General features: G+C 50.2%; 44 protein-coding genes, 1 tRNA gene, 2 rRNA genes, 7 pseudogenes and 1 riboswitch (1 of these 55 running past the window's edge). Of the genes and pseudogenes, 27 read left to right on the forward strand and 27 right to left on the reverse strand.

Going from position 1 to position 57,671, the window contains the following annotated elements:
• Positions 1-8 precede the first annotated feature (8 nt).
• From rrf (ATN88_RS21615) to metA, 4 genes are all read left to right on the forward strand, one after another.
• Positions 9-124, forward strand: a 5S ribosomal RNA gene (gene rrf, locus ATN88_RS21615).
• Between the two features lie 56 nt (positions 125-180).
• Positions 181-256: transfer RNA gene (locus ATN88_RS21620), tRNA-Thr, on the forward strand.
• Between the two features lie 15 nt (positions 257-271).
• A 5S ribosomal RNA gene (rrf, locus tag ATN88_RS21625) occupies positions 272-387 on the forward strand.
• Positions 388-644: 257 nt separating this feature from the next.
• Positions 645-1,592: a homoserine O-acetyltransferase MetA gene (metA, locus tag ATN88_RS21630; RefSeq protein WP_067419653.1), complete on the forward strand. Its 948-nt coding sequence runs from the start codon at positions 645-647 to the stop codon at positions 1,590-1,592.
• A 46-nt stretch (positions 1,593-1,638) separates the two neighbouring features.
• Here the strand turns inward: metA and ATN88_RS21635 are convergent, their stop codons facing one another.
• Positions 1,639-2,976 carry a cation:proton antiporter gene (locus ATN88_RS21635; protein WP_067419654.1) on the reverse strand — a complete coding sequence of 446 codons (1,338 nt, stop codon included), beginning with the start codon at positions 2,974-2,976 and terminating at the stop codon, positions 1,639-1,641.
• A 201-nt stretch (positions 2,977-3,177) separates the two neighbouring features.
• Between ATN88_RS21635 and metH the strand changes: the two are divergent.
• Positions 3,178-6,842 (forward strand): annotated as a pseudogene (gene metH / locus ATN88_RS21640) (methionine synthase).
• Between the two features lie 56 nt (positions 6,843-6,898).
• Here the strand turns inward: metH and lysC are convergent.
• A pseudogene (gene lysC / locus ATN88_RS21645) lies at positions 6,899-8,250 on the reverse strand (lysine-sensitive aspartokinase 3).
• A gap of 94 nt (positions 8,251-8,344) precedes the next feature.
• Positions 8,345-8,520, reverse strand: a riboswitch (Lysine riboswitch).
• Positions 8,521-8,733: 213 nt separating this feature from the next.
• Here lysC and ATN88_RS21650 point away from each other — a divergent pair.
• A pseudogene (locus ATN88_RS21650) lies at positions 8,734-9,851 on the forward strand (pyridoxal-phosphate-dependent aminotransferase family protein).
• Positions 9,852-9,900: 49 nt separating this feature from the next.
• Here ATN88_RS21650 and ATN88_RS27855 read toward each other — a convergent pair.
• The 24 genes and pseudogenes from ATN88_RS27855 to ATN88_RS21750 form a co-directional block, all read right to left on the reverse strand.
• Positions 9,901-10,113, reverse strand: a complete 213-nt coding sequence (locus tag ATN88_RS27855) for a hypothetical protein (RefSeq protein ID WP_232313465.1) — start codon at positions 10,111-10,113, stop codon at positions 9,901-9,903.
• Positions 10,110-11,153: a hypothetical protein gene (locus tag ATN88_RS27860; protein ID WP_232313466.1), complete on the reverse strand. Its 1,044-nt coding sequence runs from the start codon at positions 11,151-11,153 to the stop codon at positions 10,110-10,112. The genes ATN88_RS27855 and ATN88_RS27860 overlap by 4 nt, the downstream gene beginning before the upstream one ends.
• On the reverse strand, positions 11,072-11,557 hold the full coding sequence (locus ATN88_RS27865; RefSeq protein ID WP_232313467.1) for a hypothetical protein: 486 nt from the start codon (positions 11,555-11,557) through the stop codon (positions 11,072-11,074). Before ATN88_RS27865 ends, ATN88_RS27860 begins: the two co-directional genes overlap by 82 nt.
• Positions 11,558-11,594: 37 nt before the next feature.
• Complete coding sequence (gene uvrA / locus ATN88_RS21660) at positions 11,595-14,429, reverse strand: excinuclease ABC subunit UvrA (RefSeq protein WP_067419655.1); 2,835 nt, start codon at positions 14,427-14,429, stop codon at positions 11,595-11,597.
• Positions 14,430-14,585: 156 nt separating this feature from the next.
• Complete coding sequence (gene galU / locus ATN88_RS21665; protein ID WP_067419656.1) at positions 14,586-15,452, reverse strand: UTP--glucose-1-phosphate uridylyltransferase GalU; 867 nt, start codon at positions 15,450-15,452, stop codon at positions 14,586-14,588.
• A 168-nt stretch (positions 15,453-15,620) separates the two neighbouring features.
• A complete protein-coding gene (locus ATN88_RS21670; RefSeq protein WP_232313468.1) occupies positions 15,621-16,925 on the reverse strand; it encodes a flippase in 1,305 nt (434 codons plus the stop codon).
• Between the two features lie 11 nt (positions 16,926-16,936).
• Entirely contained in the window at positions 16,937-17,929 is a 993-nt protein-coding gene (locus ATN88_RS27870; RefSeq protein ID WP_232313469.1) for an SLC13 family permease, read from the reverse strand.
• Positions 17,930-17,967: 38 nt separating this feature from the next.
• Positions 17,968-18,657, reverse strand: a complete 690-nt coding sequence (locus ATN88_RS27875) for an SLC13 family permease (protein WP_232313470.1) — start codon at positions 18,655-18,657, stop codon at positions 17,968-17,970.
• A gap of 3 nt (positions 18,658-18,660) precedes the next feature.
• On the reverse strand, positions 18,661-19,488 hold the full coding sequence (locus tag ATN88_RS21680) for a glycosyltransferase family 4 protein (RefSeq protein ID WP_332308952.1): 828 nt from the start codon (positions 19,486-19,488) through the stop codon (positions 18,661-18,663).
• Positions 19,489-19,517: 29 nt separating this feature from the next.
• The gene (locus ATN88_RS28670; protein WP_332308953.1) at positions 19,518-19,709 is read right to left on the reverse strand and encodes a hypothetical protein; all 192 of its coding nucleotides are present in this window, start codon (positions 19,707-19,709) and stop codon (positions 19,518-19,520) included.
• A complete protein-coding gene (locus ATN88_RS21685) occupies positions 19,709-20,521 on the reverse strand; it encodes a putative capsular polysaccharide synthesis family protein (RefSeq protein ID WP_067419657.1) in 813 nt (270 codons plus the stop codon). The genes ATN88_RS28670 and ATN88_RS21685 overlap by 1 nt, the downstream gene beginning before the upstream one ends.
• Positions 20,518-21,747: an O-antigen ligase family protein gene (locus ATN88_RS21690; RefSeq protein WP_067419658.1), complete on the reverse strand. Its 1,230-nt coding sequence runs from the start codon at positions 21,745-21,747 to the stop codon at positions 20,518-20,520. The genes ATN88_RS21685 and ATN88_RS21690 overlap by 4 nt, the downstream gene beginning before the upstream one ends.
• Positions 21,740-22,792, reverse strand: coding sequence for a glycosyltransferase (locus tag ATN88_RS21695; protein ID WP_067419659.1), 1,053 nt, complete (start codon positions 22,790-22,792; stop codon positions 21,740-21,742). The genes ATN88_RS21690 and ATN88_RS21695 overlap by 8 nt, the downstream gene beginning before the upstream one ends.
• A gap of 48 nt (positions 22,793-22,840) precedes the next feature.
• Positions 22,841-24,250, reverse strand: a complete 1,410-nt coding sequence (gene cysN / locus ATN88_RS21700; RefSeq protein ID WP_067419660.1) for a sulfate adenylyltransferase subunit CysN — start codon at positions 24,248-24,250, stop codon at positions 22,841-22,843.
• A 54-nt stretch (positions 24,251-24,304) separates the two neighbouring features.
• Positions 24,305-25,222: a sulfate adenylyltransferase subunit CysD gene (cysD, locus tag ATN88_RS21705; RefSeq protein WP_157490788.1), complete on the reverse strand. Its 918-nt coding sequence runs from the start codon at positions 25,220-25,222 to the stop codon at positions 24,305-24,307.
• An 11-nt stretch (positions 25,223-25,233) separates the two neighbouring features.
• Positions 25,234-26,205, reverse strand: a complete 972-nt coding sequence (locus tag ATN88_RS21710; protein WP_067419661.1) for a DHH family phosphoesterase — start codon at positions 26,203-26,205, stop codon at positions 25,234-25,236.
• A 32-nt stretch (positions 26,206-26,237) separates the two neighbouring features.
• Complete coding sequence (locus tag ATN88_RS21715) at positions 26,238-28,463, reverse strand: GumC family protein (protein WP_067419662.1); 2,226 nt, start codon at positions 28,461-28,463, stop codon at positions 26,238-26,240.
• Positions 28,464-28,496: 33 nt separating this feature from the next.
• Positions 28,497-28,995, reverse strand: a pseudogene (locus tag ATN88_RS21720) (polysaccharide biosynthesis/export family protein).
• Positions 28,996-29,012: 17 nt separating this feature from the next.
• Complete coding sequence (locus ATN88_RS21725) at positions 29,013-30,101, reverse strand: outer membrane beta-barrel protein (RefSeq protein ID WP_157490789.1); 1,089 nt, start codon at positions 30,099-30,101, stop codon at positions 29,013-29,015.
• A 126-nt stretch (positions 30,102-30,227) separates the two neighbouring features.
• Positions 30,228-31,624, reverse strand: a pseudogene (locus ATN88_RS21730) (undecaprenyl-phosphate glucose phosphotransferase).
• Between the two features lie 421 nt (positions 31,625-32,045).
• Positions 32,046-33,338 (reverse strand): HlyD family type I secretion periplasmic adaptor subunit, encoded by a 1,293-nt coding sequence (locus ATN88_RS21735; RefSeq protein WP_067419663.1) that lies wholly within the window; start codon positions 33,336-33,338, stop codon positions 32,046-32,048.
• A pseudogene (locus ATN88_RS21740) lies at positions 33,335-35,043 on the reverse strand (type I secretion system permease/ATPase). The gene ATN88_RS21735 and the pseudogene ATN88_RS21740 overlap by 4 nt, the downstream one beginning before the upstream one ends.
• Positions 35,044-35,164: 121 nt before the next feature.
• A complete protein-coding gene (locus ATN88_RS21745) occupies positions 35,165-35,782 on the reverse strand; it encodes a calcium-binding protein (protein WP_067419664.1) in 618 nt (205 codons plus the stop codon).
• A gap of 332 nt (positions 35,783-36,114) precedes the next feature.
• Positions 36,115-36,792, reverse strand: a complete 678-nt coding sequence (locus ATN88_RS21750) for a LuxR C-terminal-related transcriptional regulator (RefSeq protein ID WP_067419665.1) — start codon at positions 36,790-36,792, stop codon at positions 36,115-36,117.
• A gap of 388 nt (positions 36,793-37,180) precedes the next feature.
• Between ATN88_RS21750 and ATN88_RS21755 the strand changes: the two genes are divergently transcribed.
• On the forward strand, positions 37,181-37,708 hold the full coding sequence (locus tag ATN88_RS21755; RefSeq protein WP_067419783.1) for a single-stranded DNA-binding protein: 528 nt from the start codon (positions 37,181-37,183) through the stop codon (positions 37,706-37,708).
• A 72-nt stretch (positions 37,709-37,780) separates the two neighbouring features.
• On the opposite strand, the gene ATN88_RS21760 is transcribed toward ATN88_RS21755, so the two are convergent.
• A complete protein-coding gene (locus tag ATN88_RS21760; protein ID WP_067419666.1) occupies positions 37,781-38,659 on the reverse strand; it encodes a LysR family transcriptional regulator in 879 nt (292 codons plus the stop codon).
• A 241-nt stretch (positions 38,660-38,900) separates the two neighbouring features.
• Here ATN88_RS21760 and csrD point away from each other — a divergent pair, with 241 nt between their 5' ends.
• The 20 genes and pseudogenes from csrD to mreC form a co-directional block, all read left to right on the forward strand.
• Positions 38,901-40,853, forward strand: a complete 1,953-nt coding sequence (gene csrD, locus ATN88_RS21765; protein ID WP_067419667.1) for an RNase E specificity factor CsrD — start codon at positions 38,901-38,903, stop codon at positions 40,851-40,853.
• Between the two features lie 263 nt (positions 40,854-41,116).
• Complete coding sequence (locus tag ATN88_RS21770; protein ID WP_232313472.1) at positions 41,117-42,442, forward strand: MSHA biogenesis protein MshI; 1,326 nt, start codon at positions 41,117-41,119, stop codon at positions 42,440-42,442.
• Complete coding sequence (locus ATN88_RS27885; RefSeq protein WP_232313473.1) at positions 42,439-42,633, forward strand: type II secretion system protein M; 195 nt, start codon at positions 42,439-42,441, stop codon at positions 42,631-42,633. The genes ATN88_RS21770 and ATN88_RS27885 overlap by 4 nt, the downstream gene beginning before the upstream one ends.
• A complete protein-coding gene (gene pilO, locus ATN88_RS21775) occupies positions 42,579-43,094 on the forward strand; it encodes a type 4a pilus biogenesis protein PilO (protein ID WP_232313474.1) in 516 nt (171 codons plus the stop codon). Before ATN88_RS27885 ends, pilO begins: the two co-directional genes overlap by 55 nt.
• Positions 43,078-43,404: an MSHA biogenesis protein MshK gene (locus tag ATN88_RS21780; RefSeq protein WP_067419668.1), complete on the forward strand. Its 327-nt coding sequence runs from the start codon at positions 43,078-43,080 to the stop codon at positions 43,402-43,404. Before pilO ends, ATN88_RS21780 begins: the two co-directional genes overlap by 17 nt.
• An 8-nt stretch (positions 43,405-43,412) precedes the next feature.
• Positions 43,413-45,018: pseudogene (gene mshL / locus ATN88_RS21785) on the forward strand (pilus (MSHA type) biogenesis protein MshL).
• A gap of 13 nt (positions 45,019-45,031) precedes the next feature.
• On the forward strand, positions 45,032-45,865 hold the full coding sequence (locus ATN88_RS21790) for an ExeA family protein (RefSeq protein ID WP_067419669.1): 834 nt from the start codon (positions 45,032-45,034) through the stop codon (positions 45,863-45,865).
• Positions 45,866-45,873: 8 nt separating this feature from the next.
• Complete coding sequence (locus ATN88_RS21795; RefSeq protein WP_067419670.1) at positions 45,874-47,148, forward strand: tetratricopeptide repeat protein; 1,275 nt, start codon at positions 45,874-45,876, stop codon at positions 47,146-47,148.
• Positions 47,138-48,853: a GspE/PulE family protein gene (locus ATN88_RS21800; protein WP_067419671.1), complete on the forward strand. Its 1,716-nt coding sequence runs from the start codon at positions 47,138-47,140 to the stop codon at positions 48,851-48,853. Before ATN88_RS21795 ends, ATN88_RS21800 begins: the two co-directional genes overlap by 11 nt.
• Positions 48,853-50,076, forward strand: coding sequence for a type II secretion system F family protein (locus ATN88_RS21805; RefSeq protein WP_067419672.1), 1,224 nt, complete (start codon positions 48,853-48,855; stop codon positions 50,074-50,076). The genes ATN88_RS21800 and ATN88_RS21805 overlap by 1 nt, the downstream gene beginning before the upstream one ends.
• Entirely contained in the window at positions 50,054-50,674 is a 621-nt protein-coding gene (locus ATN88_RS21810; protein WP_232313475.1) for a hypothetical protein, read from the forward strand. Before ATN88_RS21805 ends, ATN88_RS21810 begins: the two co-directional genes overlap by 23 nt.
• The gene (locus ATN88_RS28445) at positions 50,671-51,105 is read left to right on the forward strand and encodes a type II secretion system protein (protein ID WP_067419673.1); all 435 of its coding nucleotides are present in this window, start codon (positions 50,671-50,673) and stop codon (positions 51,103-51,105) included. Before ATN88_RS21810 ends, ATN88_RS28445 begins: the two co-directional genes overlap by 4 nt.
• A gap of 27 nt (positions 51,106-51,132) precedes the next feature.
• Entirely contained in the window at positions 51,133-51,591 is a 459-nt protein-coding gene (locus tag ATN88_RS21820; protein WP_067419674.1) for a prepilin-type N-terminal cleavage/methylation domain-containing protein, read from the forward strand.
• The gene (locus ATN88_RS21825; RefSeq protein WP_232313476.1) at positions 51,578-52,129 is read left to right on the forward strand and encodes a type IV pilus modification PilV family protein; all 552 of its coding nucleotides are present in this window, start codon (positions 51,578-51,580) and stop codon (positions 52,127-52,129) included. The genes ATN88_RS21820 and ATN88_RS21825 overlap by 14 nt, the downstream gene beginning before the upstream one ends.
• A gap of 58 nt (positions 52,130-52,187) precedes the next feature.
• Entirely contained in the window at positions 52,188-52,919 is a 732-nt protein-coding gene (locus tag ATN88_RS21830) for a PilW family protein (protein WP_232313477.1), read from the forward strand.
• 3 nt (positions 52,920-52,922) lie between these two features.
• Positions 52,923-53,378 carry an MSHA biogenesis protein MshP gene (locus ATN88_RS21835; RefSeq protein ID WP_067419675.1) on the forward strand — a complete coding sequence of 152 codons (456 nt, stop codon included), beginning with the start codon at positions 52,923-52,925 and terminating at the stop codon, positions 53,376-53,378.
• On the forward strand, positions 53,375-54,988 hold the full coding sequence (locus ATN88_RS21840; protein ID WP_067419676.1) for a hypothetical protein: 1,614 nt from the start codon (positions 53,375-53,377) through the stop codon (positions 54,986-54,988). The genes ATN88_RS21835 and ATN88_RS21840 overlap by 4 nt, the downstream gene beginning before the upstream one ends.
• On the forward strand, positions 54,910-56,379 hold the full coding sequence (locus tag ATN88_RS21845; RefSeq protein ID WP_332308957.1) for a DUF6701 domain-containing protein: 1,470 nt from the start codon (positions 54,910-54,912) through the stop codon (positions 56,377-56,379). The genes ATN88_RS21840 and ATN88_RS21845 overlap by 79 nt, the downstream gene beginning before the upstream one ends.
• Before the next feature lie 116 nt (positions 56,380-56,495).
• The gene (gene mreB, locus ATN88_RS21850) at positions 56,496-57,539 is read left to right on the forward strand and encodes a rod shape-determining protein MreB (protein WP_002537278.1); all 1,044 of its coding nucleotides are present in this window, start codon (positions 56,496-56,498) and stop codon (positions 57,537-57,539) included.
• A 76-nt stretch (positions 57,540-57,615) separates the two neighbouring features.
• Positions 57,616-57,671 carry the start of a rod shape-determining protein MreC gene (gene mreC / locus ATN88_RS21855; protein WP_067419678.1) on the forward strand. 895 nt of this gene lie beyond the right edge of the window, so only the first 56 of its 951 coding nucleotides appear in the window; its start codon is at positions 57,616-57,618; its stop codon lies off the right edge, out of view.

Consider the following 57,671-nt stretch of genomic DNA (forward strand, 5'->3'; position numbering starts at 1 on the left):
AGATTTTGCTTGGCGACCATAGCGTTGTGGACCCACCTGATCCCATGCCGAACTCAGTAGTGAAACGCAACAGCGCCGATGGTAGTGTGGGGTCTCCCCATGTGAGAGTAGGACATCGCCAGGCTTGAATTTCATCCAAATGAAGCAGTAAGCGTAAGACTTCAAGCGGATAACTAATTTGCTGATATAGCTCAGTTGGTAGAGCGCACCCTTGGTAAGGGTGAGGTCCCCAGTTCAAATCTGGGTATCAGCACCAGTTTTAAAGAATTTGCTTGGCGACCATAGCGTTGTGGACCCACCTGATTCCATGCCGAACTCAGTAGTGAAACGCAACAGCGCCAATGGTAGTGTGGGGTCTCCCCATGTGAGAGTAGGACATCGCCAGGCTTTAAATACTGTCAAAAAGGCCATCCGCAAGGATGGCCTTTTTGCATTTCCGAATTCAAAAAATGTGCAGTGTTAACGCCTGTTTCAGCACTCATCTTTTCTCTCTTCTAAAAGGCATCTCTCCCATCTTTTCTATCCAAGTGGATCTATCTCACATTTGGGCTTGAACAGATCTTAGCCTTGGTATAGTGTTATTGGAATTCTAGACGTCTATACTTCTTAATCGGAGTACATCTTAAAAAAGGGAGTCATTTAAGATGCCAATTAAAATTCCTGATCAGTTACCCGCCGCGAGCACTTTGCGTCAGGAAAACATCTTCGTCATGTCGACCTCTCGTGCGGAAAGCCAGAATATTCGTCCGCTGAAAGTGCTTTTACTCAATCTGATGCCGAAGAAAATTGAGACGGAAACGCAGTTCATGCGTCTACTTTCTAATAGCCCGCTTCAAGTGGATGTGGAGCTGCTGCGCATTGATGACAGACCAACTCGTAATACGCCGACGGAACACTTAGACACTTTCTATCGTCAGTTTCAGGCGATCAGAGAGCGTAACTTCGATGGATTGATTGTTACGGGCGCACCATTGGGCTTGGTGCAGTTTGAGGACGTGATCTATTGGGATCACCTAAAAGACATCATGAATTGGGCAAAAGAGCACGTCACCTCGACGCTATATGTTTGTTGGGCGGCGCAGGCGGGTTTGAAACTGCTGTATGATTTGCCGAAAAAGACGCGTAAGGAAAAGCTGTCTGGGGTTTATCATCACCGTACTAACAAAGATCATAACCACAACCCTATTCTTCGCGGCTTTGATGATACGTTTCTTGCGCCGCATTCTCGCTATGCGGACTTCTCACCTGCTTACCTTGCTGAGCATACTGATCTCGATATTCTCGCGACCTCGGATAAAGCAGGCACGTATTTGGCAGCCACCAAGGACATGCGTAATGTGTTTGTCACTGGTCACCCAGAATATGACTCTCACACATTACATAATGAATATCATAGGGATGTGGGTGAAGGCATGGAGCCTGCTGTACCGTCCAACTACTATCCAGACGATGACCCAACTCAAGAACCGTATGTGAGCTGGCGTAGCCATGGCCATTTGTTGTTTGCCAACTGGCTTAACTACTGCGTTTACCAACAAACGCCTTACGATCTCGACCACTTCGCCGAGTCGGCGTTTACCAAAGACGAATAACAAAAAAAGCCAGCGAAAGCTGGCTTTTTTATATCGAAGGATTGGCTTACCCGTTGTTGGCTGATTCTGAGGCTGTTTTCTCCTCACCCTCAATGCGAGGGTTTATCGCCATGTCTCTTTCTGCCACTTTGGCCTTCTCAATCATCTTGGTGATTGTGGAGCCCTGAACCAAGATAGAGAACACCACCACGGCGTAAGTCATCACCAGAATGATCTCTCGAACATCAATGTTCTTCTCTGGCAACACCATATAACCTGCAGGCACTGCCATTGCCATCGCAATCGCAAGACCACCACGAAGGCCACCCCACGTCAGGATTTTCACTGAGTATGGGTTGTAGTGACGGTAACGGTTAAAGCCGAAGTAGCACAGACGAACACTGAGGTAGCGACCTGCCAGTACCAAAGGAACAGCAAACGCCATCATGATCCAGTCTTCTTTGTGGAAGGTGAATGTCAGCATGCTCAAACCGATGAGCAGGAACAGAATGCCGTTTAGGAATTCATCAACCAACTCCCAGAAGTGATCCAAGTGTTCTTCACTTTCAGGGGAGAAGCCAATGTAGCGTGTCCAGTTGCCAATCATGATGCCGGCAACGACCATTGCCAACGGACCTGATACGCCAATCAAGCTTGCAAAGACATAACCTGCCGTTGGAATACCTAGGGTCAACAACAACTCCATAGAGTGGTCGTCGGTGTGACAAATCAGGTAGTGGAACAGAAGGCCCAAGAAGAAGCCGTAAATGATGCCGCCAATGGCTTCATGCAGGAACAGTTCAACCACCCCCATGACGGTCGGTGTTTCCGTGCCAAACGCGACCGTGAACAGGGTAATGAAGATAACCAGGCCGAAGCCGTCGTTGAACAATGACTCCCCCTCAATTTGGGTTGAGATACGTTTTGGGGCATTGAGCTTTTTAACGATAGCGAGAACAGCGATTGGGTCGGTCGGCGAAATCAGTGCGCCAAAGAGCAAGCAGTAAATAAAAGCGAATGGAATGCCAATCAGTTGGAAGAACAGCCAAGCGGCTCCACCGATAAAGAAGGTAGAGACAAGGGTGGCACCCAGAGCGAGAACCGTAATTTCCCACTTTTGGTCTTTTAGGTTGGGTAGCTTTATTCCAAGGCCGCCCGCAAAGAGCAAGAATCCCAATACGCCTTTCAGGAGAAAATCATCAAAATGTATTTCGTTAAGCGTATTGGCGGCGAAGTCTTTCAAATCAAACCAGTCGTTGTGACCTGAAATAACGATACCCAAGGAGAGGATCAAAGCCCCGGCGGTAATCGCTATCGTGGTTTGCATTTGTCCGATTTTGCTGTTGATAAAGGCGATCAGCATGGCTGCTGCGGCGAGAAAACAAAGCGTTGTATAGACGGTCATGGAAGACCCCAGTTTGATCAAAGAACGTACAGAAATGTGTTAAGAAATATAAAGCGATATTGTGAAGAAAACTACTACAAAACACGGAGATTTGTGCAAAATAAATGACCACTGGTCGAGTTGGACGTCTAGATTTCCATTTGGTCTGTGATACTATGGCTTTTGCATGCAATACAAGAAGGATCTGTGGCTGTGAGCAGTATGGAAACACTAAAAAAATTATTAGCTGAGCGTATCCTGATCATCGATGGTGGTATGGGTACCATGATCCAGGGATATAAGCTCGAAGAGCAAGACTACCGTGGTGAGCGTTTTGCCGATTGGCACAGTGATCTCAAGGGCAACAACGACCTTTTGGTGCTCACTCAGCCGCAGCTGATTAAAGACATTCACGCCGAGTATTTGGAAGCTGGCGCGGATATCCTCGAAACCAATACCTTTAATGCCACCACCATTGCCATGGCTGACTATGATATGGAAAGCCTGAGCGAAGAGATTAACTTCGCGGCGGCTAAGTTGGCGCGTGAAGCCGCTGACGAGTGGACGGCAAAAAATCCCGAGAAACCACGCTTTGTTGCTGGCGTGCTTGGCCCTACAAACCGCACCTGTTCTATTTCGCCAGACGTTAATGACCCGGGTTATCGAAACGTCACCTTTGATGAGCTGGTAACTGCTTACTCTGAATCAACGCGCGCTTTAATCAAAGGCGGAGCCGATCTTATTCTGATAGAAACCATCTTCGATACCCTGAATGCCAAAGCGTGTGCGTTTGCTGTCGATTCTGTCTTTGAAGAATTGGGCATTGCGCTGCCGGTGATGATCTCGGGCACTATCACGGATGCATCCGGTCGTACACTATCGGGTCAAACCACCGAAGCCTTCTACAACTCGCTGCGTCACGTGAAGCCGATTTCCTTTGGTCTGAACTGTGCGTTAGGGCCAGATGAGCTGCGCCCTTATGTCGAAGAGCTGTCACGCATTTCTGAAACCTTTGTCTCTGCGCACCCGAATGCGGGCTTACCAAATGCGTTTGGTGAGTACGACCTTTCGCCAGAAGACATGGCAGAACACGTCAAAGAGTGGGCGGAAAGCGGTTTTCTCAACCTGATTGGTGGTTGTTGTGGTACTACGCCAGAGCACATTCGTCATATGTACGACGTGACCAAAACGGTCGCCCCGCGTGCACTGCCAGACATTAATGTTGCGTGTCGTCTTTCTGGCCTTGAGCCGCTGACGATTGAGAAAGAGACCTTGTTTATTAACGTGGGTGAGCGAACCAACGTGACAGGCTCGGCGCGTTTTAAGCGTCTTATCAAAGAAGAGCTTTATGACGAAGCTTGGAAGTGGCGCGTCAACAAGTAGAGAACGGCGCGCAGATCATCGATATCAACATGGACGAAGGCATGTTGGATGCAGAGGCGTGCATGGTGCGCTTCTTAAATCTCTGTGCGTCTGAGCCTGAGATCTCCAAAGTGCCTATCATGGTTGACTCCTCCAAATGGGAAGTCATTGAGGCAGGCCTTAAATGTATTCAAGGCAAAGGGATCGTTAACTCCATCTCGCTCAAAGAAGGGAAAGAAAAATTTGTCGAGCAGGCGAAACTGATTCGTCGCTATGGCGCGGCGGTTATCGTGATGGCATTTGATGAAGTCGGTCAGGCAGATACCCGTGTACGCAAAACGGAAATTTGTACTGAAGCCTACCGAGTTCTGGTTGATGAAGTCGGTTTCCCGCCAGAAGACATCATTTTTGACCCGAATATCTTTGCCGTTGCGACCGGTATTGATGAGCACAACAACTACGCGGTGGACTTTATTGAGGCAGTTGCCGACATCAAGCGCGATTTGCCGCATGCCATGATTTCAGGCGGCGTATCGAACGTCTCGTTCTCTTTCCGCGGCAACAATTACGTGCGCGAAGCTATCCATGCTGTGTTCCTTTACCACTGTTTCAAGAACGGCATGGACATGGGCATCGTGAATGCCGGTCAGCTTGAAATCTATGACAACGTACCGGATAAGCTGCGTGAAGCCGTGGAAGACGTGGTGCTAAATCGTCGTGATGATGCAACGGAACGTTTGCTCGAAATTGCGGAAGAGTATCGTGAAAATGCTGTCGGCAAAGAAGAAGATGCTTCTGCGCAGGAATGGCGTACCTGGGAGGTTGAGAAACGCCTAGAACACGCGCTGGTGAAAGGTATCACCGAGTTTATCGTTGAAGATACCGAAGAAGCCCGCATCAATGCCTCCAAGCCGCTGGAAGTTATCGAAGGCCCACTGATGGACGGCATGAACGTCGTGGGTGATCTCTTCGGTGAAGGTAAGATGTTCCTGCCTCAGGTGGTGAAATCTGCCCGCGTTATGAAGCAGGCCGTGGCGCACTTAGAGCCTTTCATCAATGCTGAAAAACAGGCGGGCACGTCTAACGGCAAGATACTACTGGCGACTGTAAAAGGCGATGTGCACGATATCGGTAAAAACATCGTCGGTGTTGTCCTTCAGTGTAATAACTACGAAATCATCGACCTTGGTGTCATGGTGCCTTGTGAGAAAATCCTCAAGGTCGCCAAGGAAGAGAATGTCGATATCATCGGTTTGTCCGGCCTTATCACGCCATCGCTGGATGAAATGGTGCATGTAGCAAAAGAGATGGAACGCCTTGGATTTGATTTGCCACTCCTTATTGGCGGTGCAACGACGTCTAAAGCGCATACTGCGGTTAAGATTGAGCAGAACTACAATCAGCCAGTAGTGTATGTCAACAATGCCTCTCGAGCTGTCGGTGTGTGTTCTTCTCTATTGTCTGAGAAGCTCAAGCCTGCTTTCGTAGAGAAGCTTCAAGTGGATTATGATGTGGCTCGTGAGCAACATGCGCGTAAACGTCCACGTACCAAACCCGTCACGCTTGAAAAAGCGCGTGCGAACAAAGTGGCGATTGATTGGGATAACTACACGCCGCCAGCACCAGCAAAACCAGGCGTACATGTGTTTGAAGACTTCGATGTAGCGACACTTCGCAATTATATCGACTGGACACCGTTCTTCATGACGTGGTCGCTTGTCGGTAAGTACCCGACTATTTTCGACCATGAAGAAGTCGGAGAAGAAGCGAAGCGACTGTTCAAAGATGCCAATGACTTGCTCGACCGCGTTGAGAAAGAAGGGATGATGAAAGCCGCAGGTATGTGTGCCATGTTCCCTGCCGCATGTGTCGGTGATGACATCGAAGTCTATACCGATGAGTCGCGCACGGAAGTGGCGAAAGTGCTGCATAACTTGCGCCAACAAACCGAGAAGCCAAAGGGGTTCAACTACTGTTTGTCTGACTATATCGCACCGAAAGAAAGCGGTAAGAAAGACTGGATTGGCGCGTTTGCTGTAACTGGCGGCATCGGTGAGCGAGAGCTTGCAGATGCGTATAAAGCGCAAGGTGATGACTACAACGCCATCATGATCCAAGCGGTTGCTGACCGTTTAGCTGAAGCGTTTGCGGAATACCTGCACGAGCGTGTCCGTAAAGAAATTTGGGGCTATGCATCGGATGAGAACTTGTCCAACGACGATCTTATCCGAGAGAAGTATCAAGGTATTCGTCCTGCACCGGGCTATCCTGCGTGCCCTGAACACACAGAGAAAGGCAGCCTCTGGGAGCTTCTTGATGTGGAAGAGACCATTGGTATGTCACTGACGACAAGTTATGCGATGTGGCCGGGCGCGTCGGTATCTGGCTGGTATTTCTCGCACCCTGATTCTCGCTACTTCGCGGTGGCGCAGATCCAAGAAGATCAGCGAGACAGCTATGCCGATCGCAAGGGCTGGGATTTGATCGAGGCCGAGAAGTGGTTGGGACCAAACCTCAACGGCTAATGGAAAAAGAAAAGGGCACTCACTGAGTGCCCTTTTTCGTTCGAAGCGATGTTTGCTTAGTCTTCAAACAGCTCTTTGTGCAGCGCACGTACCACGTCTTTTGACTCATCCGTATTGGTCAAAAAACACAGGTTATGGTTGCTTGCACCATAACAAATCATGCGAAGGTTAAAGTCTTTCAATGCACCGAAGATTTTCGCCGCAGAGCCGCGAGACTCGCCCATATGGTTACCAATCAAGGCCACCAGACACATATCCTGCTCGACCTCTACTCGGCAAAGTTCAGACAGCTCTTTTTCTGCGGCTTCCGGCAGTTTTGGTGCGCCGCCTTTGGTGTTGGTTTGATCCAAGGTCAGCGACACACTGACTTCTGACGTCGTGATCAAATCCACCGAGACTTTGTGCTTAGCAAGAATGTTGAACACTTCTGCCAAGAAGCCGTAAGCGTGGAACATATTCAAGCTGGTCAGTGTCACCATGGTCTGGTTGCAACGCAGTGCGAGTGCACGGAAAAGCGGAGAGTGCTCGGCTTCACGACGGATCCACGTACCGCCTTGCTCTGGGGCTTTCGACGAACCGACAAATACCGGAATGTCTTGGCGCATCGCTGGGATCAAGGTTGCAGGGTGCAGGATCTTGGCACCAAAGTTAGCCATCTCGGAGGCTTCACTAAAGCTGATCTCGTCGATCGGTTTAGCGGCAGGTGCGACGCGAGGATCGGTGCTGTAGATACCCGGTACGTCAGTCCAAATTTCCAATGTCGTGGCTTGCACGGCTTCAGCCAGCAAAGCCGCGCTGTAGTCACTACCACCACGTCCCAAGGTTGTAGTGTTACCTTTCAAATCTGAGCCTATAAACCTTGTGTGACGACCACTTTCTCTTCACAAAGCGGACGAAGGACCGTTTGCGCGTGGTGCGAGGTTTCAATCAGATCTGGGGCTGCTTTACCGTAAACATCGTCTGTTTTCAGGACGTCACGCACGTCAAAGCGCACAGCATCTAGTCCTTGTGTATTCAGCAGATGGGTAAAAATGTGGGTAGACATCAGCTCACCACAAGCCACGAGGCTGTCGGTGATTTTGTCCGAAGGCGCGGTATCCGCTGCGGCCGCGAAGGTCGCAACATCATCCAAAATTTGATTAACGGCAGCAGAGACAGATGGATTGTCTGGCAGTTGTTTCAGAATACTGAAGTGAATGTCAGCCAGTTGCGTGAGCAAGGCTTTTTGTCGCTCAAGATCGGCAACACCATTTGCCAGTTCTACCAGTAGGTTTGTCACGCCAGAACAGGCACTGATCACAACCAGACGTGTATCCAAATTCCCTTTAATCACCGATGCGCAGTTAGTCATAGCTGCATAATCGGCAACACTTGTACCGCCGAATTTAGCGACAGTTAATGCGTTCACTTCCCTTCACCTCCCATAATCGCGAATGGAGTAATCCTGAAAAAATAAATGGTTGCGACGAAGAGGTAGGGGAGTTGGTCGGAAGAAAGGTTATTTCTCCAGAAGCACTCCATCTCAGTTGAGATGACAGTCCGAAGGATTCAACCTCCCAGACCGACAAATCAGCCCCCAAGGCCTGATGTTGTCTCGGCGTCTTACCCCCTGATCTGACTGCATTGGAGTTGGGGCTCCGCAATCCGACTACCTGGTAGACGCGCCTCTTCTGTCACTGTGCAACAAGGTGCTGCACAAAATTTGCCCTCTATTGATAAATGTTTGTAACCGCTTTGTCAATTATCCGCTGCATCAAATTTCACCATATTTACAACGCACTTCTCAAAAGAAGCTTGATTGGGATAGTGTTTCTCACCCCTGAAGGTTTTCGATTGGCCAGTGAGGGTGTTAGGGTAACGAGTAATATTGAAAGCATATGGAGTGCTGACCATGACGATTTCACGTTTTATTCCACCACGCCGAACCCTGATGGGACCGGGGCCATCTGATGTATCGCCGCGCGTACTTCAAGCCCTTTCTCAGCCAACCATTGGACACCTAGATCCCCTATTTGTCGGCATGATGGATGAAGTCAAATCGTTGCTTCAGTATGCCTTCCAAACTGAAAACGCCTTTACCATCGCCGTGTCTGCTCCGGGTAGCGCGGGTATGGAAACCTGCTTTGTAAACTTGATTGAGCCCGGCGATACCGTGATTGTTTGTCGTAACGGCGTGTTTGGCGATCGCATGCGTGAAAATGTAGAGCGCTGTGGTGCCAAAGCGGTAATGGTGGATGACGAGTGGGGCAAACCAGTAGACCCTGCCAAAGTCGAACAGGCGTTGAATGATAACCCGGACGCTCGATTTTAGCGTTTGTGCATGCGGAGACGTCTACAGGTGCACTGTCAGATGCTAAGGCCTTGTCGGCACTTGCCAGACAACATGGCTGTTTGACTATCGTCGATGCGGTAACCTCGCTTGGCGGCGTGCCTTTGCTGGTGGATGAGTGGCAGCTTGATGCTGTTTATTCAGGTAGCCAAAAATGTCTGTCTTGCGTGCCGGGACTGTCGCCAGTCACCTTCTCGCCAAAAGCGGTAGAGAAAATGCAAAACCGCACCAGCAAGGTACAAAGCTGGTTCCTCGATCAAAGCCTCGTATTGGCTTACTGGAGCGGGAAAGGCAAGCGAAGCTATCACCATACGGCACCGGTAAACAGCCTGTATGCCTTACATGAATCACTCTTAATGCTGAAAGAAGAAGGCTTGGAAAATGCGTGGCAACGTCACCGTGACATGCACGAATTGCTAAAAGCAGAGCTTGAAGCCTTGGGCATTGCCTTCCTCGTCGATGCGGATCACCGACTGCCACAACTTAACGCCGTTGCTGTGCCTGAAGGCATCGATGATGCGGCGGTGCGTGCCACTCTGCTTAACGACTACAACTTGGAAATTGGAGCGGGTTTAGGGGCACTTGCTGGCAAAGCTTGGCGTATCGGATTGATGGGATACGCCGCGAAACGTGAAAACGTCGCCTTGTGCGCCAAAGCGTTGAAAGATGTCTTGAGCTAACGTTTGTTCCCAACAAAAAGCCCAGACAACTGTCTGGGCTTTTTTATGTTTATTCCATCATGTCAGGCTGAAAAACATGTTGGGGAAATAGCAAGGTCGCTTCCTCTTTCAGTTGCTCGGCGATATCCATGTTCTTCGTCATCACCGCCAAATCAATCAATGATTGATACCCTTCAATGCTTGGATACATCGAGGTTTTGGCTGTTTGGCGAGCCAGATAGCTACGCTGCGCGGCGATGTCATTACTTTCCACACTTTTCATAAAGCTCTCGAAGCCATGACATCGTCAAAATATCCTGTCCACCAAGGGTGGATTTGATATTGAGTTAACTTGTGCGCGTTTAGCGTGTGAGAGCGAGACGCTTGTTCGCCGAGGTAAACGGAACTGACGACCATCACAGTGCTCATTGTCAGTATCAGAGACGCGAGTACCTTTATGGCGAAAGACGCGCGCGTCACATGGCGTGCATACCGTGCTGTCAGGTTATCGAGCCAATACAAAAGCACAATGAACAGCACCGGCAATATCGGGTTGGTCTCAACAAATGCCGTGGCAGCCATGCCCAACATCACAGGAAGCAAGATGGCAAACAACATGAGTCGGGTGCCGTTAGGAGCATCGAGCAAACGTCTGATTGTCATGGCCCACACTAAGCCCAAAGACAGCCACATGGCGATGCCACCTTCTGCGGCCGTGGTGAGCAGCCAACTCGGTGACAAGGCATTGGCTACTGTCGCCTGATGCGTTTCGAGGCTTTGCAACAATAACGCGGTTTGATGTTGGCCCAGTCCCAAGCCTTCAAACTGAGAAGACGCAAGCAGTGCAAACACTTGGCTCATCAAGGTGGTTTCTGAGTCTGCGAACAGTGGTGAGAAGAGTGCCGCTTGTGGCAACGCTCCGATGGCACCTGCAATCACAAAACCTAACAAGACAGAAGCATTCCACATCCCATGATGGAGGCGACGGGAAAACTTAAACAAAAAGGGTTGAGTCAGTACCACAATCAATAGCGTAATGGTGACCAGCCAAGGCTGCTTTAACGCCATCAGCGCAATGATGTTGACGATGGGAGTTGCAAAGAGCAAGAAATGCAGCGGCACCAAGTTACGTTTGTAGGCCTTAGTCCGCGCCAACAGATAGGCGGACAAGGCCAGCGATGTCAGCATAGCGACGCTGATGGTATCTCTGTCGAGCCATGCCGGGTGGGTGTAAACCTGTTTTAGTTCCAACAGCGATAACACATTGGGCACGGCATACGGCAGGGCAACAATCCAGCCTGAAAGCAGGGGTAGCCAAAGCAAGTTTTGGCGCTGGACGTGGTTAAAACTAAATTGCTGAAGCGTACAGAACAGCGCAAAAGCGAGCACCACGCACTGAGATGCCAGATAGCAGCAGAAGGCTGCGCATGGGTGTAAAACGACGGTACGGCAGCCAATAGCGTGGCAATAGCCAACCATTTGGTGATATGGGTGGTACTGAAGCGTTTTTGTCTCGCCACTTCAAATAAGCCGAAGCAAATAATGGCGATAACCAACAGAAAAGTCAGTGCTATGGACGGATGCTGAATCCCTTCAAAGCTCAGTGGTACTTGATTTAAAGGAAGACATAACAAAAACAGTGCTGCTATGGCGAGCAGCACAGGTTTAAGCAGTGGCTTACTGGCCACTTTTGATGGCCAGTGAAGATGGAAACGAGTTGTTTGCATGCTGAGATTCATTCGATAACGTGGTAACGCTATCGGCTTAAGATGCCTTTTGCTTTAGTAAAGGTTTCAGGAATCTTGCCGTGTGCGAGCCTTCCACAGTCGCCACATCCTCTGGCGTACCTTGCGCAATGATCATACCGCCGCCGCTGCCGCCCTCCGGTCCCAAATCTACAATCCAGTCTGCGGTTTTAATTACATCCAGATTGTGTTCGATAACCACGATGGTGTTGCCGTGGTCGCGAAGGCGATGCAGAACGGTCAACAGCTGCTGAATGTCGTGGAAGTGCAGGCCAGTGGTTGGTTCATCCAAGATATACAGCGTCTTGCCGGTATCGCGTTTAGACAGCTCGCGTGCCAGTTTCACACGTTGCGCTTCACCACCAGACAAGGTTGTCGCTGCCTGTCCGAGTCGAATGTAGGATAGGCCAACATCCATCAGGGTTTGCAGTTTTCTCGCAATAGCGGGAACTGCGTCAAAGAACTCACGCGCGTCTTCAACGGTCATTTCCAACACTTCGTCGATGGTTTTGCCTTTGTAGCGAATTTCCAGCGTCTCGCGGTTGTAGCGTTTGCCTTTACAGACATCACACGGCACGTAGACATCGGGCAGGAAGTGCATTTCCACCTTGATAACACCGTCACCCTGACAAGCTTCACAACGGCCGCCTTTGACGTTGAAGCTGAATCGACCCACTTTGTAACCACGAGAGCGTGCTTCCTGAGTGCCCGCAAACAGTTCACGGATTGGGGTAAAGATCCCTGTGTAAGTCGCTGGATTCGAGCGCGGTGTTCGACCAATCGGGCTCTGATCGATATCGATAACCTTGTCGAAATGGCCAAGGCCATCAATGTCTTTGTAAGGAGCTGGCTCACCTGTGGTCGCGCCGTTCAGCGCATGGTGTGCGATTTTAAAGAAAGTATCGTTGATAAGGGTCGATTTGCCTGAGCCAGACACCCCTGTTACACAAGTAAAGAGGCCAACGGGCAAGGTCAGGTCGACATTACGAAGGTTGTTACCGCTCGCGCCTTTGAGCTTCACCACGCGTTTCTTGTCATAAGGAATGCGTTTAACTGGCACCTCAATCGCTTTCTTGCCACTGAGGTACTGACCAGTCACTGAGGCTTCATTAGCAATGATCTCTTCGTAAGTGCCTTCCGCCACCACGTAGCCACCGTGCACACCTGCACCGGGACCGATATCGATGATGTGGTCAGCGGCGCGAATCGCGTCTTCATCATGTTCAACAACCAGTACGGTGTTACCCAAGTTACGAAGGTGCTCTAGAGTGCTCAGCAGGCGCTCGTTATCGCGCTGGTGGAGTCCAATCGAAGGCTCATCCAGCACATACATCACACCAACCAAGCCAGCACCAATCTGGCTTGCCAGACGAATACGCTGCGCTTCACCGCCCGATAACGTATCGGCACTACGTGATAGGTTGAGGTAGTTGAGGCCGACGTTCACCAAGAAGTTCAAGCGGTCATGAATTTCCTTCAAGACCTTATCTGCAATCTTGGCGCGCTGACCTTCAAGTGCTAGACCTGCAAAAAACGCCAAGGCTTCGTGAATGCTCATCTCACAGATAGCGGGCAGGTTGGTGTCGCCGATAAAGACATGTCTTGCCTCTTCACGAAGGCGAGAGCCGCCACAGCTTGCACACGGTTTATTGGCGATGTACTTCGACAGCTCTTCACGCACCGCCATGGATTCAGTGTCGCGGTATCGGCGATTAAGGTTATTTAAAATCCCTTCAAACGGATGCTTGCGCACCGTGATATCGCCGCGGTCATTAACATATTTGAACGCGATGTCTGTCGAACCTGAGCCGTTCAACACCACGTCCTGAATGCTTAGTGGTAAGTCTGCCCACGGGGTTTCAATATCGAACTCATAATGCTCAGCCAGCGAGGTAAGCATTTGGAAATAGTAGAAGTTACGACGGTCCCAGCCACGGATTGCGCCGCCGGCGAGACTGACCGCTTCGTTTTGTACTACGCGGTTTTCATCGAAATATTGCTGCACGCCCAAGCCATCACAGGTAGGACAGGCACCCGCGGGGTTGTTGAATGAGAACAGGCGCGGCTCTAGCTCTTGCATGCTGTAACCACAATGTGGGCAGGCAAAGTTAGCGGAGAAAATCAGATCCTCACCATCACCATCCATGTAACTGACAACTGCGGTGCCGCCAGTCAGTTCAATCGCCGTCTCGAACGACTCCGCCAGACGTTGCTGAAGATCGTCGCGCACTTTGAAACGATCGACCACCACTTCGATGGTGTGTTTTTTGTGAAGCTCCAGCTTTGGTGGATCGGAAAGATCGCAAACTTCACCGTCGATACGGGCACGGATAAAACCGTGAGCGACCAAGTTTTCGATGGTTTTTACGTGTTCACCCTTACGCTCTTTAACGATAGGGGCAAGCAGCATCAGCTTGCTGCCTTCTTCCAATTCCAGCACTTTGTCGACCATCTGGCTGACGGTTTGCGCTTGAAGCGTCACGTTATGAGTTGGACATCGCGGATCGCCCACGCGTGCGTATAACAAACGCAGGTAGTCGTAGACTTCTGTAATAGTGCCTACGGTCGAACGCGGGTTGTGCGACGTAGATTTTTGCTCAATCGAGATAGCAGGAGACAGGCCGTCAATGTGGTCGACATCCGGCTTTTCCATCAGAGACAGGAACTGGCGTGCATAGGCAGACAACGATTCAACGTAGCGACGCTGGCCTTCAGCGTATAGGGTGTCAAACGCTAGTGAAGACTTACCCGAACCAGAAAGACCCGTGATAACAATCAGCTTATCGCGTGGAATCGTCAGGTTTATGTTTTTTAGGTTATGGGTGCGAGCCCCTCTGACGTCAATCGTATCCATGTCTACCTTGCCTGCTTATCAGAATTGCATCTGAGAATGATTGGAGAATGAAGTATCACATATTATGGCGGAATGAAAAAGAAGAAAGCTGTATAAACATACAGCTTTCTTGGTTTTGCAATGCGACAGATTTTACGGTCTTGGTCGACGAATCGATCAGCCGCACTTCACTGTAGATTGAGGCTGAAGTGGCGCATCTGATTCCAGATAAATGTTCTGGTAACAGTAGTTGGTCGCTTCAATGAAGCCTTCCACGCTACCGCAGTCAAAGCGCTCGCCTTTGAATTTGTAAGCCAGCACGCAGCCGCTTTGTGCTTGTTGAAGCAGGGCATCGGTGATTTGAATTTCGCCGTTTTTACCTGGTTCGGTTTTTTCGAGGATATCGAAAATGTCTGGCGTCAGGATGTAGCGACCGATAATCGCCAGATTGCTCGGTGCAGTGCCTGGCTCTGGTTTTTCAACCATGTTGTCCACACGGAACAGATCGTCCTTAATTTCTTGACCAGAAATCACACCGTACTTGTGGGTTTCATTTTCTGGCACTTCTTCAACGGCAACAATAGAGCAACGGAACTGCTTGTACAGCGCAACCATTTGAGACAGGACGCCATCGTTTTTGTTTACACACAGGTCATCGGCGAGCACAACGGCAAACGCTTCATCACCTACCAGCTCACGACCAGTCAGAATGGCATGGCCGAGGCCTTTCATTTCTTTTTGGCGGATATAGGTGAATGACGCTGCATCGATCGTCGCGCGAATGTCATCAAGCAGTACTTCTTTGTTGGTGCCGCTGATTTGATGTTCCAATTCGTAGTTTTTATCGAAGTGATCCATCAAGGTGTTTTTACCACGGCCGGTAACAATGCACATGCCGTTGATGCCAGCTTCCAAGGCTTCGTCAACGCCGTACTCAATGAGTGGCTTGTTGACGATAGGCATCATTTCCTTCGGCATAGATTTGGTGGCTGGTAGGAATCGCGTACCGTAGCCGGCTGCCGGGAACAAACACTTCTTAATCATCAGGTATCCTTAACTATTACATCCAACTTACTGGAATGGGTGTAAAAAACCTTAGGCAAACACATGATATCATTATCTGTTTACTTTTTGTCTAATAATCTCAGTATGGACAGTCTCGGCGATTCGCTCAAAAAATGCCCACAAAAGAAACGTGATGCCTTTTCGCCATTATCCCACAGGAATAAAACCAAGTCGCCGTTTGACGGCGTAAAGCGCAAACAGGTTCTGGGTTGCAACTCCGACACTTACCGCGATAGCCGCACCTAAAATGCCCAGATGCATTGTCATCACACAAAGTAGCGTCAGGGTAAACAGCGCGGAAAACACGGTAATGTTTCGCATGTCCTGCTCATGACCGCACATGGTGAGAAGAAACCCCACCGAACCTGTCGTTACATTGATCCCTTGTCCGATAGCTAAAATGACCAAAAGTTTCCCTGCTTCCGCGAATTCTGCGCCAAACAGCGACATGATCCATGAAGGCCAAATCAGTATGCCAATCAATATTGGCAAGGAGATGACGATCATCAGGCGGGTGGAAAACCGCGCCAATTTTTTGAGTTGTTCGATTTGACCGGAATGATAAAGGGCAGAGAAGCGCGGTGCCGCAACAAAGTTCACCACCATCAACATAAAGCTGATGAGCAGTGACGTGCGTTGGGCTGCGGAGAAAAGTGCTACATCCTCACTGGTACTAAAAAGCCCGACGACGACAATCGATGCCCACGGCAACGCTTGGCCTGAGGCTGAAATCAGCCACAGACTCGGTAAGGACTGCCAAAGCTCAGGCATCTTTTTCTGACTACTATCGAAACGATGCTGCGGCATCTTAAACCAAAGCACGAGACCGACGATGACGGTAATCACTGAGCCAGCAAGGTAAATCTTGGCAGCAGTATCAGCACTTGTTGCATTGCTTGGCAGCCACAACAGCACAGGCAACATCAACACGGTTACGCCAAGTTGCATCGAGCAAACCGCCGCAATGACACGCCTCACGGCTTGCAGGGCATAGCCGTTCAGAAGATAGAGCGTGATAAAAGGAATGGCGAGAGCAAAGCAGGCCAGTGTGGGGGCGGCTTTGGGTTTTTCGAACACCGCATCAGCGAGCCATGGCGTTAAAAGATAGACGACAAGACCTGCAAGAAAAGCAACGGGCACGGCGGCAAGGTATGCATTGGAAAACACCTGATTGGTGGTCGTCGTGTCTTTTTCGGCAAAGGCGTGGCCAACAAAGCGAAGCAGTGCATTGTCTAGCCCCAAAAGGCAGAGTGTGCCCATCATGGTGGCAAGACCTAAACCTAAAAAGAAGTAACCGGACTCAGAAGGGCCAAGCACCCTTGCGACAATGACGCTCAGGAAAAACGCGGCACTGGCGGACAAGATGCGAAATATCCCTGCCAAGGCGGTGTGGAAAAGAAGCTGCTTTCTTTCAGGTGCGAGCTGTTGGTATCGCTGGAGTAAGGAAGACATCACGGGAAAACCTACCAAGGAAACATGATGGGCACGAGAAGGATGACGCCTAGCCCATAGCAAAGCGAGAGTGGTGCGCCCGCTTTCAGATAATCAAACGGCTTGTAACGGCCTGCGGAATACACCATGAGATTGGTTTGATAACCAAACGGAGACAAGAAGCTGGCACTGGCAGCGAATGCGACCGTCATAATGAAGGGCATGGGGTCGACGTTAAATCGGCTAGCGACAGCAAGGCCGATGGGAAACGCGATGGCCGCCGCTGCATTGTTGGTGATGAGCTCTGTCATTAGCCAGGTGGCGACATACAAAATGATCAACGCTGTCATTGGGCTGCCATTTTGTCCAAGAGTGAGAATGCCTCCGGCAATGTTTTCTGCCAACCCGGTTTGGCTGATAGCCTGCGCGAGCCCTAAAGCGGCCCCGACGACCAAGACCAGCTCGAACGGAAAGCGTCGGCGCAATTCGTGGATGGACGTAAGCCGGGTGGCGACAGCAATGGCCAACAACACAATAAGCCCCTTGAACAAGGGCAGAATATCGAGAAGGCTTGCCGCGAGTGCAGCAAGTGCGCCTATACAAAACAATACAGATTGTCTGCGAGTTAGCGATGCGTTTTGCTCTCGGTTGCCGACCACAACGAAATTTTGATTCACGTTGCTGCGCGAGAAAAAATCGTCACTGACGGCAAGAACCAATAAATCCCCGCCACGAAGTCGGATTTGGCCGAGCCCACCATTTACTCTGTGATCACCGCGTTTTATCGCAACCACAGCGGCACCAAATTGTGCGCGAAAATTGAGTGATTTTATTGTCTTGCCAGACACCATGGCATGAGGCGTCACGACAACATCGACGAGATTGCTCTCCCTTGCCGCTGAAGGGTCTGCAAACAGCGACAAACCGGGGAAGTGAGATATCAAGGACGTCGAATTGATATCACCGGAAAATACCAAGGTGTCGTTGGCTTCTAAAGGTTCATTGGGAGACACAGGAGAAATCACGCGGTGGTTTCTGATGATTTCAACAAGAAACAACCTTTCTAAGTGGCGAAGCCAACTTCTTCAATGCGTTGCCCGACAAGCGGTGAGTTTTCGGCGACTTTGGCTTCGAGAAAGTAGTTTTCATCGGTGCTGCCGACGTCTTCATTTTTTCCCGGCAGCAAGTGAAGCGATACCAGTGTAATGACCACCAAACCAACCAAGAACAAAGGAATACCGACAACGCTGAAATCAAAAAAGCGCAGCTCAGGCAATCCAGCATTGATGGTAAAGCCGGCGACCAGAAGATTGGTGGAGGTACCTATAAGGGTCATGGTGCCGCCGAGGATCGCCGCGTAAGACAAGGGAATAAGCAGCTTGCTTGACGGATGTTGGCTGTGAGCAAGCCTTCGCATCAACGTGGAAACGACCGCGGTATTGTTGATGACGGCAGAGAGTAAGCCAGCGGAAAGGGTGGTCTGTACGGTCACACGTTTTAGGCTGCCTTGAGTACACCAGGAGCCAAGTTGCGATACCAACGTCGTGCGTTCTAGCACCACAGAGACCAGCACCAAGAGCACCAAAACAACCAACGCGGGATTGACGAAGTTTGAGAAAAGCTGCTCAGCCGGGACGATATCAAGCAAAAGCAGCGCAACGAAAACCGCACCAAATACCAATGCCGGACGCAGTTCGGTAAGCAACAAGGTTGCTAACAAAAACCCAATCAAGAGTCCGACAATCCACTCCATACGTTAAACGCCGTAAACGATATGAAGTGCTGAACGCTGCTTTTCAGCACTGAAGTTGTCATTAATGGTGTCTAAGGAGGTTTGGTAATCGGGATGATCCGGGCGATGGCAAAAATTCACGATCTGCTTTGCCATGGCTTCAGGGGTGCTGACCATAAAGGGGTAATGCATGTGCTGTGTGGCACCGATGATACGAAGCACCATAGGGATTTTAAGCTTGGCCGCTTCCAACAAAGTAAGCGGCATGCCTTCCCACGCTGCGGTATGCAGATAAAGATCAGCGGCTTTTAGACGCTGCATAAGTTTGGCATGAGGGATCATGCCTGATACCTCCACACCTGCATCGCGAAGTGCTTTTTCCATTTCTGCATCGCCACCGCCAAGCCAATGCAGCCTAACCTGCTTGCTTTCAGGATGCTGTTTTAAGTGCGCAATGGTCTCCAATAAAAAGTCAGGGTCTTTTTGTGGGGAAATCCTGCCGACTACGACCACGTTGTAGATGGCCTTGGCGTCTTCATTCTCGGCCTGTTCGTCGTCCACCAACTCTGCATCCAGCTCAGCGTAGTTATTCAAGTGAAACGCTTTTTTGGCACCAAGCTCGAGGGCCAATTCGCACTCTCTGTCGCTGCATCCTGCCACGCAATCAATGCGAGAGAGCCCCATGGTCTCAAGCTTCATGTAGATCTCTTGCATGAAAGGGGAAATGTCGCGGCGCTCAAAGGCGTAGCAATGCGGGGTGTAGACGATTTTCGCGTTTTTCTTTGGTAAATATCGCCCCAAAAAGCCGGCAAAACTGGAATGCAGATGGATGATGTCTGGCTGATTTTGCAAAACCGCTCTTCTTGCCTGCTTGAAAAACGTCAGCAAGCTGCCTTCGACCGTTTGTATTTCACTGAACAGATCATCAAACGCAAGTCCGATATCGTCCTGAGGCGTTTGCGTGCCAATAAGAGATGACGGATCGGATCTCCAGCCGTGGAGCGTGCATAGCTGCAAAGGGCGGTTTGAATACCGCCGCCGAACGCTTCAGTGATATGGAGTACGGTTTTCATCACTGTCCCCATTTGTTTTTAAATGCTTGGATTTCACTTTCACTGTAGACGGCTTGATACAAAGGTGCATCGTACAAATGGAACAATTTTTCAAAAGGATAGGTGGCTTTGAACTGTCGGTAGAGCTCTGAATACCATTTGTTCGCAGCATCGTTGCTGGTGGTTAGGGTAAACGACGGCTCGGCCAGAAAATCGGCCAACACAGAGGCAGAGTCATTGATAGCCTCACACTTCATCAAGAGGACATCGCGGCCACCCTGGGACATGGTCCAGTGACCTTGGTTGGGGTCATGAACATGCTGGTAAATATCGACGCCAAACTGACGTTTTAATTCTCTGTCGAACCAGTCAGTGAAGTACTCAAGTCGGATTTGGGTATCGAAGGCATCAAACAGATGCGCCAATGTTTTTTCGATGTCGCCGTGAATGGCTTCGTTTTTCTTTCCTGCCACAAACTGGATGTGCAAGTCTTGGAAAAAACGCGATACCACGGTCGCGACAGGGTCTCTGACCAGCGTGATGATTTTGAGGGACTCACGCTTTTGCAGAATACGTTTGCGGTGCGCCAATGCCAGCTTGTAGCCCGCTCTGACGTGCCAATCAAAAAAGCAGGCCACATCGGACGTGTTGCGGTACATCTGAAACTCTTCGTTGTCGTCAAAGGTATGAATGTGCCAGCTCGGTATGTTGGCTTGTTCCAAGGAAGCTTCGATGGATGACGAGCCAACTTTGCCCATTTGATAGACCAATACAAAACGCGGATCTTTCAACCGCTGGTCGAAGGCTTGTTGTCGGGAAAGGCTCGCTATCATGATTTCTCCTTGGCGTGACGACGATGAACGGTGACGGATGCTTTGATAAACGTCGCGCGCGGAGCCACTGGCGACAGGGTTTCTACTCTGGTATTGACGAAAAAGGGCAGCAAGAACATCAGCATGATGGTGCTGTTCACGGCGACAAATAACACCATGGCGAGAATGTAAACGGACAACAAAAATGCCACGGGATTCTGCGCACGTTGGCGGTAGAGCTTTCTTGCTCCAATCAAGAAGCCGCCGATGAGAATAAACAGACCAACAGTGCCGTATTCAATCGCCACATCGAGGACAAAGTTGTGGGTGTAGATTGCAAGGTTCGGGTTTAAGAACAGCGGCTCTAAGTAATCTGGCAGCATCTTAGGTCCAACGCCAAGCCAAGGATGAGAGAGGAATAACTCAAACCCGTTGGCGAGCAAAAGCTTGCGCCAAAGCTCTGAGTCCCACTGCGCCTCTTCCTGATCGGCGAAGAGGATGTCGTAGCGATTAAACTCTATGGCATCGAGCAGAGGCTGAGTGCCCCATGTCAGCCATGCAGAGAGCACTGAAAGCGATATTGCGGCCAAGGCAAACACCAGCATGGTTTGAATGTTCTGTTGTTGTCTCGCGTTGAGTGGACGACAGAACAGGTAGTCGGCAATCAAAACAGCGACGACACCAATCATGGCTTTTCGCTCACCGGACATGAGCAGCATGACGAAGGCAATCCCCAGAAACAGATGACTGAAGCGGATTTGATGGCGCATGACATAGAGCATGGCAAAGCAAAAACCGAAAAAGTACTTGGTGTTTTCAAGGTGTTTAAAGTCATTGAATTCGGGGTGGCTTAGGTGCCAAAGCGCGGTGTAGATAGCACCACCAAACGCATACAATGCAACCAATGACAAAAAGCGCGGCGAAGCGAGCAGGTTTTTCTGATGCAACACGCCAAGAAAAGCGGCGATGGAAAGCCACTGAACCATCTCAATCAGAATAAGCTTGCTCGGTACGTTGTTAATGAGCCCGCACAAGACAATATAAATCACGAAGACAACGATAAATCCGGAGGCTTTGATGGTGCTATGCAGTAATTGTCCTCGGAGGGTCGCGATCGCCAACAAACCGATAGCGATAATGCCGAGCAGATCGGCAAGGTACAGGTTTACCCCAGCCACAGATACGCGGAAGGGGATAAAAAAGAGTATGACGGCGAAGGCAGCAAGGTGTTCCAAAGGTTTAGCCATTTAGCACCCTCTGATACGTGTCGTAATACTGGGTACGAAAGGACTGCAGCGTGAAAAGCTGACAGCGAGACACCGCGTAGTCCGCCGCTTCCTGATACGCCGCTGGGACGGAGCAAAGCATACTGATTTCTTCTGCCAGCATCTTGTCATTGCCAACATCAAACAGGTAAGCGTCGTTGCCAATCACTTCTGTCATGCCTTGAACGCGAGACGCTAGCACGGGCAAACCTGCCGCCATGGCTTCCACCGCAGCAAGGCCGAATCCTTCCACGCTCGAGCTTTGCACGTAGAGATGCAGTGAATCCAAAAACGCCGGAATGTCCTCTTGCACGCCATGAAAGAGGACGCGCTCTTGCAAGCCCAATTTAAGGGCTAAGGCTTGGTACTCCTCTCGACGGTCGCCGTCTCCTGCAAAGTGCAGTTCATAGTTGTCAGGCAACTGACTGAGTGCGCGAATGATAGTTGGATGGTCTTTATAAGCATGAAAGCGGCCAACCATGCCGATCCTTATGGTCTCATTCAGATCGGGTGATGGCTTTGGCTGCAAAGAGAACTTGCTGAGCTCGACACCGTTAAGGATAACTTGGTAGTGTTTTTTCCAATGAGGCACAAATGATTCAAGGGCTTGCTTAACCTGATCGGTGATGCAGACGGTCACGTTATAGCGCCAATAAAGGATGTACTCGAAAGGCTTAAGCCAAAAGTGATCGCGGCGACGATTGTGCGTCGCGTGTTCGGTCTGAATGCGCTTTTTTCCAAATGCCGCCAACGCGAGGTAGATGGACGGGAACAGATGACCGTGGATCAAATCCGGCCATCTCAGGAGTTGCCACTTTTGCTTTAACGTCAACGTATTCCAGGCAAAGCAGTCGATCCCTTGCGCTTCCAGTTCTTCTCGAAAGTCATTGTCGTCGTCGAGCGTGATCACGCGGATCTCGTACCCCTCTGGTGGCGGAAGAACCAGATCAATCACGAAACGTTGTGCTCCACCATTGCGCGAAAGGTCGTTGATAATGTGCAGCACTTTCGCGGTCGTCGGAGCCACTTTCTCTCTCTCAGTTGGTAGCGTCACGGTATTCAAAGCCAGCCCCGATCACTCGATGGGTTTGGTTTCCCACTCGGGATAATGCTCCCGAATAAAACGGTTCAAGGCGATTTCTGCGTCGGAATACTGTCGCTGGGTGCCCGCTCCGGTTGGGGCGTGAATAGCTTCAACCATACCCGCCGCCACCGTGATGTTACTGAGGCGATCTATCACAATAAACGCGCCGGTTTTGCGGATGTCGGCGTACTTGTCGGCGGCCACGTCAGCATTAACATGAAGGTCAACCAACCCAATCTCATTCAACGCCAGTGCATCAGCTGACTGAGTTTGAAAGGTATTGATATCAATCTTGTGGGAGATGTTGCTTACCCGACCCGTCACGCTGTGGGTCGCGAACTTAAAGTCATAGTCGTGTCCGACTTTGAGCGGGTCTTGAGACATCCACACCAAAGAGGCAGCGAAGCGATCTGAGAGTGTCGGCGCGGTATCTGGGTGCGCCAGCATGTCTCCGCGGGATATGTCGATTTCATCTTCGAGGGTCACCGTAATGGCGTTGTTCGGGGCGACACTGTTGAGGTCGGCATCATAGGTGACAATGCGGCTGACCTTGCTTTGTTGACCAGACGGCAACGCGACCACGGTATCGCCTTTTCGCAATATGCCGGAGGCCAGTGTGCCGCAATATCCGCGGAAACCATCGTTCGGCCGGTTGACGAATTGAACGGGAAAGCGCATGTGTTCGAGGTTCTGGTCGCGGCTGATCTCAACGCCTTCCAGCAATGCCATCAGAGACTCGCCTTGGTACCACGGCATTTTTTCGCTGACGGAAACGACATTGTCGCCTTCAAGTGCAGAGATAGGCACGTAGTGCACGTCTTTGATGCCAAGGTGGTCAGCCATGGCTTGGTAATCAGCTTTGATGGCGTCGTAAACCTTCTCATCAAAGTCCACCAAGTCCATCTTGTTGATTGCCACCACGACATGGCGGATACCGAGCTTGCTGACGATGTAGCTGTGTCTGCGGGTTTGTGTGAGCAGGCCTTTTCGGGCATCTACCATCACAATGGCCAGCTCGCAGTTAGATGCACCCGTTGCCATGTTGCGGGTGTATTGCTCGTGCCCCGGACAATCCGCAATGATGAATTTGCGCTTTTCGGTAGAGAAGTAGCGGTAAGCCACATCAATGGTGATGCCTTGCTCGCGCTCGGATTGGAGGCCATCGACTAAAAGGGCAAGATCGAGTGCATCACCCGCATTGCCAACGCGTGCGTTGTCTTTGTGGAGTGACGACAAATGATCTTCGAAGATCAGTTTTGTGTCGTAGAGCAGTCGGCCGATCAAGGTGGATTTACCGTCATCGACGCTGCCGCATGTGAGAAGCCTCAGCAGATCTTTGTTTTCATGCTGGTGGAGATAAGCTTCTATGTCCGTCGCGATAAGCGCAGAACTGTGGCTCATGAGTCACTCCTTGTGCAGACAAGCGAAATTCCAAGTGTTTTCTGTGTGAGGCTTTTAGAAGTAGCCTTCTCGTTTCTTTTGTTCCATTGAGCCAGCCTGATCGTGGTCAATCACACGGCCTTGGCGCTCTGAGGTTTTGGTCAGCAGCATTTCCTGAATGATTTCAGGCAAGGTCGCTGCCGTTGACTCGACTGCGCCCGTCAGTGGGTAGCAACCGAGTGTTCTAAAACGTACCGATTTCATCTGAGGTACTTCGCCCTTTTCCAGCGGCATACGGTCGTCATCGACCATGATAAGTGTGCCATCACGCTCAACGACCGGACGCTCTTTGGCGTAGTAGAGCGGCACGATGTCGATGTTTTCTAAATAGATGTATTGCCAGATATCCAGCTCCGTCCAGTTGGACAGAGGGAAGACGCGAATGCTCTCGCCTTTGTTGACTCGCCCGTTGTAGGTGTCCCAAAGTTCAGGACGTTGGTTTTTTGGGTCCCAGCGATGGTGCTTGTCGCGAAAAGAGTAGACGCGCTCCTTGGCGCGGCTTTTCTCTTCGTCACGCCTTGCGCCACCAAAAGCTGCATCAAAGCCATATTTATCGAGAGCTTGCTTGAGCCCTTGCGTTTTCATCACGTCGGTGTGCTTGGCACTGCCGTGGTCAAACGGGTTGATGCCCATGTCTACACCGTCTTGGTTGATGTGGACCAAGAGGTCTAACCCCAACTTTTTCGTCAAGGCATCGCGGAAGGTGATCATCTCGCGAAACTTCCACGTGGTATCGACATGGAGCAGGGGAAACGGCGGTTTGCCGGGCGCAAAGGCTTTCATCGCCAAATGCAGCATAACCGCCGAATCTTTGCCGATGGAATAGAGCATGACAGGGTTATCAAACTCAGCGGCAACTTCACGAATGATGTGGATCGATTCGTTTTCCAGTTGCTTGAGATGGGTTTGGTTCAGCGCAATCATGTCCACCATGACAAGTCCTTTTATCGTTCCAGCGGATAACGCTGGTGGAAAGCTTCAATAAAGTCGTTCAAAAGCTCAGCGGGTAAGGCGTTGATCCCCGCTGCTGCTTTACGGCCGCCGCCGGTAGGAAACGACGATGCCAACTCGTCTGCTCCCACTCGGTTTTTCAACGGTGCACGGATGCTGACCAAGTAGTTACCGTCGGCTTTCGCCGTAATGACTGCGTTCGCAACCTCTGGGTCACGGTTGGTCATGTCATTTGAAAACACACCGCTGATACGTCTTGCCCACGCTTCGTCGGGGAACATAAACACCCGAGAGCCAGTACGCTCAGAATATGGCACGACAGCGGCTGCTTTTTCGCTGTCACCGAGGAAGCCATTTTCCAGCGTCGCGTAAACATCTGGGCGCTCCGCAATAAAGTTGAATGGGGAAGGGTAAACCGCCATCAGCTTGTAAATTTCGGCTGGGGAGAACAGCAGATCAGACAAAGATGCGCCGTAACCGTTGTAGTTGAGGTAGGTGCCAAACTGCTTGAGCTTCAGAGTATCTTGTTCGCTGAGCCCACTTTTTTTCGCCAGAGTATCGGCCACGGCCAACATGTTGTCGCCATACGCGCCCACGAGTGCCCATTCGCGATAACGACCATCCAGCAATTTGTCGACGATCAAGCTGGTACAGGTGTTGGCGGCGGTATTGATATGTGTGGTGAGGGCTGGATGATCCGGCACGTCATCGGGGTTATGGTGATCGGCATAAAACACACGCACACCCTGCGACAACAGATTGTCGAGGGCGCAGCGGTTTTTCCCCATGGCCACATCAAGTACCGTCACGTCTTGAGCGATGGCAGGGTCGACTTGTTTTAGCAGGGCGATATCTCGCTTCACCCCGGTGATGAGTGCACTGTCCTTGGGCGTGGCGAGACGTAGCTGGATGAGTGCGCAAATCCCATCCGCATCGCCATTGAATACATCAAAGCTGGTTTTCATTATTGTCCGTTTGTCCTTGTAACGTCAGCGTCCTAGCTGGCTTCTAAAGTTTCATCATCCCGTTTGTTGTTATTGTAGTAGCCGTAGTGAAGCTTATATTTTTCCTCAGCATATTTGCTGGATAGCTGGTTGAGCACGACACCGTCAATTGTGATGTCATGGCGCACCAATTGCCCCACGGTCTGATTAATTTGTTTTTCTGTTGTTGATTCGGCTTTCACCACCAAAATCATGCCGCCTGCGAGTTTGCCGAGGATCAGGCTGTCACTGACAATTTGCACTGGTGGTGTGTCGAGCACGATACGGTCATAGCTCTGTTTGAGCTGATTGAGCAAAGCTGCAAACTTGGGCGAACCGAGCAGTTCTTGCGGGTTCGGCGGTAACAAGCCAGCGGGCAAGATATCGAGCGATGACGCTTCATCGTGATAAATACACTCGTTGACAGGTGCGCCCATCACCAAGATGTTTGTTAGACCTGCTTGGTTGCGCGGCAAGCCATAGCGTTGGCCAATAGCTGGTACGCGCAAATCGCAGTCAATGAGCAGGGTGCGCTCCATGTTTGCCAAGGATTGCGCGAGGTTCAATGCGACCGTCGTTTTCCCCTCAGATGGAAGGGAAGAGGTGACGGACAGTACTTTTCGGTTGCTGTTTGTGAGCGTCAGCAGAATGGATGTCCGAATGGTGCGGACAGATTCGCTGAACAGGGCTGCATCTGGGTCGAGATACAGAGTGTGGTCGATCGGGGTATGCTTGAATCGCTTCGTCTTAACCCGAGGTAAAAATCCTAGGTGCTGCAAGCCGAGCTTCTCCTCAACATCATCTGGTTTTTCAATGGTATTGCGGTAAGCGTCTGCAAGGAAAGCACCCATGATGGCAATCAATAGAGCGAATGCGGCACTGATCACGATTAATTTGGTGGTTTGTGGTCTGAAAGGGTCTTGTGGCGACTTCGCGATGTCAGTGAAGCGCGCATTAAGCGATTCAAAATCGCTGGTGGCGGTGGTTTCTTTCTGACGATTCAAGAACATTTCATAAAGCTGACGGTTTGAATCCACATCGCGCTTGAGCGCATCGTACTCGGTGCGCTTACTGGTGATGTTCTGGTAGTCACCTTTTTTACTCTCAAGCTCTGCCACCAAGGCTGCTTCTTGTTTGATGGCATTGTTCATCTCTTTCTCAATACCACGGGCAAGTTCGCGAATAACAGAACGTGCTCTCGCTCTCACGGCATCAAGCTGGGCGCGCGCTTGGATCATTTTGTCGTGCTTGGGGCCATAGCGTTTGGCAAGCTCAGACACCTTACGCTCAGCATCAATCTCTGCACTTTTCACATCGCGCACTTGCGGGTGATTGGAAATTTCAGGCACAGAAAGCAGGCTTGCAGGACTGCCTCCACTGGTTTGGAGCAACGAATAAATCGCTTCTGCGGCGACACGGCGCTCTTTGGCTTCGGAGACGCGGATGGTGAGATTGGTGAGTTCCGTGCCTGCCAGCTCATCAATGTCACTCAGTTCAATCAAACCTTCTTGCTTGAGGAAGTTAGTTAGTGCCATCTCAGCGACTTCGAGATTGTCTTTGAGCACAGCAAGGCGTTCAGTCAGCCAAGTTGATGCGGTTTGCGTCGCCAGTAGGCGCGCTTCTAGGTTGGACTCTATGTAGGCGTTACCGACTGCATTCGCCACTTTGGCGGCGAGATCTGGATTTGCCGAGTCAAAGTGGATGCGCACCAGTTGGGTATAACGGATAGGCTCAATCGCAAAATGTGATTTGAATTTTTTAAGTACTGCGCGCTTTGCGGCCTCGCTGTTGAGCTCGGTCGAGGGCTGTACGGGCTTAGGTAAGAAACCTTCCAAACCGTCGATTTGGCGCAGCAGCGTGAGCAGTCGATCGCGAGGTGAAGGCTTGCCGACCAGGCTGTTGAATTCTGGGTACTTCGCCAGTTCTAACTCTTCAATCACGTTTTCAGCAATGTGGTCAGAACGTAGGATTTCGAATTGCGTTTGGTAATACTCTTTTTTATTCGTATCGAGGGCATATACCTCTTCGATAGAGACGGCCTTGTTGGCACTGGATTCGATCAACAAGGTGGCCGTCGCCCGATAAACCGGTTGGATGGACAGAATGAATAAGGTGGCGGCAGCAGTGACAATCGCGACAAAGAGAACAATGGGGAACCAGTAGCGCGCGAGCACATTCACGAATCGCTTAAAATCGACGCGTGGCGTGTCGTTGACCGGATTTGGCTCAATGATTTTCATGTTTACTTTGTCCTTGTAAAAAGCGCAAAAATTTTAGAAAAAGCTTTGCTCTACAACGATGATATCCCCAGGCTAACTGCCTGAGATAAGCCAACGTTTTTTTGTGTACTTCCGTTTTTGGCTTCTGTTTTTTGTATTTTGTTTCTCGATGCTCGGTCGGTAAATCCACCCGCAATGGCGATGGCTTTACCCACGGTCAAACCTGGCTGGAAGTCGTATCCACCGGGCTGATTGACTTCTCCGTTCACGTAAAACTTACGAAATTGAATGACGTTAACCGTGACCTTTGGGTCAACCAGATAATCGCCGCGCAAGCCGCCCTCAATCAGACGTTGAAGCTCTCCCACCGATTTGCCTGCCGCCTGAAGCCTGCAAGGTAGGGGTAATCAAATCGGCCGCGTGCACTCAGCAAAATGTCCATGGAAAGGTCATCTTCACCATAGACTTTGATGGAAATCCGATCGCCATCATCCAGCACGTACTTGTCCTCGCTCGCGGAATGCACGAACAAAGGAAACAGCAGCAATAAAATGGCGGCTAATTGACGTATCAAAGGCTTATCTCCGTCCCTATGAAATAGAGTGTTTGGTCGTAGCTGTACCCGTTAAACGTAGAATCTCGATTGAAGTGCGAAGCCCCAATCGAAATATCCCACCAACGCTTTAAACTGTAGACAAAGGTCAGTCCCAACGTAGTGTCCTTGTCTTTTCGAATGCCCGGGTAGTCGTTCACGCCATATCGAGTGGAAAGCACCGAACCGAACAAGGGGGTCCAGTTGTGGTCCCACTCAAGGCGAATGGATTGGTCTTCGACATAATCGCCTTGAATGTCTGGGTCGCGGACGTAGTCGCGGCCTTCCAAGCGAAACTCGCTAAAATCTGTCGGTGACCAGCTCAGATTGAGACGCCAGCTAAGGCCATTAAAGTCACTTCTGCGGCTGTCTTTAAAATCTTTGTTTTGCCACCCGACAAGTACCGTACCTTTGGTTTTGCCTGTGATATCCCATTCCAGACCGCCATAAAGGAAGGTGTTTTGGCTATCGCGCGTGTAGCCGGGATCGGGGTCGACGTACTGGTAGCTGCGATCTTCAAATCGCGCGATGGTCACCGCTTGAAAATAGCTTGAAAGCGCGTAGTAGAACTCACCGCTCAGATAAGGTTGTTTCCAATCGTAGTATCGGGTTTCTTCTACTTGGCTGTTTCGGATAAAGGTTTGGTCTTTGTACTTTTTATCTTCATAGCCGATGATGCCAACCAAGCGTCCTTTTGCCCCAATGGCACCATAGGTGTAGCGGGCGTTGAGATCTTGATGGTTGAAGCGAAGCGGTTCGTCCACCGCAAGGCTGATGCCTTCAGTCAGGCCAGTACCTCGAGGTTCGTGGGTAACACGAAACACGTAATCGAGTCTTAAGCGGTTGCGGATGTCGAACATCCAAAACGACGATGCATGGGCGCGATGATCGATAAAGTCATCGTCACTGCTGTCGCTGTAACTGAAGGCGTCGAAACGGTAGTCGAATTGATAGGCACCGCGATCGGTTTCGAGCTGTGCTATCACTTTGGGAGAGACAATAAATCGCGGTGAACTGACGGTATTGTTTTCCGTTCGTCGTACGTTGTCATTATGTCCCACGCTCATGGCGATAGAGGGATGATATCGATACCGTTTTCTGTTTGATACGCGAGCGGCTCCACCGCCAATGCAGAGAAAGGAACGAATAACAGCGGACTGAATACTGCATGTCTTAGCTTCACGCCTTCCTCCTTAATACGCCGTTTTACCGACAAAGCCTTTAAAGACGGTAGCAATGACAATTTTGATATCCATCCAAAGCGACCAGTTTTGGATGTACTCCAAATCAAACTGAACGCGCTTTTCCATCTTGTCCAAGGTATCTGTTTCGCCGCGATAACCGTTGATTTGCGCCCAACCCGTGATGCCTGGTTTCACCTTGTGGCGCAGCATGTAGCGATCAACGATGGCACGATATTGCTCGTTGTGAGCAACAGCATGAGGCGAGGGCCAACAATGGACATAGACCCTTGCAGGACATTGAAAAATTGCGGCAACTCATCGAGTGAGGTACGACGGATAAACGCACCAAAAGGCGTAACACGTGGGTCGTTTTTGGTGGCCTGCTTCACTACGTCGCCGTTATCCATTACGGACATTGAGCGAAACTTCCACACTTCAATCTTTCTGCCGTCTAAACCATAACGGTATTGTTTGAAGATAACTGGCCCAGGCGAAGAGAGTTTCACACCGATGGCGACGCCAATCAGAACCGGCGAAATCAAAAGCAGGATCAGCACCGAAAGTACGATGTCTTCAAGACGTTTTGCCCATGCAGATACGCCACTAAACGGGGTGTCATAGACACTCAACGTGTGGACATGACCAATGGTCTGCCAGCGGCTATGGAGCAAGTTGTAGGTGAAGAAGTCCGGCACCAGATACGTGGTGGCAGTGGTGTCCGCAAACTGGTTGAGGTATTTCGCAATGCGATCTTTGGCGTGCATTGGCATGGCGATGTAAACATGCTGCAAGTTACCTTGCTTAGCTTGTTCAAGTGCCTCACTGACTTTACCGAGCATGGGCGATGGCAGACCGCCTTCGATACGATCGGCGCATCTGTCTTCGTAAAACCCTTGGAGCTCAATCCCCAACGCGTGGTTACGGTTGAATTCTTTGGCAAGTTCGATGCCATTTGCGGTGGTGCCAATGATGGCCGCACGACGGGTATTAAACCCATAGTTGCGCAATTTGCTGAGTGCAGAGCGCGCAAGATAACGCCACAGCACTAAGCCAATACCGCCCATCACAAACCACAGTGACATGACGACGCGGGAGAATTCTTCCCCAGATTTTGAGAAGAAGAAAAACGCCACGAGCAGGGCACAAGCACCAAACCAAGGCAAAAGCGTGGCAACCATTTGGCCTTGGAAATTACTCACGCGCCAAGAGCGGTAGAGGTGCGCACTTTCTGCAAAAAGCAGGTAACACACTGATATCAAGGTTCCAATCAGGAGCCAGTTATGAATGACGTTTCCTAAATGAATGAAACTCGCGGCCGCGAGCGATGCACCTATGACCGTTAAATCACAGAGTCGATAAAGGATGGCGAATTCAGCGCCATGTGTTCGAATCTTTCTGCTGTCCATAACACAAGCTCTCAAACGTTGACGCTCGTAAAAGAAGTGCGTTTTTTATTTCAATTCATATATTAAAAAGTAAACCACACATCCCAAGCTGGCTAGTTGGGTTCCATTTTCGACTGAGTGCAAAACCGCCCTCAGAAGCGCAGTCAGTAAACCAGCCTATATGCACTTAGAGAAGATGAACTTTGTCCGATTTTTTCCTTCTCGTTGTGCAACTCATCACCTTGGTGAAAAAGTACAATGTGCTAAGTTTTCTGTACAAAACTCAGCTTTAAGTGACACTGATCACGAAAAACCACCCGGTTTGCTCCACTATTGAGACATATCGAAATTGTCATAGTGGTTTATCCGTTTGCATACGAAAAACGACCTATCTGTATGTCATACTTTAGTGCTAGTTTCGTCTGAGTGAGTGCCCACTTCGCTACTCCTCTCTAAAGGCTCGATTAAGGCTTTCTGTGAGGGGCTTAGTGAGATACTCAATGGGCGTTCTTGGCTCGGTAAGCAGCATGACTTCCGCCTGCATTCCCGGATATAAATCAACGCCATCAAGGACCTCGCTTACTTTGTCCGTCAATTGAACGCGCGCTAAGTAGTAAGCTTCACCCGATTGCTCATCGACCAGCCTGTCGGCGGAGACAGTAAGCAGTTCTCCATTAAGCGGTTTAACGGCGCGCATGCTCAATGCCGTGAGTCGGATCTGCGCCTTCATACCATTCCCAACCTGATCAATGTCTGCAGGGTTCACTCGCGCCTCTATCACCATCTTTTCATCGACAGGGACGATATCCAATAGTGGCTGGCCGGGTGTAATAACACCTTCTTCGGAATAGACCTGAAGGTTCAGAACAGTGCCGCTCAGCGGCGCAACAATGGTGGTGCGCTCCAATATGTCTTTTGCTGCAGCCAGTTGTTCATCCAGCTCATAGCGCTCTTCTCGGCTTTCGCGCAGTGCTTCAACGATTTCCTTGATGTGCTCGAGCTCTTGCTCTTTCAATTGCGCTTGGTTTTCAGCCACGTTTTGCGCGAGGCGACTGGCATTGGCTTGCAGTTGACTGATGGTGCTCAGTATTTGGGTTTCCTCACGCTCCAACCTCAGCACTTGGGTTTTGCTGACATACCCTTTTTCAGCAAGCTGGCGATTGCCTTCAATCTCTTCACCAATGATGGAAAGACGGCGTTTTTCAATCACTAACCGCTTTTCCTGTCCTTCAAGCTCGGCTTTGTTTTGCGCCAGTTGTTTATTGATGATTTCTCGCTGCGAGGTGAAAAAGCCACGTCTGGCTTCAAAAATACGCTGTTGGTTGGTGAGCAACTCTTCAACGCGTGGATCGTCACGTTGTGCCAGTAATGACGCCTCAAATTCGATGGTGTCTTTGTCGTCACGTTCAGCAATGAGTCGGGCTTCGCGAGCGACGGCATTACGCTGTTTGCTGATAAGTTGCGTTAGCTGGGCGCGTGCTTGGGTGTCATCCAAAATGATAAGTGGCTGGCCTTTCTCGATGATCTGACCTTCTGCCACTTGGATTTTGTCAATGATGCCACCCTCGAAGTGTTGAACGGTTTTGCGCTGCGAGTCCACGGTGACGATACCTGGAGCGATCGATGCACCTTCAAGCGGACTGAATACAGACCAGATACCGAAGGTGCCGAAAAACAGCGCAATAAAACCAAAGCCGATAATGCTTAAGCGGCGAACCGCAGGGATCTCTGTCACTTACTGCCTCCTTTCGCGGCAATGGCGGCACTTTGCTCTAACAGGGGCTTGAGCACTTCATCGCGCTCGCCGAAGGCGCGAATTTGACTGTCTTGCAGCACCATCAGTTTGTCCATGGACTGCATCATGCTCGGGCGATGGCCAACCAGAATAACGGTGGCTTTGCGCGACTTGAGATAGGCGATGGCACGTTGCAGTGCTACCTCACCGACGCCATCTAGGTTGGCGTTGGCTTCATCGAGAATGACCAAGCTTGGGTCGCCATATAACGCGCGGGCGAGGGCGATCCGCTGCCTCTCTCCACCGGAAAGCCCGAGACCTCGTTCACCCACGACAGTGTCGTAACCTTGTGGTTGGCGAAGGATCAGTTCATGACAGCCAGCTAACTTCGCTGCTTGGATCACCGCATCCGGTTCGCCTTCCGCCATGCGGGCAATGTTGTGGCGGATACTGCCGGGAAAGAGTTCGACATCTTGCGGCAAGTAACCACAGTGAGGGCCAAGATCGTCAGGATCCCACTTGGAGACATCCATATTATCGAGCCTCACTGTGCCTGCATTAGGGATGAGGTTGCCGAGCAGAAGGCGCGCCAAGGTAGATTTCCCTGTGCCGGAAGGGCCGATAATGCCAAGGGCTTCACCGGCAAGCAGCTTGAAGGTGATGCATGAAGGACTGGCTCGGCTTGGCCCGGGTGGAAGTAGGTCATTTTCTCGACCGAGATGTTGCCAGCAGGCTTCGGGAGTGGCATGGACTTCGCACGCTCTGGGAACAAGGGAATTTGCTCTTTTAAGCGGGCGTAGCTTTGCTTGGCCGCAATGGCTGTGCCCCATGCACTGATGGATTGTTCAACCGGTGCCAAAGCGCGCGCCATCAAAATGGAGCCTGCAATCATGGCTCCAGGTGTCAGTTCGTTTTGGATAACCAACCAAGCACCCACACCCAGCATGGCAATTTGCAGCAACATACGCAGGAATTTGGACGTTGCAGTGAGCAGTGCCCCTTTGGAGTTCGCATTTATCTGGCCATCAATACTTTGGTTGTTGAGTTCGGTCCAATTGCGGATGAAGTTTTTCATGATGCCCATGGCCTCAATGGCATCGGCATTGCGCGCGGCGGACTCCGCTTGCTGCATGGCGAGAATGGCAGATTCGTTCGCTTCTTTGTGCGCTTTCTTTGTCACTCTGTCGTTAATGATGGCTATCGCAAACAACAGCAGTGCGCCGGCGGTGGCAATAAAACCAAGTATGGGGTGAAGCAAGAAAACAAAGGCCAGAAAGACGGGCGTCCAAGGCGCATCAAGGGCAGGGATTACAGCGTTACCGCCAATGAATGCACGGATCCCTGCAATATCCCGAAGGCTTTGCACTGATGCCGATACACCGCGGCGAAGTTGCATCGCAATGCTGCCCGCGAGCACTTCCGGTGATAGGCTTTGGTCAAACCAAGCACCAATTCTTACCATCACTCGGGTACGCACGTTTTCCAATGCGGCCATGGTAAAGAGGGCAAAGACGGTAATGACAGTGAGTAAAAGCAGCGTATCCACCGAGCGGGAGCTGATGACCCGGTCGTAGATTTGCAGCATGTAAAGTGGCACAGCGAGCACAAGTAAGTTGAGCACAAAGCTGAATGCCACAACTAACAGCAAGGCGCGTTTACACTGGTCGAGTGTTGTTTTTAATTGGTTTTCTGTTGTCAGCGACATGGCGTACCTGAGAGCAGGCCTTACGCAAACCTCACATCCTTGTTGTGCGTAAAGGGCAGTTTCACAATGAAAAAAGGCAACCCGATTTCAGACAGGTTGCCTTGAGTATAGACCGCGTAAATCAGACGATTAGGAAGTCTGTTGCGGAAAGATCGGTCGCGAGCGTGTTGTTCAAAGTGATAACGCCGCCATCGGCAAGGGTGATCACTGTAGTTACGCCTTGTTGCGCGATATCGAGGTCACCGAAGCTGGTATCGCCCGTGCCGCGGATCAAAATGGTGTCAGTACCAATTTCAAAGTCCACAATACGGTCGTTACCTGTACCTGCGCCGAGGATGCTTTCGAAGTGGAAGATGTCTTCACCTTCACCACCGATCAGAAAGTCGTTGCCTGTGCCGCTGATCAAACGGTCATGTCCGTCGCCACCAAACAATTTGTCATTGCCTGAGTTGGCGTAGAGCACGTCGTCGCCGTCACCGCCGAGAAGGGTGTCATTGCCAGAGCCGCCAAACAATGTGTCATTGTCAAAGCCGCCGCCTAGGAAGTCATCGCCTGAGCCGCCAGATAATACATCGTTACCACGACCACCAATCAGGAAGTCGTCGCCGCCACCACCATTGATTTGGTCGTCGCCGCCAAACCCAATGATCCTGTCATTACCACCTAATCCGTTAATGACATCTGAATCGGCTGTGCCGTCCAGCGTGTCATCATTTGGAGTTCCATTAATCGTTGCCATAATACCTTTGTCCTTTGCTAGCCTTCACGCATACGTCTATTGCGAGCCAACTGTGCTAACCATCGCGCCAGCAGGGGCGACAGTGTCCTTTTCCGGATGGGTTTAAAGCTGAACGACAAGCGCACCTCTCTCCAAACCATCCTTGTATTTGTATTGACATTCTTTCTCAGACGGGATGAGAAAACTGTCTCAAAGGTGAGTGAGACGGCGATGAGGTATGAAGAAAGGCGCAGAAGCCCGTTGCATAGGCAAAAACGAAAACAGCACGCGTTAGCGTGCTGTCTGAAAGATTGCTGGGAGAGAAAGTTTCGCTCAGCGGAGAAGGTGTGGCGTTAGCCTTGGTAGTCCAACCCAATCACAGAGAGGTTGTTTTTGGCCCAGAACACGGCTTGAACACGGTTCTTCACATTGATCTTTTTAAAGATGTTATAGAGGTGAGATTTAACCGTGTGCTCGGAGACAAACAGGCTGTCAGCAATCTCGCTGTTGGAGGCACCAGTGACGAGCTTACGCAGGATTTGCTGCTCGCGATTGGTCAGGCAAATGTCCGAGTAATCAATCGCGTTGCTGTTGTTCTGTTGATAGTAGTGGATGAGTTCTGCCAGCTTTTGGCGAGGCAGCCAGTATTCACCGGACAACATTTTTTCGATGCCGTGGCAAAGGTGCTCCAAATCATCTTCTTTTTTGAATACGCCTTTGATAAATGGCCAGCTTGCCAACTCTTTGGCGGAAAGGTCGTGCGCGTTGAACAGCGCAAACACGTGTTGGTCGCTGAACGGAGAAAGGCTTTGCTTCACGAAGTTAACCGTGTCTCCTTCGAATGCACTTAGGTCTATCAATACCAACCCTGATGACGTGGCAAGCTTGTCACCAATCTCTTGCTTTTCCACCAATATCACACTGCTGTCGATTTCTTTTTCCAAACATGAAATCAACGCAGTGATTGTCATGCTTGGCTCGGAAACGAGCAGGATTGTGTATCTATCAGATGTGGTCTCAATGGTTTGCATGTGTATCCCTAAATGCTTCTGGTGAAATGTTGCGATCTTCCTTTCCTGTTTCGCTCATGCAGCAAACAAGAGGGTCATGTAAACATGACTCGCTGCATTTTAAAGCGCATTGAACCAGACGTTCGTATCATTTTTATAACTTTCTAATTAAGTTATTGATGCGACACCGTCCTCAATCTCAATGTTAGTCTAATACAAATTGCACATCATCGCCGTTCCTAGCACTGCAGTTTATGATCTGGTGCAACGGTTACATTCCAAGCAGTGCAACACCAAAGTTTCGATTTAAAGCCTATGACGTATATATCGGCTTCTGTTATCATCGCCGTTTAATTATCCGTTGCGCACCTCTATGGATGGCGCGCTCAAAATGGTTTGGGAGCTAAATATGGCCAGCCGTGGTGTAAACAAAGTAATTCTGATTGGCAACCTGGGTAACGATCCTGAGGTTCGCTATCTGCCAAATGGCGGTGCGGTGGCCAATCTAACTATTGCGACCTCAGAAACGTGGCGCGATAAGAACACTGGCGAAAACAAAGAGATGACTGAATGGCACCGTGTTGTCATGTACCGTCGTCTTGCTGAAATCGCGGGTGAGTACCTGAAAAAAGGCTCAAAAGTGTACCTAGAAGGTCGTCTGCAAACACGTAAGTGGCAGGGCCAAGATGGTCAAGATCGTTACACAACTGAAATCGTTGCGAACGAAATGCAAATGCTGGACAGCCGCGCAGGTGGTGGTATGGGTCAAGGCCAACCAATGCAGCAGCAGAACCAACAGCAGCAAGGTGGTTGGGGTCAGCCTCAGCAGCCTTCTTACCAGCAGCAACAACCGCCAATGCAGCAGCAAGCTCCTCAGCAGCAGCCGCAACAGCAGTACAACGATCTGCCAGATTTCGACGACGATATCCCGTTCTAATTATCGAACGTCCAGAATCTATAAGCCCCGCACAATGCGGGGCTTTGTTTTATCTGGCGGCTGTGTTTGGGCTTACGGTGCCACTTTCTGTTTAATGAAGTCGATGAAAAGACGCGTCTTGGTGTGGTTGTATTCAAGCTTTGGGTAGTAAGCATACGCAGCACTTTTTGGCTGGCGCACTTCGGGCAATACAGGCACCAGCAATCCTTGGTCAAGCTCTTTTCGAATGGTCACGTCACCGACCAGGATAATCCCCAATCCTGCCACTGCGGCATTCACTAAGGCTTCTGGGTTTGGCGACACAAAATTGCCTTTCAGTCTTAGTTTCACCCCATGCTCAAAATCATGCTCTTGCGGATGACTGCTAGAGCCAAACAACAAGCAGTTGTGTTGCAGCAATTGTTCGGGGCTTAGGATAGGCGGATGCTGCGCTAAGTATGTCGGTGAGGCAAAAAAGCGCGGCTGGAAGTCAAACAGCTTGGTGGCGATGAAACTTGCCGAGTTGAAATCTGCCAGCTCACGGGTGATGACAATATCAAGGTTAGGATCGGGCAACTGACCCGGTGCCAAGGTATGCAGCTCCACCTGAATGTTAGGGTACGCAGCCAAAAACTCGCCGATGTTACTGACAAGAAGGCGACTGCCCGTGGCCAGAGGCGCGCCAATGCGCAAGACACCGCTCACTTCCCCATAGGTTGATGTGGTTTCTGACACCAACTGGTTCCAGTCATCAATCAAAAGCTTACCGCGTTGGTAAAACAGCTTACCTGCATCGGTCATGGTCAGGTGTCGTGTGGTTCTTTTCAACAGCTGTACGCCCAGCTGATTCTCCAGCCAAGCCAGACGTTTTGAAAGGGCTGAGCTTGACGTGTTCAGTTTGGTGGCGGCTTGGGCAAGTGAGCCCATGTCGACAACGGTGATATAGCTTTTAGCGCAGGTGATCCAATCCATCTAATGATTCATTCCAACGAGTATCGACTTTGCATTCACTTTCCGTTCTGGAAGCACGATAATATAGCCAAATGCATGAATAAAGTGGTTATACCTAACTTCGTTCATCGCCACTTTAAAATTTATCCTCTTTGGCGAAAAATGCCGGGAACCATCAACATTTAGAAGTGCCCATCGCTTTTACTGCTTCGTGTGGAATGACGCAAGATGAAGACGCATACGGCCTGAACGTGGAAGTTGAATGAGAAAAGTTGCAGGGATGAAGCTGACCAACCGATTGGTCGCTTTCGTTACATTGATTGTAGTGTGTGCCATGTTCGTGCTCTTTATCGGCGGAGCCGTGAGCTTTCGCAAGCTGGGTGCAGACTTTCTCGAGCATTACTTGAATAACGTCGTCGTGGAAATCGACGATGCCATATCCAATCCGAAACCAGACGAAACCATTGGCCATTGGCTTCCTCGTGTATTGAAAGCGAGTGATGTGGTGGAAATGGAAATTCGCAGCCGCACAGGTCTGTTGTTCCGTTATGAGCAAATCCAAACCGCAGGGCGTCCGCTAGACCTGATTGAACACCGCTACGAGTTGCCCAACAACCCCGGGTTTTATATCAACATAAAATCTGTTCCTCCCTATGCTGATTTTGCTTATTCCATCGGGGCGATGTCTTCGTTGTCACTGGCGGTGATGGTGATTGTGCTCGCGCTGTCATGGGGTATTCGATGGTTACGCCAGCAACTTCTTGGTGCAGAGCTTTTAGAACACCGAGGCAGGTTGATACTGGCGGGGCGTGCGGAAGAGGTGAAAACCGGAGACGATCAAGAGTGGCCCGCTACGGCGAGTATTGCCCTTGATCAGATGATTGCTGAACTGAAAGATGCGCGTCAGGAGCGTAGCCGCTTTGATACCTTCCTCCGTTCAAACACCTTCTTGGATAAGCTGACGGGGGCGGCTAACCGCGTCATGTTTGATAACCGACTACAAACGGTGTTGCAAGATAAAGGCGCGCAAGGCGCAGTGATTATGCTGCAAATTGCAGACTGGGATGCCTTGGTGCAAGAGCAAGGTAAAGCAGGTGCAGATGAATGGGTGAAAGAGGTCAGTGCTGTGTTGTCTAATGCCATTTTGCGCTTCCCCGATGCGATTTTGGCGCGTTACTACGATGCGGATTTTGCCATCTTGTTGACTCATCAGTCGGCAAAGGATGCGCGCTTGTTTGCTTCTCAATTGATGAAAGCGTTAGGGCGCTTGTCTGCCCCTGCGCCACTTGAAACGGATGATTGGGCATACCTAGGCATGACCTTCTTCTCGGCGGGTGAGCGTCGCGGCCGTTTGATGGAAGAAGCAGAAATGGCCAAGCGAAGTGCAGTGCTGCAAGGCAACAGTTCTTGGTATGCATTCAAGAAAGACATGGTGGCAGAGGATGCGCGTGGCAGCGTGCGTTGGCGCACCTTACTTACTCGCGTGTTTGAGTCTGGCGGGCCTGATTTGTACCGTCAGGTTGTGAAAGATACCCAAGGGGAAGTGCTGCACATTGAACTTCTGGCGCGCATTAAAGATGAAAATGGCCACATCATTAAAGCATCCCGTTTTATGAATGGTGTTGACCTCGTCGGAATGAACACCGCGTTAGACCGCACTGTGATTAAAAAAGCCCTTCATCAACTTCGCAATGGCGATGGCCGTGAGGTGCTTTCTGTCAATGTCTGCGCCGAATCGCTGCGTCAGCGTAAGTTCCAATATTGGCTGCGCGATACTTTGCTGCAAGTGCCACGAAGCATGCTTAATCGTTTGCAAGTTGAAGTGTCAGAAGGTCCTTTAGTACAACATTTAGATGCCGTAAGACCAACACTAAAAATGGTTCGTGCTCTAGGCTGTCCAGTGGTTGTTGACCAAGCGGGACGTTCCGTTGTTAGTACTTACTATCTCAAAGACATCCAGCCTAAATACGTTAAGTTCCACCGAAGTCTGATGAGAGACATTCATCAGCGTCCAGAGAACCAGCTTTACGTCAGAAGTATGCTGGGAGCCTGTGAGCCAACGAAAACCGAGGTGCTCGCCGTAGGTGTGGAAACCGCTCAAGAATGGCAAACACTCCTGCAATTGGGCATTCAAGGCGGACAAGGCCGCCTGTTTGGTGCTGAGCTTTCTGCCAACCCCGCCGCAAAAAAACGGCAACGTTGGGTGAAAAGATGACCCCTATCAATTAGTGTTCAAATAACACTCGACCGCGCCAAGAATCTGTCGCATAACGATTTAATTCTTGGCGCATTTTCTGTTAGAATATGCTGTATTTCAAACGTAATTTTAACAAGCTTGAGCATTATTTAGGCGTTAATGGCAGTCTCCACTCTTCTTGCGCGATTTACCCCCCCTCGGCAGCAACATGTTGTTAGCTCTACATATCTGCGCAAAAGGTCGTAATTAGTTCTACCTCTTCCGATATTTACCATTCCGAAGTGCTATCTCCCGGTGTTGAACCTTGGGGCGCAGCATTAAAACTCCTTAATGATCTGGATATTAACCACGTTGATATCAATGTGATCCTTGGGCATGGTCTGTATCAAACCCTGTTGATTGATGATCCGGGGTTAAACGAGGAAGACAAACGCGCGGCACTGCCTTTCCAAATTAAAGACTTTATCGCCGAGTCACCCTCTGATGTGTTGGCCGATGGCTATGCATCACCGATAGCGGGTCGTTTCCACGTGTTCGTGTGTAATCGCAACGTGCTGGTTCATTTTTATACCCAATTAAAGAAAATTCACTGTGAACCCAACTTGGTCACGGTAGAAGATGTCGTACTGCGTCAATGGACCAAACTCGACAAAACAGAAATGGTGTTAAGCCGAGACAATCAGGGCGTCATTCAGCTTGCGGTATTTGATAAAGGCAAGCTTTGCTTCCAGCGTCAAATTCGCGGTCTGATGCTCGACGGCGGCACGCTTCAGCCATTGGTCATTGATGACTTGGCACTTGAGATCCAGCGTTCGCTGGATTACCTGCGCCCGCAGCTTAAAACCTCGCAAGTCAGTGGACTTGTTGTCAGTGTTGAAGACATTGATGACACAGAGTTAGCGTTCCAGCTTTCATCGCGCCTTATGGTATCGGTTCGTCCTCAGTCTTTGTTTGACGAAGGCGCGCATCATCAGCATATCGTGCAAGCAGGCAACGATGCTTCTTGCTCACCTGACGTTAACCTGTTCACCAAAGATCTGATCCCGAAAACATCCTGGCTCACCTTTGAAAAAATGCTGTTTTGCTGGGGGGCGACGGCGTTCATGCTGGTGATGGTGTCAGCATACCAACAGTTGCAGTTGACCGAATCGAAAGAGCTGGTAGAGCTTTCAAAGCTTGAACTGAATACCGCACAAACATTGTCGACACAATTGGACGAGCAATTGAAGCTGCATGTCCCATCGCTGGCAATTGAAAGTGAAATCAACGAAGCAGAAAAACGACTGGCCGCGAAGAAAAGCGTGCTTGAGGCAGTGAGAAAGCACGATACCGCGTCGCAAGAAGGCTACTCAAAAGCATTTAACGCGTTGGCATCGCTTTCACGAAACGATATCTCCGTGTCTCAAATCTATGCGGCGCAGGACACCTTGGATGTGAAAGGTCTGGTCGCTACACCGGAATCTGTTCCTGCTTGGTTGAGCACCTTCCAAACAGAAGAGGCGTTGGCGAATTTTGACTTCAAAGAGATGTCTTTGGGGCGAGATGAACAAAACCGGCTGACGTTCAGTCTGTTGTCGACACACTCTTTGGAGGACGTGAAGCCATGAGAGAAGGGTTAGACCGACTGAAAGAGAAATTTGATGCTCTGACATCACGAGAGCAGTGGTTGATTGCACTCGCGGGATGGTTCGCCATTTCCGGTGCAGGTGCCTTGGTGTTTATTGAACCGGCGACCAAAGCATCATGGACTTACAAGCGCAGTTCTCCAGCAATGAGCAAAATACGCAGCAACTGTTGACGCTAAACGCCTTAAAACAACAGAAATTGAGTGCATCACCCAATGCGGAGCTTGAGGCCGAACTCTCAACGCTGAACAAAGAAATTGATGCACTAGACGACCAAGTACAAAAGAAAGTGGCAGGCTTGGTGCCAGCACCTAAAATGCCGAAGTTGCTTGAGCGGGTGTTGGGGCAGTCGGAGCGACTCACGCTGCTTTCAATGGCGTCTTTGCCAGCGCAGCAGATTACCGATTCAAAAGATGCGGGGTATTTCGTGCATCCGATTGAGCTGACGCTCAGAGGGCGATATTTCGATATTGTGAGGTATCTGTCTGATTTGGAAGCACTACCTGAGAAATACTATTGGCGTAGTGTGGATTATAAGGTCACCGACTACCCCTATGCAGAGGTGGTCATTCAAGTTTACAGCTTGGGTGAGAGCGAAATATTTATCGGAGGCAGCAATGAAGGTCGCCTCTAATTATTTGTGTGTAAGTCTTTTGGCGATCATGCCCGTCATCGCGCAGGCAAATGTCGACCCAACAGCACCGCTTGGTTATCACGCACCAACCAAAGTTCAAAAGAAAACGACAGTCCGCCTTCCTGCGTTGGACGCCATCATGTGCTCATCGGAAGATGTCTGCACGGCAGTATTGGATGGTGAATCTGCAGTAGAAGGTCAAACAGTACGTGGCTTTGCCATCAGTGCTATCAACGAAAACCGCGTCTTGCTCAAGCGTGGGAATAAGCGTTGGTCGTTGACCATATTCAATGAGCAGGTAGTACAGTGAAGATAAAGATGTTTAGTAGGCTCATTATCGGTCTCACCGCGGCCCTGCTGTTGTCAGCGTGTCAAAGTGTCGGCCACCAAAAACCCACCGAGGTGCAAGCTGCACTCAATGAAGCGTATGCGGTAAGCAGTGGCAAGCCGTTGTCTGATTTGCCTGATGCCGTCACCCAAGATTTGATGGGCGATTTCTCAGATGTGTCAGGCTCAGGCGTGTTGTCCGAAAAGCGTCTGCGCATTAACGCTAAAAATGTCGATGCGAAAGCCTTCTTTGGCAGCTTAGTGCAGGGCACAGATTTCAATCTGGTGATGCACCCAGAAGTGGACGGCGAAATTACGGTGTCGTTGAAAGACGTGACTGTGCCGGAAGCACTAAAAGTGGTGGCTGATATCTATGGCTACAACGTTGAAACCAATGGTCGACTAATCCAAATTTTCCCAGCTGCGCTGAGAACCGAAACCTTTGCCGTCGATTATTTGCAGTTGCAACGTGCGGGTGTGTCGCTGACTTCTGTCAGCACAGGCGCGGTATCTAAAGAATCGTCTAGCTCTTCAAGTGATGGAGAAGAGTCATCAGAGCGCACGTCGGTATCGACCGGCGGAACTGTGATTGAAACCCGCGCACAAAGCAGTTTTTGGGATCAGCTAGAGCGCGCGGTTGCTGCCATGATTGGTGAAGGTGATGGCCGCAGTATTGTAGTTTCCCCGCAAGCCAGTTTGATCACAGTAAAAGCCTACCCTAATGAGTTGCGAGAGGTTCGTAACTTCCTTGAAGCCTCACAAAAACGCCTGACGCGTCAAGTGATTCTGGAAGCCAAGATTCTAGAAGTGACCTTGAATGATGGCTATCAGCAAGGCGTTAACTGGATGAACCTTGGACAGGCCATCGGCACCGATGGTGTGTCAATCTCACGTCCTGAAACGGCGCTGGTTGGCGATCTGATTTCCAATGTAATTGGGGGGCAGACCAACATCAATATCCAAGACGGCGACTTCCAAGCGGTGCTGAGCTTCTTGGATACCCAAGGCGATGTGAACGTGCTGTCTAGCCCTCGCGTGACCGCTGCCAACAACCAAAAAGCAGTGATCAAAGTTGGTGGTGACGAGTATTTCGTGACGGATATTTCCTCCAGCGACACCTCTGGTGACAACTCAGACTCAGGCCAAACATCGAACTGACGCCGTTTTTCTCTGGCATTTCGCTTGATGTGACGCCGCAGATTGATGACGACAACGGCGTGTTGCTGCACGTGCACCCAGCGTGATTGATGTGGTCACCGAAAACAAAGAAATTCAGCTAGGTACCTCGTCAACGCCTTATATCTTACCGTTGGCGAAGACCTCTATTCGTGAGTCGGACTCTATCATCCACGCACGCTCGGGTGATGTGGTAGTGATTGGTGGTTTGATGAAATCAAGCTACGAAGAAATGGTATCGAAAGTGCCACTGCTGGGTGATATCCCAGGTCTCGGCCACTTATTCCGAAACGTTAACCGACTGAAACAGAAAACAGAATTGGTCATTTTGCTTCAGCCTTCTGTGGTAGGCGAGCAAACCTGGCAACAGGAAATCGACCGTTCTCGACAGCTTTTGAACGACTGGTTCCCTGAGAGTTAAGCAGTAACAAGCGATGTATCTAACCCATTTTAAGTTGCGCGAAGCACCGTTTAGCTTAACCCCAGACACCCGATGCTTTTTCGGGCTGCGTTCGCACGTCGAAGCCATTAATACCTGCATGACGGCAGCGAAAATGGGCGAAGGCTTGGTGAAGGTCACGGGGGAAGTTGGCACCGGTAAAACGCTGGTTTGTCGTTACTTGCTCAAGACGTTAGCCAAAGAGTTCACCCTAGTGTATCTGCCAAACCCGGCGAACAATGTCGCAAGCTTGTATCGCATGATTGCCGATGAGCTGAGTATTGATAGCAACACGGAACAAGAAATGTTGTTAGGTGCTATTCAGCGTGCCGCGATTGAGGCTGCACGTCAGGAAAAGCCAGTGCTGATCTTGTGCGATGAAGCGCAGGCACTGCCTGATGATGTGCTGGAGGCCATTCGCCTTCTTGGGAATTTAGAAACCGAGCAGCGAAAGCTGATACAGCAAATTTTGTTTGGTCAGCCTGAGTTGGATGAACGCTTGCGTCAGCACAACATGCGTCAACTGCTGCAGCGCATCAGCTTCAGTGCAGAGTTGTTCCCAATGACGTTTGTTGAGGCGTCAGCCTACATCGATCATCGCCTTGAAGAGCAAGGCGCAGAAGAAGGTCTATTCAGCCTTTGGGCAAAGCGCCGTATTTGGGTGGCTAGCCAAGGCATTCCGCGCATTGCACACCAGCTTTGTCACAAGGCACTGTTGGTGAGTTTTAGCAAAGGTCAGAAAAAGGTTTCCGGCAGCTCAGTCAAATTGGCAATCAAAGACACCCCAATGGCAAAACAGCACTCGTCGCTGCGTGCGATCTGGGGCTAGGACTTCTCATGAGTGAATTGAACAAAATGCTGAGCGATCTGGCATCGCCAAATCACAATGAGAGCACCTTGAGCGTTGCTCCGACGCCGACTGCATGGCGTTTTCGTGTTGCGCGAATCGCTATGATTCTAGGCTTTGTTGTTGTGCTGGGTTCTGTTGCTGTCTGGGCAGTGTCTGGTGACGCGAAAGAGGATGCTGAACAAGCCTCGGCGACAACCCAAGCACCGGCTTCGGTTTCACCTGAAAAGCCAGCGGCGCAGACCGTTGGAATGGCGCGAGAGAACAAGCCAGAGAAAGGTCAGCAGTTCGAGGCGCAACAAGCCAATGCAGAGCAAGCGAAGGTTGCACCGACATTGTCACCGACCCAAAAAGTGGTGAATCACGACAATGATTATGTGGTGCGCACACAAGCCGTTCAGCCAAAGCCAGAAGTTATTGAGCCTACTAAGCCAAAGGCCGTTGAAAAACGGTCTGTTAGCAAGCCTGTCGAAGAAAAGGATACGACGACAGCCATTGCAGCAGTGAAGCCTGCGCCTGTGAACGTGAGTGCTGCACCAGTCAAGGTTGAACCAGTACGAGCGGAGCCGGTAAAAGCGACACCGCCTGTTGCTAAGACGGTTGTTGTGTCCGAGTCCAACAATAACAAAAATGCCTCACTGATTGTTGAAACGGTAGAGTTATCAGGACCAGAGTTGGCTGCAATTGCGTACGAAAAAGCGCAAAAGCGCGCGCAAATTGGGGATACCAAACAAGCTATTGCGTTTTTGAAAGATGCCGTGAATTACCATCCAAACCATGTCGCTGCTGTGAATCAACTGGCAGGCATGCTCTATGGTCGCAATCAAATTCGAGATGCAGAAAATGTGCTGCGCTCAGGCATCAAAGCCAACCCTGAATCAGCATCACTCAAGCTGACCTTAGCAAGAATTTATCAGCAAAATAATCGAGAAGAGTCGGCTCTTAACGTTCTGTTGGAGCCAGTTTATGGCCGCAGTGTGGACGATATCCGCATGGTCTCTATGCGTGCAGGATTGGCACAAAAACTCGGTAACCATGCAGAAGCGCAAAACAGCTACCTTTGGCTGACAAAGGTTGAGCCGGAACAAGGCCGCTGGTGGCTGGGCTCTGGTGTCTCAGCAGAACGAACCGGCGACTACGCGCAAGCAAAACAAAGTTATGAACAAGCGATCGATGCGGGCGGTTTGAGTAATCAATCCATGCAGTTTGCTCGCCAACGTCTGGTGTATCTCAACAGCGCGAAAGGAGCAGACAATGGCCATTAAGCTACGTAAACGACTGGGTGATCTGCTCGTTGAAGAGTGCATTATCTCGGATTCAGATTTGGGCGCGGCACTGAACCGCCAATCTGAAACGGGTCGTAAGCTGGGTGATACCCTGATTGATATGGGCATCCTGTCTGAAAGCCAGATGCTCAATTTCTTGGCGCGCCAACTGGGCGTGCCGCTGATTGATCTTAGCTTGACGCAAGTCGATCCGAATGCCGTCGCCTTGCTGCCAGAAGTACATGCGCGTCGTCTGCGTGCGCTGGTGATTGGTCGTGTGGGTGAAACTGTGCGCGTTGCCATGTCCGATCCTGCGGATCTGACGGCACAAGAAAGCGTGCTAAACCTACTTAACCAATACCAAGTAGAGCTGATGGTGGTGGCTGAGCAGCCATTGCTGGACGCCTTTGACCGTTACTATCGCCGCACCAGTGAAATTGCATCGTTCGCGGAAAGACTTCAGGCCGAACATGGCGTGAAGTTGGATCAAAAATTTGGTGCAGAAGACGACCAATCTGAAGAAGTCACGGTTGTTAAGCTCATCAACTCGCTGTTTGAAGATGCGGTGCAGGTGAATGCCTCGGATATCCACATCGAGCCAGATGCGGACACGTTACGCATTCGTCAGCGTATCGACGGTGTGCTGCATGAAACGCTGCTGAAAGAACGCGCGATTTCCTCGGCATTGGTGCTGCGTCTTAAGCTCATGAGCGGCATGGATATTTCTGAAAAACGTCTTCCACAGGATGGACGGTTCCATATTAACGTTCGTGGCAGTGCGATTGATGTGCGTGTCTCGACGCTGCCTGTGCAGTATGGCGAATCTGTGGTTATGCGTTTGCTCAACCAATCAGCGGGGATCCTTCAGCTTGATGACGTGGGCATGGATCCACAGATGTTGGCACGTTTTCGTCATCAACTGAAAAGGCCGCACGGCATGATCTTGGTGACAGGCCCAACAGGTTCGGGGAAAACCACCACGCTGTATGGTGCGCTCAATGAACTCAATGTGCCGGGCAAGAAGATCCTGACGGCAGAAGACCCGGTGGAATACCGATTGCCGAGGATCAGCCAAGTTCAGATCTCCAGTAAAATCGGCCTGACATTCTCTTCTGCATTACGCACATTTCTTCGTCAGGATCCGGACATCATATTGGTCGGTGAGATGCGTGACCTTGAAACCGTAGAGATCGGTCTTCGCGCATCACTTACGGGTCACTTGGTGCTGTCGACACTGCACACCAACAACGCCATCGACAGTACGCTTCGTCTGCTCGACATGGAAGCACCTGGCTATCTGGTGGCAAGCTCTGTCAGAGCAGTACTGGCTCAGCGTCTTATTCGTAAAATCTGTTCAGATTGTAAAGTGCCACACCCGGTTGAGCCTGATGAGCAGGTTTGGCTGAGCACGGTTGGTACTGATTCAGTCACGACTGGCTTTTATAAAGGCCGCGGTTGCCAGCGATGCAACTTTACCGGCTACAAAGGCCGTATCGGTGTGTTCGAGCTACTAGAAATCACCCCTGATCTGATGGATGCATTGCGTGGCAATGACACGCGAGCCTTTGCGCTGATTGCAGAACAGCAGCCGGGCTATCAGCCGCTGGTTCACTCAGCGTTGGCCTATGCAAAACAAGGGCAGACGACACTGGAAGAGACGATGAAGCTCTCTGAAGGCGCATCACTGACCATGGCGAGCGTCTAATGGCGCGTTATCGCTATACCGCCCGCACCTCCCAAGGCAAGCGGGTGACCGAGGTCTTGGAAGCGGCGAGCGAACGCGAAGCCATGGCTGCCATTGCCAGTTCAGGAAAGATTTTGTTGTCGCTAGAGCAGACAACGGCACGCGTTAAACAAGCAAACTCGTCCACGGGTTTGTTTCAGCGCAAAGTGAAGCTGGATGCGATCGTTATCCTATGCCGACAAATGTATAGCCTAACCAAAGCAGGCGTGCCTTTATTGCGCGCGATTAAAGGCTTAACGGACAGTACTGCTGACCCGATGTTGAAAGAGGCATTGCACAGCGTGGGCAGTGAGCTTTCGAACGGTCGACCGTTGTCATCTGCAATGCGAGACCATCCTCGCGTGTTTAGCGACCTGTTTGTGTCACTGATTCAGGTGGGTGAGAACACGGGCCGCTTGGATGATGCCATGTTGCAGCTTGCTGAATACTACGAGCAGGAAATCGAAACCCGCCGTCGTATCAAATCAGCACTGCGCTATCCAAGCTTTGTGCTGACCGTCATCATCGGTGCCATTGCGTTTTTGAATGTAAAAGTCGTGCCGCAGTTTGTTGGCATGTTTGAAAAGTTCGGCTCGGATCTTCCACTGCCGACCAAGATCTTGATGGCGACATCGAGCTTTTTCGTCAATTACTGGTGGCTAATCGTGATTTCCACCGTGTGTTCTTTCCTTGGCTGGCAGGTCTGGAAAAACACTGAAAAGGGCCGAGTAAGTTGGGACCGATTTAAGATTCGCTTACCTATTGTCGGCACGCTGTTAAATCGCGCATTGATGAGCCGATTCTCTCGCACCTTTGCGTTGATGCTGCGTGCAGGCGTGCCGCTGAATACCGCGCTGCAAATGTCCGGCGAAGCCTTGGATAACCATTTCCTCGCTGGTGAAGTCGACAAGATGAAAGGCGCGATTGAGTCGGGGATGAACCTGAGTTCGGTCACGGCAAATAGCAAGCTCTTTACGCCACTGGTTCACCAGATGATTCAGGTGGGCGAGGAAACCGGCCAAATCGACAACTTGCTGTTGGAAGCGAGTGAGTTTTACGACCGCGAAGTGGATTACGACTTAAAGACCTTGTCGGCACGCATTGAGCCTATTTTGCTGATCGTGGTGGCTGGCATGGTGCTGATTTTGGCATTGGGTATCTTCCTGCCGATGTGGAACATGCTTGACCTCATTCGCGGTGGTTAACGTGTTTGGGCTCGAAAAGACCTGGGTGGAGTGGGGGATTCTCACAACCATTATCGGCAGTTTAAGCCTTGCGGCGTCTCCGGCTATCGAGCAAGTGATGGACTATGCCGATGAAGTCGAATTTCGCTATCTCGCGAATGCTTTCGCGGGTGGCGTGAAAAACGTACAAATGCGAGCAACACTGCAACCTATTGATAGACAAAGCGATATGGTGACAGTGGATGGGATGACCTTTCGATTGCTGCCTAAAAACGACAGCCAAGCAGGCCAACCTTATGCGCTTAAAGGCGGGGCGACGGACTTAGCAAACTTGTCATCGCAAGATTGTGGTGCGCTGTTTAATGCACTCACTGGCCAGTCTTACTGGCTGGAAAATGATTTACGGCCGAAGGCGTTCACGCGCCCTCAGCCTTTGGTTCGAGCGATAGTGGCCAAGGACAAAGGTATCAGATCCAGCCCCTATTGCCGATTTGAAAGACCGGTGCGCGCCGGTTTTTGGGGAGATGATTCGTCAGCCACACTGGCGCGTCATGTTTTTGCCTATTACCCAGCTTCTGGGCGGGTAGAGGTATTAAGAAAGACAGGAGAAGTAAAATGAAACGTCAAGGCGGTTTTACACTGATCGAAATGATCGTGGTAATTGTAATTCTTGGTATTTTATCCGTTACCGCAGCACCAAAGTTTTTGAGCTTCAAAGATGATGCGCAAGCCGGAGCATTAGAAGGGCTAAAAGCGGCAATGCAAAGTGCAGCAAGCATCGTTAATGGTTCTTTCCTTATCTCGGGAGCTGATGCCAACAGCAAAGTTGGAGATGTGCTTGTACACAATGGTTTCCCAGATGCAACATCGACTGGTATTGGTGAGGCGATCGAAACAGCAGATTTTGAACCGTACACAACCGGATCTACCCCAGCAGGATCAATTGAGTATACCTTTGTTGAAGGCGGTGGGACGAAATGTGTAATTTATACAAAGTCAGCAGCGTTGAATGTAAACCCCGTTATTGCTGTTGGTGATTGCACCAAGTGATAAATTGAAGCGATTCTAGTTGGTTTAATGGTGTTAGATAGAGGCTTCACACTCGTCGAGTTAGTCACCGTATTGGTGATCCTTTCGGTTTTGAGTGTGTATGCTGTACCGCGCCTGTCGGGGGCTGAATCCTTTTCAGTGACCAGTGCGCGGGATACGGGCTTGTCTGTTGTCAGGCAAGTCCAACTCAGGGCAATGCAGCAAGAAGATCCTTCTAATAGCTGCTTTGCCTTGAACCTCACTGCCACCCGATTTGGCGGCAGTGTCGCTTCTGATTCCTGTAAGTTGGGTGACGACGGCAACCGCAGCGATGTGGTTGACCTCTCTGATGCCAAAGTTAGGGCGTCAGGACCTGCATCCATTGCGTTTGATTTACTCGGCCGCCCAACCTGCGTTGGCGGTACTTGCAAAATTACCTTTTCCCAAGGCAGTGCTTCAGCCAGTATTTGCGCCAATAGCGAGGGCTATTTCTATGCCTGTAGCTGAGCCACATCATCGGAATTCTGCCTATCAGCAAGGCTATACGCTGGTAGAGCTTGTAATCGGCATTGTTGTGTTTGGTGTAGCGCTGGTTTTAATGGGCACGACCTTGTTTCCCATGTTCACAAAATCTGCTGACCCACATTACGAAGCGAGAGCCGCCGCGTTAGGACAGGCCGTGATGACGGATGTGCTCGCCAGACAGTTTGATCAAAACAGTGATGCTGATGGTAGTCGCTGGCGCTGTGACGAAAACGCTGAAGCAGTGCGAAACAAAAATATCTTAGCCCCAGACACGATTCCGGCTTGCTCTCGCATGTTGGCAGGCATTGCTAACAATAACTTCGTTGCCGTGGAAGATTATATCGGTTGTTGGGGTGTAGAAACCGCGTGTACGCAAGCATATCGCGGCTCCTTAGACGGTCTTGTCGGCGGGCTTGCCTCAGATTTTCTAGCTTCACCGTGGACATCAATGTGGTGTATGACGCCAGTACGTTTACCGACTCCACTAACAATGATTATCTCTATAAACGTGTCGATTTAACTGTCGATACGGGCAGTTTCGGCAATTATGATTTTTCTGCGTATAGGGGCAATTTCTGATGCCTCATCAACGCGGATTTACTCTGATCGAAATCATCGTCACACTGACGATTCTGGCCATTGTCTCCATTGGCATTTCTGGCTTTTTAGAGTCAGGTGCTCAGGGTTATGTCGAAGCCAAAAACCGTGAGGCCCTGCAATCTCAGGCGCGTTTTGTGGTGGAGCGGTTAGGGCGTGAAATCCGCCATGCTGTACCGGGCAGTTTGCTCATCTCAAATAACGATCGGTGTCTGCGCTATACGCCCATTAAATATACTGGGGTTTACTCTGACAGAGAGCCAAACGCTGACACGCTAAGCGTAGCGATGTCTTCTGAGAACAATGGGTGGGTATCTGCTATAAACCGCGGTGGGTATCGCATCGCTTTCTTGCCAATGACGCCATCAAACCTTGATGTCGGAAATGCGCAAAGTTTTGCGCTTACTTCCGCAAACGCGGGGAACAGTGTGTTGACGCTGGATAGGGATACCACCAAAGAGTGGCCAGTTGAAAGCCCTTCCAAACGCTTTTATATCTACAAAGACGCGGTCAACTTTTGTTTTGATATCGCAAGCGGCGCACTGACACGTCAAGAAGGCACGGGCAACGCGTGGTGCTCGCAGAAGGATTACTCGATGGCAGTGATTTTGCGCTTGATACCGCCTCGCTGTCGCGCTCTAACATGTTGCGTGTCCACTATCGCTTCGGTCAAGGCGGTGAAGTGTCCGTATACAACCAGCATATTCAGGTGATGAATGCGCCATAACCTCCGCCACTCCCAACGCGGCAGCATGTTGATTGTTGCTGTGTTTGCGCTTACCGCAATGGCAGCGTTAGGTACTGTGCTAATGCAAATTAACTGGTCGCAAAAAGACACGACAACCCGTGAAGTGCTTGGCGCGCGTGCATGGTTTGCCGCAAGCAGCGGCACTGAATATGCTATGACTAAGTTATTTCCTCTTGCGACAATTCCCGCAAATGTCGTAAGTGAAGCGACGCTTGCTCAACAAGCTTGTTCCGCAATACCTGATGTGGGTGAGACCATCGATTTTTCGGCTTCTGGGCTAACTGGCTGCACTGTAACTGTTAGCTGCGATATCGTAGCGGGTACAGTTGAACAGTACTTGATCACGAGTAAAGGCCAATGTGGCAGTGCGCAGTTTAGTGTTACTCGAACACAGGAAAGTTGGGCAAAGGTGTTGGTACCATGATCATTAAAAATGTCCTAGCGATACTCATTCTGCTCTTCAGTTTTCATGTGTCAGCGTCTTATATCAACTACTTTCCAGGGCCAGCTCAAGCTCCTAGGTCTGCGAATCCAAACTCTGATAATTCTGAACTTTTCATGAATGGGAATGGTTATATTGTCAATCTGGGGGCCGGCACCGTTGAGATAGGGTTCAATAAGTATTCGCCACGTGGGCAGGAAAAACACTGTTCAACGGATGGGAAAACATTCGAAAAATGTGTAAACAATAAAGATTTGCGCGGAGACAATGCTGGCCTTGTTTTAATAAAAGACTCAGAGCTTGATCCAAGAGAATTTCCTGGTGAATGGGATGGGTCTAGAGACAACCTAAAGCCAACTGATCCCAAATTTAAAATAGTTCGAGTCAGTCAAAACTTGTCCTTAGATTCCGGTGTGTATCATTTTGGAGAGCTGGTTGTCGGCAATGGCAAATCCATTACAGTCAAAGGCAAGGTTGAAATACATGTCAACCAATTACATTTAAATGGTAGTGCAAAGGTTAACTTAAACGGCGTACCAGAAAACCTCACCATTTGGGTACATGGTGGTGATGGTGAAGTTAATGATATGCCCTCTGTTCAGTTGAACTATGGTTCTACTGTTCACGGCTATATATATACGCAAGCAGGTGTGGACTTTGGTGGTAACAATGACGTTTTAGGGGCAGTAACTGCCAATAACATTAAAATGAATCAAAACTCGACCATCACTTACTCTTCATTGTACGCTGATTACAAACTGGTTATGACGCCGAAAAACACTTATTCGAGTTCATGTTCTAGGGTTCCAATAACATTCCAAGTTATGGACAAAAATGGCGAACTACTGAAGGATATCTCAGGAAATTTAGAGGCAACGATAACGCGTCAACAAGAACATTCTTGTTGGGCTATTTCACCTGAGTCCACCTGTTTTTCTAGCCCCGCGAAAGTACTACTTACTGAGGGGAGTAGAACGCTCTGGCTTCAGAGTGACGCAAACAATACGGTGAATGTGAGTGCTGAGTTTTATAGCGATAAAACAGGTATATTACGTGAAATAGGGGGAAGATATCGATTTGCTCCCGTTAGTTTTCGGGTAACGCCAGAGCCAGTAAAAATGGTTGCAGGGAAGCCCCAGTTTTTGTCTCTCGAAGCCGTGGCAGCGACGGGAGGCCAATGTGAAGTTGTTGGTGATTATAACGGAATCAAAACTCTTGCCATTGGCGAGACTCAATATCTAAGCCCAAATTATGTTGATGGAACGGAAGCACCCACTTCACTTGAGTTCCTAAACGTTCCCCTAGAAAAGTTTAAGTTGGTCACGTTTGTTGATGGGCTTGCAAAAGATGCTTTTGAAGTTAGGTATGCAGACGCTGGCCAATTAAGTTTTAGTCTTTACGAATTTGATATAAATGAGATTGACCCGGCACTGAATCAACAGGATAAAGCAGCTGATGAAGACAACAGGGTTCGAGGCACAGCGTACTTGGATGTTAGGCCTTATACGTTGCTATTTGTGACGCCAATGCGAATAAAGGACATTCGACTGAAAATGATGCATTTACCTATGCAGGTTCCCCATTCAGTGTGAATCTAAAACCAGTGATTTGGCTTGATGGAGATAGAGAAGACGAATCCAGAATCGATTTATCTCTCAAAGACTATTGCACTCGAGAATCCACCCCGAGCTTTTGGCATGACAATGCCCCAGAAGCCACATTAGGGTTAAGAAGCAAAGCCAAAATTGTTTCTCCATCCCAAGGCAGTAATGCCAGCGTGAGCGGCACTATCAGCAAACAGCATACTGAAGCAGTAAATGGACTCTACGCTTTTCCGTCACTGAAGATTGAGGATGTGGGTGTTTACCGATTACGTTCCAAAGTTACTGGAAAATACTTGGATATGAAGGTGAATCGAGGTGAGTTACCTGTTGGCCGTTTCTACCCATCTCACTTTGGTATCGCGTCTGAATTCAAACGTGGCGTAGAGGCAGCGAATGATGAAGATGGTAATGGTTTTACCTATCTAGAGCAGCCGTTTGTGGGTGAGTACACCATTCATGCCATGGACATCAACGACAAGCCGGTGAAGAACTATCACCTCTATACTGGCACGAACGATAAAGCCCAGTTCGAGGATTGGGTGATTGATCCCGGCACTCAATATCCTTATGAGGGCTCAGACCTAAGCGCGCGCTGGCAAGGTGCTCGCCTTGGAAACACGCAGTGGGTTGCAGGCACTGGCGGCGTGAGTGAGGTGAAAGTCTCGGGCAATATGGTGATGCGAAAAGCAGATAACGAGGACGGGCCCTTTGAGCCACTTCGCTTTGCAGCAGGCGTTGCCGTCGCTGATCGAGATAACACCCAGTTCGAGCTTTGCGCCAATCAAGGCGACTTTGGCTGCTCAAAGTCGGTAAAACACCCGACTGATGATCGATTTGGTGCACAAGTCGCGGAAGGGCCATTCTTCTTCGGCAGAATACGCGTGGGCAGTTTTACTGAAACCCAAGATTTTTCTGGGGAACAAAATCTGCCTGTTATCGTCGAATACTGGAATGGCCGCCGTTTTGCGACAAATTCTCGTGATAACGCCTCGTTTGTCCACCTGGCGGGCAGCCTCAAACAGCAACTGGTCAACAACAGCCAAAACCTTGAAACGCAAATCCAGTGGCAAGATGGCTCTACCACAGAAGGCACCGAGTCTGTTGCGAACGGTGTATATACCTTTAAGGTTGTGCCACAGCAAGGAAACGAGACCTTACCGTTCCGCGAGCAGTTCCGTTTCTGGCAATGCTTGGCATCCGGTTGTGAGGTGGATGAAACCACAGTGACAGGATTTGTCGAGCAACCTTGGCTGCAATATGGGTGGGAAAGTGCCACCGAACTGAAAAAGACCTCTGGCTTGGTAACGTACGGGCATTATCGAGGAAGTGATCGACTTATCTATAAAGGTGAAAAAAACATCACTTTGACAGGGGAATGAAAAAAAAGACTGATCTCATTCAGGTTTGTAGATCATCACCTTGCCGCGCCCCGTCTGCGTTGGTACATTTAGCGGAATTTGAAGAATTTTATAGCTTGCAGGATTAACCGAAGACTATGTTCAAGAAACTTCGTGGCATGTTCTCTAACGATCTCTCTATCGATCTAGGAACAGCAAACACTCTTATCTATGTTAAAGGGCAAGGGATCGTTCTGGACGAACCGTCTGTTGTCGCAATTCGTCAAGATCGTGCAGGCTCTCCAAAAAGCGTTGCGGCAGTCGGTCATGAAGCAAAACAAATGCTGGGTCGTACGCCGGGTAATATCGCAGCCATTCGTCCAATGAAGGACGGCGTTATCGCTGACTTCTACGTGACGGAAAAAATGCTGCAGCACTTTATCAAAACCGTTCACGACCATAGCTTTATGCGTCCAAGCCCACGTGTGCTGGTTGCTGTTCCTTGTGGTTCTACCCAAGTTGAGCGTCGTGCAATCCGTGAGTCTGCGCTGGGTGCTGGTGCGCGTGAAGTGTACCTGATTGATGAGCCAATGGCGGCAGCGATCGGTGCAGGTCTGCCTGTATCAGAAGCAACCGGTTCAATGGTTGTTGATATCGGTGGTGGTACCACAGAAGTCGCGGTTATCTCTCTGAACGGTGTGGTTTATTCATCGTCTGTACGTATCGGTGGTGACCGCTTTGACGAGTCAATCATCAACTACGTGCGCCGTAACTACGGCAGCCTGATTGGTGAAGCAACCGCTGAGCGCATCAAGCATGAAATCGGTTCTGCGTACCCAGGTGACGAAGTGCGTGAAATCGAAGTTCGCGGTCGTAACCTGGCTGAAGGTGTGCCTCGCAGCTTCACTCTGAACTCAAACGAGATCTTGGAAGCACTGCAAGAGCCGCTGACAGGCATCGTGTCTGCAGTAATGGTTGCTCTGGAGCAATGTCCGCCAGAGTTGGCGTCTGACATTTCTGAGCGCGGTATGGTTCTAACCGGTGGTGGTGCACTGCTGCGTGATCTGGACCGTCTGCTGACAGAAGAAACTGGTATTCCAGTTGTTGTGGCAGAAGAGCCGCTGACGTGTGTTGCACGTGGCGGTGGTAAAGCGTTGGAAATGATCGACATGCACGGTGGCGATCTGTTCAGCGAAGATTAATATCTTCTTGCAAGGCATGTTGGCGAACAAAGTTGAACTTGAAAGGTCAACATGCCCTTTTACAGGTTGTAACTGAATGAAACCAATATTTGGCCGTGGGCCATCTCTACAATTACGCCTGTTGTTTGCTCT

Source organism: Enterovibrio coralii, assembly GCF_001559595.1.
GTDB lineage: Bacteria > Pseudomonadota > Gammaproteobacteria > Enterobacterales > Vibrionaceae > Enterovibrio > Enterovibrio coralii.

Coding starts and splice junctions, on each gene's coding strand:
- metA (WP_067419653.1), top strand. CDS start 645: ATGCCAATTAAAATTCCTGATCAGTTACCCGCCGCGAGCACTTTGCGT.
- ATN88_RS21635 (WP_067419654.1), bottom strand. CDS start 2,976: ATGACCGTCTATACAACGCTTTGTTTTCTCGCCGCAGCAGCCATGCTG.
- ATN88_RS27855 (WP_232313465.1), bottom strand. CDS start 10,113: ATGAAAAGTGTGGAAAGTAATGACATCGCCGCGCAGCGTAGCTATCTG.
- ATN88_RS27865 (WP_232313467.1), bottom strand. CDS start 11,557: ATGCAAACAACTCGTTTCCATCTTCACTGGCCATCAAAAGTGGCCAGT.
- uvrA (WP_067419655.1), bottom strand. CDS start 14,429: ATGGATACGATTGACGTCAGAGGGGCTCGCACCCATAACCTAAAAAAC.
- galU (WP_067419656.1), bottom strand. CDS start 15,452: ATGATTAAGAAGTGTTTGTTCCCGGCAGCCGGCTACGGTACGCGATTC.
- ATN88_RS21670 (WP_232313468.1), bottom strand. CDS start 16,925: ATGTCTTCCTTACTCCAGCGATACCAACAGCTCGCACCTGAAAGAAAG.
- ATN88_RS27875 (WP_232313470.1), bottom strand. CDS start 18,657: ATGGAGTGGATTGTCGGACTCTTGATTGGGTTTTTGTTAGCAACCTTG.
- ATN88_RS28670 (WP_332308953.1), bottom strand. CDS start 19,709: ATGAAAACCGTACTCCATATCACTGAAGCGTTCGGCGGCGGTATTCAA.
- ATN88_RS21685 (WP_067419657.1), bottom strand. CDS start 20,521: ATGATAGCGAGCCTTTCCCGACAACAAGCCTTCGACCAGCGGTTGAAA.
- ATN88_RS21690 (WP_067419658.1), bottom strand. CDS start 21,747: ATGGCTAAACCTTTGGAACACCTTGCTGCCTTCGCCGTCATACTCTTT.
- cysN (WP_067419660.1), bottom strand. CDS start 24,250: ATGAGCCACAGTTCTGCGCTTATCGCGACGGACATAGAAGCTTATCTC.
- cysD (WP_157490788.1), bottom strand. CDS start 25,222: ATGGTGGACATGATTGCGCTGAACCAAACCCATCTCAAGCAACTGGAA.
- ATN88_RS21710 (WP_067419661.1), bottom strand. CDS start 26,205: ATGAAAACCAGCTTTGATGTATTCAATGGCGATGCGGATGGGATTTGC.
- ATN88_RS21715 (WP_067419662.1), bottom strand. CDS start 28,463: ATGAAAATCATTGAGCCAAATCCGGTCAACGACACGCCACGCGTCGAT.
- ATN88_RS21725 (WP_157490789.1), bottom strand. CDS start 30,101: ATGAGCGTGGGACATAATGACAACGTACGACGAACGGAAAACAATACC.
- ATN88_RS21745 (WP_067419664.1), bottom strand. CDS start 35,782: ATGGCAACGATTAATGGAACTCCAAATGATGACACGCTGGACGGCACA.
- ATN88_RS21750 (WP_067419665.1), bottom strand. CDS start 36,792: ATGCAAACCATTGAGACCACATCTGATAGATACACAATCCTGCTCGTT.
- ATN88_RS21755 (WP_067419783.1), top strand. CDS start 37,181: ATGGCCAGCCGTGGTGTAAACAAAGTAATTCTGATTGGCAACCTGGGT.
- ATN88_RS21760 (WP_067419666.1), bottom strand. CDS start 38,659: ATGGATTGGATCACCTGCGCTAAAAGCTATATCACCGTTGTCGACATG.
- csrD (WP_067419667.1), top strand. CDS start 38,901: ATGAGAAAAGTTGCAGGGATGAAGCTGACCAACCGATTGGTCGCTTTC.
- ATN88_RS27885 (WP_232313473.1), top strand. CDS start 42,439: ATGAGAGAAGGGTTAGACCGACTGAAAGAGAAATTTGATGCTCTGACA.
- pilO (WP_232313474.1), top strand. CDS start 42,579: ATGGACTTACAAGCGCAGTTCTCCAGCAATGAGCAAAATACGCAGCAA.
- ATN88_RS21780 (WP_067419668.1), top strand. CDS start 43,078: ATGAAGGTCGCCTCTAATTATTTGTGTGTAAGTCTTTTGGCGATCATG.
- ATN88_RS21790 (WP_067419669.1), top strand. CDS start 45,032: ATGTATCTAACCCATTTTAAGTTGCGCGAAGCACCGTTTAGCTTAACC.
- ATN88_RS21795 (WP_067419670.1), top strand. CDS start 45,874: ATGAGTGAATTGAACAAAATGCTGAGCGATCTGGCATCGCCAAATCAC.
- ATN88_RS21800 (WP_067419671.1), top strand. CDS start 47,138: ATGGCCATTAAGCTACGTAAACGACTGGGTGATCTGCTCGTTGAAGAG.
- ATN88_RS21805 (WP_067419672.1), top strand. CDS start 48,853: ATGGCGCGTTATCGCTATACCGCCCGCACCTCCCAAGGCAAGCGGGTG.
- ATN88_RS28445 (WP_067419673.1), top strand. CDS start 50,671: ATGAAACGTCAAGGCGGTTTTACACTGATCGAAATGATCGTGGTAATT.
- ATN88_RS21820 (WP_067419674.1), top strand. CDS start 51,133: ATGGTGTTAGATAGAGGCTTCACACTCGTCGAGTTAGTCACCGTATTG.
- ATN88_RS21825 (WP_232313476.1), top strand. CDS start 51,578: ATGCCTGTAGCTGAGCCACATCATCGGAATTCTGCCTATCAGCAAGGC.
- ATN88_RS21830 (WP_232313477.1), top strand. CDS start 52,188: ATGCCTCATCAACGCGGATTTACTCTGATCGAAATCATCGTCACACTG.
- ATN88_RS21835 (WP_067419675.1), top strand. CDS start 52,923: ATGCGCCATAACCTCCGCCACTCCCAACGCGGCAGCATGTTGATTGTT.
- ATN88_RS21840 (WP_067419676.1), top strand. CDS start 53,375: ATGATCATTAAAAATGTCCTAGCGATACTCATTCTGCTCTTCAGTTTT.
- mreB (WP_002537278.1), top strand. CDS start 56,496: ATGTTCAAGAAACTTCGTGGCATGTTCTCTAACGATCTCTCTATCGAT.